The following is a 45,446-nucleotide window of genomic DNA, read 5'->3' as shown; positions in this document are numbered from 1 at the left end:
ATATTATATATTATTTTGTGGGCTGTAGCAAAAATAACATTAGGTCAATAAAAATGTAGAATTATATCTGTATCATGGCTGTAACAGGATATCTCTCCTAATAATGAAATAATCGGGTATGAATCTTACAATTATTTCTACTAAAATAGGCCACTTTTAGACCTACTCTAAGTGTTCACAGGGTTTGTGCCATGAGTTGGTATAGTTGCAAGATCTTACTATTTCATTTTTGTATATAATAATATCACCTTAATAAAGTTTTCTAAATATTAGTAAAGACAGTAAACTTTTTTAGTTCAAATCGAGAAATGAAAAACACCCATTTTCCTCCTTTTCAAGAAAATAGGTGTTTGGTTATTGTGTAATCTAATAATCTCACGATACGTCAGACTTCATAATTGTTTTTACCAAGTACTCATTGATTTCCTATATTCCAATTCCGAAATTCTTCTTGGAAAACTCATGATGACAAGTTCATGAGGTACATTCTGTTTTCGATACGCAGGATGTTTATGTTGGTAATGATTTTCCATAAAGCCAAGCCTCATATAAAAGCTCTTGCGTCTAATAGAAATAGACTCTACTGGTGGATCAATTTCTAAAATGACTAGATTGTGTAAATCACAAAACTTTTGTAAGCAGCGAGAACCTACATTATTTCCTCGCATATCAGGATCAATCGCAAAATGTTCAATATAAGTATATCCACTCGTTTGCCAATAAAAGATAATGCCAACAAATACATCTTTTTCCAAAATAATATCACAATGATATTCCGAATGATTCAAAGCTACTATTTGATCCTCAAATAATCTTTGTTCATGCTCGGGAAAACTAGCTTTATATAGATCAAAAGCTTTTATAAAACATCATTTGTGCTCGTTAAACGATAAAAATCCATAATTCAATACTCCTCTCTTTCTTGATGTTTACTTGCTCTTTATAGTTGTATGTATTTTAAATGAATATTACTAGATCTACAATGCCAAATAGCTATGAACTCAATAGGATATGGAGCTAAATGAATAATCAAGTTCCCGCCATGGCTAAGCGCAATAGATGTTATCCCAATAAATCCACTTTTTTCTGCGATTAACAACAATGCTGCTAATCGATTGTCTTTCTTCGACATGAATACAGTTCCTTAGCTAATGTCTGAATCTATCTCGGCATTCAAAGCTGTATTGCTAGCATGTATAAAACCTCAATAAACACATTGGAAATCTAAATTTTTACTTCATGTTGAGTTCTCTCTTTAGGTGTGCTGATATAATTAATCACTAAAATCATATTTATTATATACATATAAATCAGATCTACAACAATTTATTACTCTGAAATCAAACACTTCAACTCCAGGGTTTGGGGGTTTATCTTTAGGAGTAAGAATGTCTGCTCTCCAGAAACCAGATCACCAGCCTCAAAAGCTTACAACAAAAAAACGACTCCTTTCATCGAGAGCCGTCTTTTTGTTGTCTGCCTATGTCTACTCCTGCTGTTTCCCAGGCAATTAAATATTCGTGTTTTCTTTATCGTGTTGCTCTTGGAGCTTTTCCATCTTTGAACGAATAGCTTGGGCAAAGGACTCTGGTTCGTCTACTTTGAACATAATGCGTTTGAACTCCTTTTTCATCCCAAAGACACCATAATGAATCGTTGATTTTTTTACTTTGATCTCGAATGATGGAGAGTCCATCATCAGTGTCGTATTGATCACATCAGAATCTCCTTTCTCAAACGGATTGAGTGCAACATTGATCATGTTTGGAGATTGAATTGCTTCAATATTAGCAATGTCGATTACAGCAATACTCTGATAACCGGCGTAGAGTGTGACTTTATCCTCAGTAACGATGCAAGGCAGGTATTTAACAGAGTTGTAGAAGGCGACGATGTACAAAGCTGCATAGATACTGATCGCTGTTGCAATCCATGCAGCGATTATGCTCCACTTTGCGAGTAGCCAGTGAAGCAATACGGTCTCGGCTATGAGCAACAGACCGAAAACAATCATCATTGTTTTAATAATGGTTGTCTTATGGTAGCTATATGAGATATCTTTTCGAATTTCCGGTTTTTTGAACAGAACACCGAAAGAATAGTAGAAAAGCTTAATCTCAGAGAGGAAAACATTTTTGAGCGGCGTATCGCCGAACAGCTTGGTCAGTGCCACTTCCATCGCCTCATAGAAGCTTAATTCTCGATCCGCGTGTTTTTTGCTATCCCGGTATAGACGGATAATTTGAAAGAAGATAAAGCAAAGAAAAAAGATTTCAACCAGAGGTGCAACATAGAAAATCACGTAATCCAAGTAACGCTGATGGGAATCTGCTATCAGGTATTTCGAGACAAAAATCTCAATAAAAAAGGCAAAAAACAATGAAATTTTATTGCGAATAACCAGCAGATTGACTAGGAATGGTATCACAAACATCAGGGCCACTGTAACGAGTAAATCGACTATATCACTTTTGGCTGTATGCACGTGCATGTAATAATAGCTGCCCCCATAGATGATTCCCGCCAAAATCAGGAAGGCTATCAGTGCCACAGAGCGGTTCTTTTTTGTGGTTGTCATAAGAACACCTCATCGTAACTTTTACATAGGGGAACAAAAGGAAGAAAAGGGTGGTACCGCATAAACGATACCACTTTCCTCCCCTCCCCTGTTTAAACCGACATCAGCAATTTATTCACGGATAATCACTTGGTACTGAACATTTTCAGGCCCAAATACATCAATGATGCTTTGTTTGACTTGCTCTTCAGAAAAGTCTTTGCAAGAGAAAACATCTAGGTACCCCTCGCGATGTAGATCATTGGTGTGAAGAGTGATACTGCTGGTGTAGATCAATTGTACTGCCGAAAGACCGATTTCTTCACCGTCTCCAAAGCGATAGCAGTGGCACTCACCGAAGGCAACCATGTCAATGTCTTTAACGAGTTTCGTAATGAAATCCTTTACCACTTCAATGCTGAGAATATTTTCGTTGCATCTTTCCATGTGAACCAACACATGTTTTCCATAGCAAGCTTTGCCTTCGTGCATGATACGTTTATACATCCTGTAACATCTCCTTGTGTTTTCTATTTTCCGATAAAAGAACGAATAGTGACTATAATCAATTTTTCAAGTTTGAATTAGTTTCTGGCTCTCATTAATCGACCTGTGATGATCTTTCTGCATTTGCTTGCACCACATCCGCATTCGAATTGGCGGTACAGTTCGTCTTCAGTGGTCTCATAGTCCATGGTTATGTAGTCACCAGGCTTGATTTCTTTGACAGCAGTGAAAACCTGAGTGTCCATGTCAACCACTGTGTTAGGATCGCACGAGTGAAGTACTTTTCCCATGCAGTATGGGTCTTCCACAAAAAGTCCCGAATATTTTTGTAAGGTGTACAGAGTTTGATACGGAAGCTGCGAGCCATCAAAACGGAAGACTATTTCACCAGGTTGAATGGTTGTCTTAGAGATCACCCCGTCGCCAAATTCTGCTCTATTAATTACCTCTACTCTATCCTTCGTTGGTTCAAAGGGATGGTACGGCACTGTCTCAGGATAGATACGATTTGTGGATGGAGGTGAGAGTTCCGGTGCCATCGCTATTGCTACTTCGGAGGTTGCCAGCCTTACTTCATTTTTAACTGCCTGTTTTTCTTTAATGGTAATCCCCACCTCTGCAAGTTTTGCTTGTGCCTTGTTCAGGAGCTCATCAAGTAACGACAAGTAATCCTGAGCCATCTCTTCAATAGTCGACTGATTGAACAGCTCGACGCTGTAGCCGAGGGAGAAATGGATAAAATCGTGCTTTTCAATCGCTTCCAAATAGATGTCGTATTCACAAATTTTGAACTCAAATGGATGAGGAACGACGTGAAGACTGTCGAATTCGATGTCGTTCATCTCATAGTTGAGCATTGAGAATACTGCATCAAAGAGCGGTGTACGGTTTTCAACGGCAGGAATCGCTAGTTTTTCCGTTATCATTTCAAATGGATAGAGCTGGTTCTCATAGCATTGAACGATGTTCTCTTTGACATCGGTGAGGAATTCCTGGAAATTCAAATCTCCTCTTGGATTAGCCCGGAAAGCCACCGTATTGATGAATAAACCAATTACCCTGTTGAATTCTTCACGAGGTCGTCCTGCTTGCCAAGTCCCAACTATGATATCTTCTTGGTCAGTGTATTTCTGCAAAAGTACGTAGAAAGCGGACAAAAGGGTAATGTAAATTGTGACGCTATGTGCTTCAGAAAATTCATGAAGTAGCTTGGTACGTTTGGCATCGACTTGGAAGAAGATTTTTTCGCCATCGAATTTCTTTTGGTCAGGACGCGGGAAGTCCGTTGGGAGTTCCAGCTGTGGGATATCTCCATCAAAATACTTCAGCCAGAACTGCTCTTGTCTTTTCCCCTCTTCGCTAGTTAGCCATTGATCGAGCCAATAGGTATATTCCTTGTATTGCACGGTCAATTCGGGTAGCTCATGGTCAGCGTATAGCTGCATCAGTTCATCCATAAAAACGCTCAGCGAAGTTCCGTCGGAAATAATGTGGTTCATATCAACAAACAATGTGTGTTTTTCTTCTTCACTACGAATCAAAACGGCACGGAGCAGTGGGGCTTCATGGAAATCAAACGGCCGAACCTGAGCCTGTACCAATTCTGACACTTGCTCCTCCTTTGCTTCCATTACAGTAAGGTCAAAACAAAGCTCGTCATGAACTACGAGTACTACTTCATCATCGACTACATCAAAGGAGCTGCGCAGCGACTCATGACGGTTAATCATCGTCTGGAATGAATCGCGTAACCGCTCTACATTCAGCTTCCCTTCTAACGTTATCGCAAAAGGAATATTGTAGCTGATCTCCCCTGCGGCACGCTCGTAAGTGTAACGCTGATACGGAGAGGCTTTATAGTACGGACGTTTTTCAAGTAGCTCGAGCGCAGTGTAGGTTCCTGCCTCTTGTTTTTTGATGTACTCCGCTACTTCCCATAGGATTGGAGTCTGAAACAGAACCTTCAGCGGTACCTTCACACCCGTTTCTTTGTGCATCAGGGAGATTAGGGATGCCGCTTTGAGAGAATGTCCACCTAGCTCAAAGAAATTTCCTTCCCGTCCAACGCCGCTTCTGCCAAGCACTTCGCTCCAAATCATATCCAGCTTCTCTTCCAGTTCACCCTGCGGCTCCACATAACGGTTAATAGTGAGTGTGGAGGCATCCGGTTTCGGTAGGGCTTTGCGATCTACTTTGCCATTGACGGTCATCGGGAATGTATCGAGTCCAATAAAGTAGGCTGGGATCATGAAGCTGGGCAACGTTTCACCGATGTGTCTTCGCAATTCGCTGATACTAAGCTCGTGGGTTGCAATATAGTAGGCGCAAAGTGCAGTGCTGCCAGCATCGTCGATAGCTATCACAAGAGCTTCGTTGATGGCATCATGTTGCAGAAGGCAAGTCTCAATCTCCCCTAGCTCGATGCGGAAGCCTCGCACTTTTACCTGATGGTCGAGTCGACCCAAATACTCCAGTGTACCGTCATCTAGCCAACGTGCCAGATCACCTGCACGATACATTTTTTGATCAGGTATAAATGGATTCGGTACAAAACGCTCCGCAGTCAAATCAGGTTGATGAAGGTATCCGCGTGCCACACCCTCTCCACCGACGTATATCTCACCTTTTACCCCAATTGGGACAAGTTGCTGGAATTCATCCAAGATGTAAACAGTCAGCGTTGGAATCGGAGTACCGATGTTTGGCTGATTCTTGTTCATCTCGGTCTGAGTAATTTCTTTAAACGTTACATGTACAGTGGTCTCAGTAATGCCGTACATGTTAATGAGTTGGGTTGCCGGGTATCTTTCATGGAACTTGTGAAGCTGGATTGGTGCTAGGGCTTCACCGCCGAAAATCACGTAACGGACAGCCAATTCCTTCTCTTTTACTTTCGCCTCTTCCTGTAGTAGCGCGTAGAAGGCAGTAGGGGTCTGATTAAGCACAGTCACCCGCTCCTGCTTAAGAAGTTGGATGAAATCCTTCGGCACACGAGCAATCTCTTTTGGTACGATAACAACACGGCCACCGTAAAAAAGAGCGCCATACATCTCCCAAACAGAGAAGTCGAAGCAGTAGGAGTGGAACATTGTCCAGACATCGTTTTCGGTAAAATCAAACCTCATGCGATCATTCGTCATCAAGCGGATCACATTGCGGTGTTCGATCATAACACCTTTAGGCTTACCGGTAGAGCCAGAGGTGAAGATGATGTATGCAAGGTCATCTTTTGTTCCAATTGGCTTTGTTAGCAGTTCGGATGGCTGCTTTGCCCACTCATCTAGCTGATCGATATTAATCGGATGGATTTCGGCAAAAGCCTCATAGATTTCGGCATGATGTGACTCTGTGATGAGCATGTTCATGCCTGTGTCCTCAACAATTGCTGCTATACGCTCTACCGGGTATTCCGGATCAATTGGCACATAGGCTCCTCCAGCTTTCAAAATAGCCAGAATGGAAATAATCATGCGTTCGGATCGGTCCAAAAGCATTCCGATCAACGGATTACGCTGATGCTGACCCTGCTGTAACAGGCGATTAGCAAGACGATTAGCCTGCTCGTCCAATTCCCGGTAGGTAAGGTGTTTGTCGCCGTATGTGACAGCAACACGGTTTGGTGTTAAACTTACCTGCTTTTCAATCCATGCATGAATGGTAGTTTCACGCGGGTATTTCGCATCAGTTTGGTTGAAGTCATAAATCAACTGTTGCTTCTCTGCTTCGTTTACCATGATGAGTTGTCCCATCGAAAGATCAGGCTGTGTAATTGCACCCATCAGCAATGTGAGAAAATGCTTGGCCATACGTTCCATAGTGGTACGCTTGTATAGGCTGGCCCGGTATTCCCATTCAAAATAAAGCTTACCGTCTCGCTCCAGCACCGATAATGTCAGGTCGAACTTAGCTGCGTTGTGCGTATACTCGTACGGTGTCATCTTGAGGCCAGAAATCGTGCTATCAGCAAACTCTATATTCTGCACGGTCAGCATTGTATCAAAGAGCGGATTGCGACTACGGTCACGTTGGATGTCGAGTTTTTCGATCAGCTCTTCTAGTGGATACGTCTGGTATTCATAAGCTTGTAGCACATTCGCTTTCACTTCGCCTAGGAACTCACGGAACGATTTAGACATCACAGGGTAGTTTCGCATTGCAAGTGTGTTAACAAACATCCCGATCACATGCTCTACATCTGCTTTGAGGCGTCCTGCTGTCGGAGTTCCCACGATGATGTCGTCTTGGCCAGTATAGCGAGCAAGGAACAGATTATAGGCCGCCAGTAAGGTCATATAAAGAGTTGTATTAGTCTCATGGGCAAACGTGAGTAATTGGGCTGTTTGTTGCTTGTCCAGCTCAAAGCTAATCACGTCACCGGCATAATCAGTAATCGTCGGTCGGCTGTGATCGGTCGGCATTTCAAGAACAGGGAGCTCACCTGCAAAGGTATCAATCCAAAAACGTTCCTCCTCGCCGCTAACCTGACATTGCTCGCGTTGCCATACAGCATAATCCTTGTACTGGATCGTTAGCGATGACAGTTCGTTCCCCAGATATAATTGATTGAGCTCATGCAAAAACAAAGTAAGCGATGTCCCGTCAGAGATAATGTGATGCATATCAATCAGAAGCACGTGCTGCCTACTAGTCACGCGGAAAATAATAGCGCGGATGAGCGGTGCTTTGCTCAAATCGAAAGGTTGAATATAGTCAGATAACGTTCTGCGTAGTGTTTCTTCATCTATTTCGACCAACGTCAGCGGGAGGCTCACCTGATCGTGAATCAGTTGGATCACCTCTTCTCCTCTCATTTCAAAAGAGGTGCGGAATGCCTCATGTCGCTGTATGAGCATATCAAGTGCAGTTTGTAGCATTGATAGATCAAGCTCTCCATCTAATCGCACGATCAATGGCATATTATAGCTGATGCTTGCTCCCTCAAACTGATTGATGAAGTAAAGTCTTCGTTGCGATGGCGATGTCGGGTAATACGCCCGCTTCTCTACTGGTTGAATTGCGTGATACGCTTTCTGATTGGACCTGCTGATTGCGTTAGCCATCTCTTTGACTGTCTGATGAAGAAAAACCTGCTGAATACTAAACTCTACTTCCAATTGCTTTTCAATGCTTGCCGAAAGCATCGTGGCACGTAAGGAATGACCACCTCGTTCAAAGAAGTTATCATGGACACCGATTTTTTCTACTCCAAGAACCTCAGACCAAATCTGGCAAAGTCGTTCTTCGGTCGGGGTGGTAGGTGGTGCGTACTGGCTAGAATACAGCTCCAAGCTAGGTTCTGGTAGCGCACGGCGGTCTAGTTTACCGTTCGGAGTGAAAGGAATCATCTCAAGCTCCATAAAAACTGCTGGAATCATATACTCTGGCATGCGATCAGACAGGTGATCCCGCAGCTCAGCGATACCAATTTCAGAATGTGCAGAGAAATAGGCACACAAGTAGGCCTGATTGGTTTGATCGTGTTTAACAAGCACAACCGCTTCTTTGACCTGAGGATGCTCCTTCATCTGTACGGCGATCTCGTCTGGCTCAATGCGGAACCCACGGATTTTTACAAGGTTATCAGCACGGTCAAGGTACTCAATATTACCGTCAGTAAGCCATCTCACAAGGTCTCCTGTTTTGTACAAGCGTTCATCTGGGTTAAACGGACTTGGAATAAATTTCTCATCAGTCAGGTCTTGTCGGTTTAGATACCCTCGGATCAGTCCTTCTCCGCCGATGTATAGCTCGCCAGGTACACCGATTGGTACAAGATGGTGATGCTTGTTTAACACATATAGTTGGGTACGACTGAGTGGTTTCCCGATCGGTATTGAGCTCGTGTCCTCCTTGATTTCTGAGATGTGATAGTAGGTAGCAAATACAGTGCTTTCTGTCGGGCCATATATGTTGTAAAAACAGTCCGGACCAAGATAAGCCAGTGCTTTTCTCGCTTGTTTTGGCGACATCTTTTCACCGCCGACAAACAGCTTACGTACGTTACCTAAGCACTCCAGATTCACGTCTACTAAAGTATGGAACAGTGCTGTCGTCATAAATATCACACTAATTCGATGGGTCGAGATTAGATAGGAAAGGGCATGAACATCAAGCATTTCATGGCGATTCATCATGACCAGCTTCGCTCCGTTCAAAAGGGCACCATAGATATCGAAGGTAGAACCGTCAAATACATAGTTAGAAATTTGCAAAAGCGTATCTGTCCTATTCAAGTCGACATAGTTCGTATCCTTAACGACCCGGATAATGTTTGCGTGAGTAGTGAGCGTTCCCTTTGGTTGACCAGTAGTTCCCGAGGTAAACATCACGTAGGCGAGATGCTGTGAATTGAGGTCAACTGCTTTGGGATTGCTTATATCACCTTGGTGAAGCAATGTCGGATCATCAAGATTAATCAACTCTTGGTCTAGCGTGTAGTTTTTGATCAAATGGGACTGGGACAATACCAGCCGAGTCTTGGTGTCTGCAAGCATAAAACGAATGCGCTCGATTGGGTATTCTGGGTCAATTGGTACATAGGCCCCCCCAGCTTTTAGTACCGCTAGCATAGCAACGATCATCATCGGCGATCTGTCGATAATCAAACCAACTTTTTCTTCTATTCCTACTCCTCTTGCCTGAAGTGCATGCGCAAGGAGGTTTGCTTGTTCGTTAAGCTGTCGATAGCTCCACTCCTGTTTCTCAAATACCAGCGCAATCTCATCTGGATACAGCGAGGCCTGCTGTTCGAACAATTGCGGAATGGTAGCTGTAATCGGTGCTTGCCCTTGCTCTGAATTAAACTCTTTTAAAAGCTGATGCTCCTCCTCTGCCGTCATCATCTGGATGTCTGAGATTGGACTATTCGGATGTTTTAAGGCATGGATGATCAGTTGGTTAAGGTGGTTAGCCATTTGTTCAATTGTTTCGCGTTTAAATAAGTGACTGCTGTATTCCCAGTTGAAGTAAATCTTGCCGTCCGTTTCGATGGCGAGTAACGTCAGATCGAACTTGGCCTTCTTCATCTCATAAGGAAGGGCAGTAATAGCCACGTCCGTAAGCTGAACAGATGCTAGTTCGAGGTTTTGCAGGGTAAACATTGTATCAAATAGGGGATTACGGCTCGTGTCACGGGCAAGTCCAAGCTTTTCAATTAGTTCTTCGAGCGGATAATCCTGATTTTCATAGGCTAATAGGACGCTTTCTCTTACTTCGGCAATAAACTGGCGGAAGCTCTTCGCCGCTTCTGGCTGGTTACGCAATGCCAACGTGTTAACGAACATTCCCATCACCCGCTCTACGTCGGCAGTTGGACGTCCCGCAATCGGTGTTCCGACACAAATATCTTCTTGATCAGTATATTTAGCCAGCAACATTTGATATAGCGCAAGTAAGGTCATAAAAAGAGTGACCTGTTCGTTTTGATTGAACGAGTGTAGTTTGGCTGTCCACTCGGCAGGCAGCTCAGTCTGAAGTATCTCTCCAGCAAACTGTTTAACCACAGAACGTGGATAGTCGGTTTCAAGCTCCAACACCGGAATTTCATCAGCGAACTGATTTAGCCAGTAAGATTCCTTGGTAGCAAATGATTGTAACTGGTTACGTTGCTGCTGCCAGATGGCATAATCCTTGTACTGAATCTGAAGTTCTGGCAATGTTTCACCAGCATAAAGCTTGCTGAATTCGTCCATAAACAGGCTCATCGAGACACCGTCGGAAATGATATGGTGCATGTCAATCACAGCCACATAGGACTGTTCATCCAGTTGAATCAGACGAGAACGCATCAGAGGTGCCTGCCCTAGATCAAATGGCCCAATCGCCTGCTTAATCATCTCATCGCGTTTTTCCTTGCTGGCCTGAATAAGTTCAAAGGGTAGCTTTACTCTTGGATGAATTCGTTGCACCACTTCTCCATCCACGACAGCAAAAGAGGTGCGGAGCGCTTCGTGTCGTTCGATCAGTCTTTCAATCACACCTGTAAAGCGCGGGATGTTAAGCGGACCGTTAATTTCCAGCACAAGCGGCATGTTATAGGCAGTTTCTACACCAGCGAACTGGTTGACGACATACATACGTTTTTGTGCAGAAGAAGCAGGGTAATAATCGCTTGGCCCGACAGGTAGGATCGTTAACTCGTCTGAGCTGTTCTCTTCCTTCTGCTGTTGCAGGATTTGCTCTAGGCAGTCCGCCAGCTCTTGAAGCGTTGGTTTTTGAAAGAATGCGGAGAGCGGCACCTTCACCCCGAATTCCTTTTGAATGCGAGAGATTACTGTAGTCGCTCTAATCGAGTGTCCCCCACGCTCGAAGAAATGGTCGTTACGGCCGATACGCTCAACTTGTAAGACGCTACCCCAAATATCCGCCAGCCTCTGCTCCAATTCGCTAATCGGCGGTTCGAAAGGACGATCTGGTAAGTGTACACTGTCTGGTTCCGGTAAGGCACGGCGGTCTACTTTTCCATTTGCGGTAAGCGGCAGACTGTCGAGTTGGATGAAGAACGTTGGAACCATGAACGGTGGCAACTGGCTATTCAGGTATTGACGAAGACCTACATCACCCAGCTCCTCTGTAGCCACGTAATAGGCACAAAGATTGGCGTCAAAGGCCGTCACAACAGCTTCTTTCACCCCGGGATACTGGAGCATTCTGGTCTCAATTTCCCCAAGTTCGATGCGATAGCCTCGTATTTTTACCTGTTGATCAATCCGCCCAAGGTATTCAAGCTGTCCATCTTGGCTTATCCTTACAAAGTCTCCGGTACGATAAATGGTCTGCTCTGGGAGAAGCGGATGTGAGACGAATTTTTCCGCAGTAAGGTCCGGTCGATTGAGATAGCCACGCGCAAGTCCTGCTCCGCCAATGCAGAGTTCGCCTGGTACCCCGATTGGTTGTAGCTGTCCGTGTGAGCTGAGCACGAGCGCTTGTACATTCTGAATAGGACGTCCTATAGGCAGATTATTGGATGCCTGAGTCAGCAAAGTAGATGTAGCGACGACGGTGTTTTCAGTTGGCCCATAGTTGTTGATAAGCTGATATGACCTTGGAATAAAGGTCTTTAGCTTGTCGCCACCAGTCAACAGGACACGCAATGAGCGGTTATCCAGCTCTTGGAATAATTCACACATTTGAGTCGGTAAGAAGCTTACGGTAATTCCGTGTATTTCAAAATAGTGACTAAGCAACTCCACATCGAGACGGATGTCATCAGGAATGATGTGCAGAGTGGCACCTGTGATCAGTGTAGGGAAGATTTCCCAAACCGAAGCATCAAAGCCGAAACCTGCATATTTGGTTGTATGATCGGCTGCTGTGAGATCGAAGGCCGTTTGATGCCACAAGCAAAGATTGACAAGTGAATGGTGCTCGATCATCACCCCTTTTGGTTGTCCCGTAGAGCCTGATGTATAGATGACATAGGCAAGACTATCTGGCTGAACAATCGCTTCAAGCGGTTCGTCGGTCAGTGCTTGATACAGTCTGTCATCTGTAAGCAACAGAGTCTCGCAGATGTCAGTCCACTCCCCTGATGCTGCAGCTATGTCCCTATTACGGTGAACAAGCAAGATCTTGGCTTTACTATCGGATAGCATGTATTCGATACGTTCTGTTGGATACTCAGGGTCAATTGGCAAAAAGGCTGCTCCCGCCTTAACGATCGCAATCAATCCGATGATCATTTCCAAGGAACGGTCACTGAGAATGGCAACAATATCTTCCTGTCCCACTCCTTTTGTTCGCAAGGTCTGTGCTAAAAGGCTAGCTTTTTCATTTAATTCACGATAGGTCAGTTGTTGTGCACCAAATACCACGGCAATCTGCTCTGGCATCGCAGCCACTGCTTGTTCGAATAAGGTCAGTGCAGTAACGTCCTGCGGGATGATCTTGAATGAGTTGTTTATCTCTGTGAGCAAATGTTCTTTTTCAGCATCTGTCATCATGTCAATGTCTCTTAGTTTGATGTTTGGGTCAGCAATCACTTGATTGAGGATACTCAGATAATGCTGAATCATCCGCTCTATTGTTTCCTGACAAAACAGTTGGGTCCGATATTCCCAGTCAAACACAATTTTGCCTTCACGTTCCGCCGCTACCACTGTCATGTCGAATTTGGCTATTTCATGCGTGAATTCATAGGAACTCATTTCGAGATTAGCCATCGCAAACGCGGAAACCTCAATGTTCTGTAAGGAGAACATAACGTCAAATAATGGATTGCGGCTTATATCACGCTGTACATCCAGCTTTTCAATCAAAGTCTCAAGCGGGTAGTCCTGATTTTCAAACGCTTTGAGGCTATTAGCTCGGACTACACCTAGGAATTGGCTGAACGTCTCATCAGACTCAAGCTGGTTGCGCATTGCAAGCGTATTAACAAACATTCCCATCACATGTTCTAGTTCAGCTAGCTGACGTCCGGCAATCGGCGTTCCGATGACAATATCATGTTGACCAGTGTACTTGTGAAGCAGGACATTAAGTGCCGCTAGCAGGGTCATATACAAGGTACTGCCCTGTTCGTTGCAATAGGTCAGCAAACTCTCACTTTGACTTTCGGTTAGCTCGAACTGAATGCGCGAACCAGCGAATTCCGGTACAGTCGGACGCGGGAAGTCAGTCGCAAGCTCGAGGACAGGAATGTCACCGCTAAAGGTGTCGAGCCAATATTTCTCTTGTACGTTTGCCGCACCACTTTCCATGATTGCTTGCTGCCACACGGCATAGTCCTTATATTGAATCGAAAGAGGCGGCAATTCTTCACGGGCGTAGAGTTGCGTCAGCTCATGTAAGAAAATGTTCATGGAAACACCGTCAGAAATGATGTGATGCATATCGAGTACGAGCAAATGCTCTTGCTTGCCAATGCGGAAAAGTCCGACTCGTGCCAGTGGAGCCTGATTTAGGTCAAAAGGCTGAATAAATCCATGAACCTCTTCTTGCAATAAATCCTCGGAGGTTTCGATATAAGAAAACGGCAATTCTACATCTTTATGAATCTGTTGCATCAGCTTATCTTCCACGGTGACGAAAGAAGTACGAAGCGATTCATGACGCCGGGTCAATGCACGAACAGCTTCTTGTAGAGATTCGACGTCAAGCAATCCGTTAAGACGTACCATCAACGGCATATTATAAGTTAATTCGGCGCCATCGAATTGGATACTCACATACAGACGTTTCTGTGCAGAGGTCGCTGGATAAAAATCGCGGGCTTCTGCTGGAATAAGCGGCGGTAAGGTATCCTTATCGGCCTGTGTGATGTAAGCAGCCATCTTCTCGATGGTTGGACGGTTAAACACTTCTTGGAGCGGATACACGATACCGAATTGTTTATGGATTCTAGCAACCAGTAACGTTGCTTTGATTGAATGGCCACCCCGTTCGAAAAAGTTATCAGTAATCCCCACTTGTGTCAGTCCGAGCACATCGGCCCATATTTTTGCTAGTTGTTCCTGCGTTTGATTCTTCGGTGCAACATATTCACTTTCACTAAAAATGTTCTCCGGCATCGGGAGTGATTTATGATCAACTTTGCCGTTAACAGTAAGTGGCAGGGATTGGAGTTCTATAAAGTAGGCTGGCATCATGTAATCTGGCAGCTCTGTTGACATATAATCACGCAGTTCGTTGATACGTACTTCATCAGCCGGCACGTAGTACGCACAAAGAGCTGCATCGTCAGCAATCTCCTGTACAGTTATGACCGCTTCATTTATCGCAGGGTGCTTTTGTAGTAAGGTCTCGATTTCCCCAGTCTCGACGCGGTGACCGCGTATTTTGACCTGATTGTCGATGCGACCGTGAAAAAGTAATTTTCCATCTTCCGTCCAACTGACAATGTCTCCTGTACGATACATGCGCTCATCTGGCTCAAATGGACTTGCTACAAACTTTTCGGCTGTAAGTTCAGGAAGATTGTGGTAGCCACGAGCAAGACCTACACCACTAACACACAGTTCACCAGGTATTCCAATCGGCTGAAGCTGATCATGAGCAGTTAACACGTAAACGCGGGTATTCGAAATCGGACCGCCAATCGTAATGGGCTTATCTACTCGCATGTTGCGAGAAAAGGTAGAAACGATCGCGTTCTCTGTTGGACCGTATTCATTAATTAGCTCGATACGAGCGTTAAGGTTTTTACTCTGACGGATGACGTTCTCTGTCAGTTTGTCTGCCCCCAAGCAGATCAAGCGTAACGACTGAGTCTCTTCAGCGGTCATGGTATCGATGATTGCACTGTACATGACAGGTACGGTAATAAAGCTTGTTACGTTCCAGCGCAGGATATGACGTTTAATCGCCACTGGATCTTTAGCATCCTCAGTCGGTAGAATGACCGCTTTGGCACCGGCGATCAGTGGTGAGTACAAGCTAATGACGAAACCGTCAAAGGCGAAGGAAAAGAGCTGCAACACACTGTCTGTCTCACAAAATTGATACTCACGGCTACGCCAATAGATTGTATTAACCACATTTCGGTGTTCAATCATGACACCTTTTGGTCTACCGGTGGTGCCAGACGTGTAGATCATATAAGCCAGGTCAGAAGGTCTATTTACCGACTCAAGCGGGCTATTGTCAGTGTCGTTACCAGTAGTAATCGACATCATTTTATAGGATGAAACACTCTCTCCAAGAGTGGTAGTAATGGTTTCACGTAAATGCTCTTGGATCAAAACCAATTGAATCTGGCTATCAGTTAAGATGTACTCGATACGCTCTTTGGGATATTCCGGATCGATCGGTACATACGCGCCCCCTGCTTTGAGGATCGCAAAAAGTCCTACAACCATCTCAATAGAGCGTTCTGCTACAATACCGATTAATTGATTGGGTCCAACACCCTGTCTTCGCAATACACGAGCTAGCTGGTTGGCTTGCTCGTCTAGTTGCTGATAGGTCAGACTCTGGTCATTGTATGCGATCGCGATGGCATTCGGCGTTCGAGCAACCTGTTCCTCAAACAATTGATGCAAAGTTTTTTCGCTCGGAAAGTCTGCTGTTGTGCTGTTATATGTAGTAAGAAGCTGTTGTTTTTCCTCATCTGTGACTAAGCCATAGGTATGGACAGCTTGTTGAGGTGCTGCAATGACTTGCTTCATCAGTTTTGTTAGGTGTGCACCTATACGCTCGATAAACGCTTGGTCATACTTGTTTGCATTGTAGCTTAGGCGAATCGTGAATATTTCTCCAGGAATTACAACGAGATGAAAGTCATAGTTCGTCATCTCATGGGCATCCACGCTAACTACAGTAAAACCCAGTTCTTTGTCCCATTCAGTCTGATATAGTCCCTGATTATCTACATGATTTTGAAAGCCTATAATATGATTAAACAGATCGCTTCCAAGTCCAGACCGGGACTGAATATCGGCTAGCGAGACATATTCATAGGATTTAGCTTCCAAGGAGTTCTGCTTCACCGCATTAAGCAGTTGGCTAAATGTCTGCTCATTTACGCTTTTAATCCGTACAGGTACGGTATTGATAAATAGGCCGACAATTTGCTCCACACCCTCAATTTCTGAGGGTCGGCCTGAGACAACCGAACCAAATACGACATCTGAGGTGTTATTGTAACGCTGGAGCAAAAGACCCCAGATCGCTTGAAAAACATTGTTTGACGTGGTCTGATGCTCGCGGGCGATGCGGTGAATTCCCTCGCTTAGTTCTTTATCTACAGTAACGGTTACTTCCCCATAGGCAAAACCATGAGAATGTGCAAACTGATGTGGCATAACCGCAGGCTTTTCATAAGCAGAGAGGTAGTTTTCCCAGTAGGTAATGGCCTCAGTCTGATCTTGTTTTTGCAACCAATGAATATAGCTGCTATAGGGTGTCGTCTTTTCCTTGACTAGAGCCTGATTCATGACCAGCATTTTGTAGAAACGGAAAAAATCCTGCATGACAATGCCAAAGCACCAACCATCCATCAAGATATGATGATGACTCCAAACCAATTGATACTCCTTTTCTTTGGTCTGAATGATGCTTATACGCATCAGGATATCTTTGGAGAGATCAAATCCTCTTTCTCGATCAGCTTGGAGTAAAGCCTCGATATGTGCCGTTTGTTCGTCGCAAGAAAGGTTTACAATATTATGAAAGGCAACAGTGGTCTTGCGTTCTTTTAACACAACTTGGCGTGGTCGCTGTAGCTTTTCGTGAAGAAACAACGTACGAAAAATATCGTATTTGCTGATTAAATGGTTTAGGCTTTGTTCCACATAACTAACGTTGAGGTCACCTTGAATGATCAGCCTCATCTGTTCAAAGTAAGCATGCTGGGTGTCACCAAGTAAGGAGTGGAAAAGCATTCCCTCCTGCATTGGTGATAAAGGGTACACCTTTTCGATTTGATTATTTTTCATGTCCGTTACTCCCTATTTTTTTCTCCCTAGGTATGTATGAGTGAACGCAACAAGGAAGAGATATGTGAGCCGCAAGTCGTTTTTGAGCATAACAGCTCACATTCCCTTTTAAACCTTGTTAACAGGACGGCAGTGGACTAGAGATTATTGATAAAGTCAGCAATGTCGTCCAGTTCTTCGAAGGTCAGCTCCTCGTCACCTACGTCACTTGGGGTGATATCAGGGCCTTCTTTTTGCAAGCAGTGATTGATAATCAAGCGTAAATGGTGCATGTAACGATCTACTAGCTTGGCGATTGTGCTGTCTTGATAATGCTTTTGACTATACAGGATTTGAATGTGCAGCTGTTTCTCACTTACACTCCCGATAACATCCAACTGATAACTGCGATTGCTATTGGGGCAAAACAGCGGACCTTTAGGCATGTTAGAGGGTTGCAACAGTCCTTCTCCTTTCGCCTGCTCGAATTGCCCCAGATAATTGAAGCTAATTTGAGACTTTCTAGTGAGTTGGCAGTCTTCACGCTGGTCTGAACCGGCGAGATAGGTAAGGATTCCGTACCCAATCCCCTTTTGTGGGACTGATCGGAGAGATTCCTTAGTCGCCTTGATTTGATAAGAGAGATCATGTTCAGAGCTGACAGTCAGATTGACAGGATACAGGGAAGTAAACCAACCGATCGTTCGACTGATGTTGATTTCCTTGATGATATCTTCACGTCCGTGCCCTTCAAGATCGACTAGTATGTTGCTCTCTCCTGTCCACTCGTGAATCGTCCGGGCAAGCGCTGTGAGCAATAAGTCGTTAATCTCAGTATGATAGGCTTGAGGAGCATGCTTGAGAAGGTTATCTGTCTCTTCGCTTGTCAGATGAGCTACTTTACTTTGAAGACTCTGCCATGTATTCGTTCCATCCATATGATCTTGTGGCAACGGCTGTATCTGGATTGCTTCGAGCTTTTTCCAATAGTCCCATTCTTTAGCGATCGTTTTACTGTCAGCATACTCCTTCAGAGCCCGTGCCCAATCCTGATACGAATGCGTTTTGGCAGGTAGCTGAATCACTTCTCCTCGTTGTGCTTGCTCGTAGGCAGTCTGTAAATCTTCTAATAAGATTCGCCAGGATACACCGTCTACGACCAAATGGTGGATGGTAAGCAACAGATGATCGCCCCAAGCAGTTTGAAATAGGGTTGCTTTGAACAGCGGGCCCTGAGTCAAGTCGAGACTCGCTTGGATGCGAGTGGCTTCCGCCTCGATTCGTGAGGTCAAAACGGCTGAGTCGTACTCGTTGCGTAAGTCGATGATTGCAAGGCTGAATGCTTTCTCGCCTGCCTCTTTGACCCCTCGATTGATCTGTATGACACGACCGTCTGATTCCATGGAATAGATCATTCTCAATGCGTCATGATGACTGATTAATTCTGTCAGGACAGCCCGAAGAATCTCCACTTCTAAACCAGTTGGAGCATGCAACATCACCGATTGATTCCAGTGATGCTGGTCAGCCATTTGTTGAGCAAAAAACCAGTGTTGGATGGGTGTCAGCGGAACCTCTCCCACGATTTCCTCTTGAGTCGCTACACTTTTCATCTGTTTGACATAGAGACTGAGCTCTTCGATGGTCGGATACAGGAAAATCTGATTAATGTCTGCCCTCAATTGATAATTGCCCAAACGAGCCACGATCTGGATTGCGTTAATCGAATCACCGCCGAGTTCAAAGAAGTTATCCTGAATCCCAATACCATCAATCCCTAGTACGTCAGCAAATATCTTTACTAGCAGCTCTTGCGTTTCGTTGGTTGGGGCGACATATTGTTTCCCGTAGTGCTCATCGGTGCTGGGCAATGGTAAGGCTTTTCGGTCGACTTTACCATTAGTTGTCAACGGTAGCTTCGGCAAGGTCATGTAGAACGTCGGAATCATATAGTCCGGTAGGTGTACGGCAAGGTATTTGCGCAGTTCACCGTAATCAGGAGCTTCATCTGCGACGATATAAGCACATAGGACTTTTTTGGATTCTAATTCCTTAGGCTCCACCACTGCCATCTGAATTGTCTCGAAAGCATTCAAACGACTTTCTATCTCCCCAAGCTCGATGCGATAGCCGCGAATTTTGACTTGTTGATCTTTACGGCCGAGAAATTCAAGATTACCGTCTGGGAGCCAGCGGGCGATGTCTCCTGTACGGTACATCCTTTCTCCCTCAACAAACGGATTAGAGGTAAAAGCCGTATTAGTAAGATCGTCCCGATTGAGATAACCACGCGCCAAACCAGCCCCGGAAATGCATAGCTCACCTGGCACACCGATTGGTTGAAGCTGTCCATGACGGTTTATCACATGTATGCGTACATTATTAGCGGGTTTGCCAATCGGAATATTTGGCAGAGCCTTGGTCACTTCATAGGATGTCGCTAATATCGTATTTTCTGTCGGACCATAGTTGTTAATAAAACGGCATGGCTGTGGAATAAAGCGATTCAGCTTGTCACCGCCTGTGTTCAAGATGCGCAGGCTCTGTGTCGGCCATTCCATGAATAATTCAAACATTTGGGTCGGTAGATAACTCACCGTAATCTGATGTTGTTGATAGTAGCGGTGCAAACGCTCGATATCATAGCGCACCTCGTCACTCAGTAGATGAAGAGTGGCCCCTGAAGTCAGGCAAGGGAAAATCTCCCAAATGGTTGCATCGAAACTGAATCCAGCGTATTTGGTCATTCGATCTTGCGAGGTCAGCTCGTACTTCTCCTTAACTCCACAGCAGAGATTAATGAGTGAACGGTGTTCAATCATCACACCTTTTGGCTGCCCCGTAGAACCGGAAGTAAAGATGACATATGCCAAATTACTGGAGGTATTGACCGGCTCTACATTATCGGTCTCACCCTGATACAAGGAAGCATCGGAGAGAAGCAAAATTTCTCCGTCAAAAGCCAATGAGATTGGTAATTTGGTATGGATCAACAGCCACTTACTACCTGCCTCTTTAAGCATATAGTCCATCCGCTCAACAGGATAATCCGGAGCAATCGGCAGGAATGCACCACCGGCTTTGAGCACTGCTAGTACAGCAATCGCCATTTCCACCGAATGGTCTGCGATGATGGCTACGATGCTTTCCGAACCAACGCCTTTGGATCGCAGCTTGCGGGCTAATTGATTCGCTTTTTCGTTTAACTGCTGGTAGGTCAATTGTTGCCAATCATCTATGAGTGCAATGTGATTTGGGCGTTTTGCAGCATGGTGTTCGATCAGCTCATGCACTAGTTGATGAACAGGGTAATCCACTTGCGTATCGTTAAAAGTAGTGAGTAATTGTTTTTTCTCCTCTGTCGTTACCATGTCAATCTGAGCAAGCAATTGATCCGAGTCTAATACCACTGCGCTAATGATTTGAATCAAATGCCCCGCCATACGCTCGATGGTTTCTCGTTGATAAAGAGAGGTACTGTACTCCCAATCAAACATTAGTCTGCCATCCATTTCTGCGACCTGAACTGTCATATCAAACTTCGCTACCTTGTATGGATAGGCGTAGTTGTCGATTGTTAAAGCCGGCAGATTTTGATCGGTAAACGTTATATTTTGTACGGCAAATGTCATGTCAAACAATGGATTACGGCTAAGGTCCCGACGCAGGCTAAGCTTGTCTATCAGTTCCTCAAGTGGGTAATCCTGATGCTCATAGGCATTTAGCAGGTTCTCTTTTACTTCGGTCAGAAACTCCCGGAAGCTCTTGGTAGCAGTCGGTTTGTTACGCAGTGCCAAGGTGTTGACGAACATCCCAACCAACGGCTCCAGCTCAGCATGTTGACGCCCAGCGATAGGTGAGCCGACTATAATATCTTCCTGACCGGTATATTTAGAAAGCAACACATTATACGCCGCGATCAGAGTCATAAATAATGTCACCTGATTGCGCTCGCAGAAACGGTTAATCATCGCTGTCTGCTTCTCATCCAAGGTAAAGGTATATCGATCCCCCTTAAACTGTTGAACAGAACCACGCGCATAGTCTGTAGGCATATCAAGCACTGGTAACTCACCTGAAAAGGTATGTAGCCAAAACTCTTCCTGTCGCGCAGCCTCTCCGCCTTGCATCCGAGACTGCAGCCAGGAAGCATAATCCTTGTATTGAATACGCAGCTCTGGTAATTCTTCTCCACGGTAGAGCTGGTTAAACTCTTCAATCAAAAGCTTCATGGATACACCGTCAGAGATGATGTGATGCATATCCACAACTAGAACAAAGCGTGTGTCGCTAACACGGATGATTAGGCCGCGTACAAGTGGCTCTTGGCTCAAATCAAATGGTTGAATGAATTGTTCGATAATCTTATTCAATTCTGCTTCGCTCGCCTCTGGTTCTTCCCTCACCTCGAAGGGCACTTCCAAATTTTCATGTACCTGTTGCATTAGAACACCATCTACCAATGCAAAAGAGGTTCGTAGCGATTCATGACGATCCACCAAGCTTCTCCATACAGAGCATGTACGCTGTATATCGAGAGATCCCTGAATAGAGAGCATCAAAGGCATGTTGTAGCTGGTCCCCGCTCCTTCGAACTGTTGGATAACATAAAGGCGTTTTTGTGCAGAAGTAGTAACATAATATTTTTTATGGTCAACCTTTTCGATTGCTGTATATTCGCACGCTGTAGCATTGCGGATAAAATCAGCCATTCCGCGAATCGTCGGACATTGAAACACTGCCTTGAGCGGAAAATCAATTTCTAGCTGCATACCGATGCGTGATGCAAGCATGGTCGCTTTGATTGAATGACCGCCGATACTGAAAAAATTGTCCTTCACTCCAACCCTCGACTGCCCCAGCACTTCTTCCCAGATTTGGGCAAGGACAGTCTCCAGCTCGTCTGACGGTGCGATATATTCGGAGGCCTGTTGGAGTTGTTCACTAATCTCAGGAAGCTGGTTGCGATCAACCTTTCCGTTTGGTGTAAGTGGAAGTTTTTCCATTCCAACAAAGTAGCCTGGAATCATATAGTCTGGTAAGCTTTGGCCAAGTGCCTGTCGGAGTTCATCTGGGTCAACCCCGTTGCCTACGTAATATGCGACGAGGCAGACAAGTCCGCTAGAGTCTTTGCGATCAACCACAATAGCATCCTGCACCTTTGGATGTTGCAACAAAACATGAGTAACCTCGCCGGGCTCAATACGATAACCGCGGATTTTCACTAAATGATCGAGACGAGAGACGTATTCTAGGTTTCCATCCGAAAGCCACTTAACTACGTCACCAGTACGGTAGATACGCTCACCAGGTAGGAAGGGATGTGGAATGAATTTTTCTTCGGTCAGCTCATCGCGATCTAAATAACCTCGTACTAAGCCTCCCCCTCCGATGCACAGCTCTCCTGGAACACCGATTGGCTGGAGATTTTGCTTTTGATCAAGGACAAAAAGTTGAGTTTGGTTGACTGGTTTGCCGATAGGAATTGTGTATGCATCTGCTGAAACCTGTTCAACCGAATAATATGTCGAATAGACGGTATTTTCCGACGGACCGTATAGATGAATAAGTCGGTTCGGACCAAGATAACGCATCGCTTTACGGACGTGGTGAACCGAGACCTTCTCCCCACCAAATAAAATCTTGTGCAACGGAGCTAAACAGCGTAAGTCTGCGTCAACCACCGCATTGAATAAAGCCGTTGTCATCAGTGTCATGGTGACGCCATTCTTAGTGATTACCCGGGCCAGTTGAGTAATGTCGAGCATCTCTTCACGTTTAATCAGCACCAATCTAGCGCCATTGAGCAATGCTCCATAAATATCAAAGATAGAGCCGTCAAAAATATAGTTCGACAACTGCAAAATCCGGTCTTGTTCACGGATATTGACATAATTAGGCTTAACCACAGTCCTTAACACGTTGGCATGAGTAGTCAGATTCCCTTTTGGATTGCCTGTTGAGCCGGAAGTATATTGAATGAACGCAAGAGTTTGTCCGTCGCTCTGAGGCGGCAGGTTGCTCGCATCACCCTGGTAGAGGGAGCTGTCATCAACAGGAATGGCTTCGACCCGCCATGGATACAAATTCATTAACTGTGCTTGGGTCAATACAAGTTGAACATCAGCATCCTTTAGCAGGAATCCGATGCGCTCAGCCGGAAACTGAGGGTCAATGGGTAGATAGGCTCCTCCTGCCTTGAGTATGGCCAGCATGGCCACAATCATCTCAATGGAGCGGTCTAATACCAAAGCAACCGTACGCTCTTCCCGAATTCCCTTCGCTTGCAGATGGCGGGCCAACTGATTGGCTTTCTCATTTAATTGCTTATAAGTTAATTGATCGTCTCCGAACACGATGGCGATGCTATCTTTTTGACATTCTGCCCAGGATTCGAATACCTCGGCAATGCTTTGAGTGTATGGTTTATGGCATTGTTCTTGGTTAAATTGGTTGAGTAGCCGCTGTTTTTCCTCATCGGTGACGATTTCGAGCTGATTGACTACAATTCCAGCATCATCTGATATCTGCTCGATCACCTTAATCAGATGTCCGCTTATACCTTGAATAAAATCTGACGTAAATCTTTGCCCGTTATAAATAAACTTAATTAGCATTTGGTCGTCGGATTGGGCGGCTAGGATATTAAAATCGTAGTTGGTTTGCTCAAATACCTCGATATTCGATATGTGAAGACCAATTTGCTGCTCCAATTCGTCCGTACTGATTCGTGATGGATAGTTTTGGTACGCCAGCAGATGGTCAAACAGATTCTGCTGAAGACTAGACTGCTGTTGGATATCGGCAAGCGACACATAGTCATATGCTTCACTATGAAGTGCCCCACTTTTTACCTGTTGAAGCAGGCCCTCAAAGGTCAATCCGTCTTGTATCTTAACGCGAACTGGGATCGAGTTGATAAACAGCCCTACAATTCTCTCCACATCCGGGATATCAGATGGACGGCCGGAAACAACTGCGCCGAACACAACATCATCAGTGTTGTTATAGCGTTGAAGCAGGATGCTCCACACTGCCTGAAATACATGGTTCATCGTAACCTGATAATGGCGTGCAAGTCTGGTCAGCTTAGCAGTGAGCTCTGTCGATAAGGTCACGAGATATTCCTGCGGTTGATAGCCATTCTCTGATGGAGATGCTGATAGCTGAGCCGGTACGCTTACCCGTTCCTCGTAGCCTAAGAGATAATGTTTCCAGTAGGCCAATGCCTCTTCTCGATCCTGTTTTTCCAGCCATTGAATATAGTGACTGTACGGCACCACAGCATCTAATTTAAGAGGAAGGTTGTTACTCACCTGCTTATAGAACTCGAAAAAATCTCCAAGAATGATTCCAAAGCACCAGCCATCCATTAAGATATGATGATAGCTCCAGATGACTTGATAGGTAGCCTCCCCTGTCTTGAGTACAGCCATACGAGTGAGCAAGTCACTGGTCAAATCGAATCCTTTTGCTTTGTCCTGCTGGCAGAAAGCTTCCACTTGGTTACTTTTTTCTGCATCGGGAAGAGACGAGATGTCCTTATAATGTATGGTCGTACTACGCTGCTTCAAAACAATCTGGATCGGTTCCTCCAAATCCTCGTACATGAAAACCGTACGCAGAATATCGTAACGATCAATAAGCAGGTTGAGACTTTTTTGGAGGGCCTCAAGATTCAGCGGCCCTTCCAGCTTGAAACGCATCTGCTCAAAGTAAGCGCTGTGCTTACGATCCAGTATGTGATGAAATAGCATCCCTTCCTGGAGAGGGGACAGCCGTTGGATTAGCTTAATCTCTGCATGTTCTCCCATTTGGTTTACTACCTCTCCTTAGATTTTGATAGATTTGAGTTTCCCTGAGATTTTATTAAGCTTGTCGATAGAAAGCTTGTTGTAGCCTACATCACTTGGGGTCAGATCGGTACCTTCTTTAGTAAGACAGTGGTCGATGCAGCGAATCAATTGGGAACGGTACACCTCAGCAAGGCGTTCAACCGTGGCTGAATTGTATTGCTGGGAGCTATACATCCAGTGCAGGGTTAATTGGTCGTCTGCAACACTGCCCGTAATGTCGATCAAATTGCTACGGTTACTTGACGGGCTAAACAAGGAACCCGTCGGCATCTCAGCTCGTTGGAAACCTGTTGAGGATTTTCCATGGCCGAATTGTCCCAGATAGTTGAAGCTGATTTCAGGCTTGATCATGGTTAGAGCCTCTTTTTCCAGCGAATTGTTCATGTACCGTAAAATTCCGTAGCCGATCCCCTTATTCGGAATTTGACGAATGGATTCTTTGATCATCTTAATTTGATAGGATAGATCTGAAATAGAGGACATATCTAGCACAAACGGATACATACTGGTAAACCATCCGACGGTACGGCTAATGTCGACAGTATGGATGATATCCTCGCGACCGTGACCTTCTAGCTCGACGGCAAAACATTTCTCACCAGTCCACTCATGCAAGGCCAATCCCAATGCGGTCAAGAGCAGATCATTTATTTCGGTCTGATATGCATGATGAACGCTCGTGAGCAGGTTCTTTGTCGCATCTTTGGATAGTGTGGATGTGATCACCTGCATGTCGCCCCAAGTATTCCCACCAGCTATGTCATCTGCCGGAATACTTGCCACCTTGCTCTTTTCTAGCTGAACCCAATAATCTAGTTCCTTATGCACTGTTTTTCCTGAAGCATAATCCGCCAACTCGTGTGCCCAATGTTGATAGGAATGCGTCTTCTGCGGTAGGATGATTGGTTGCTTGGAAAGGGCTTGTTGATAGGCATTTTCCAAATCCTCGAGGATAATGCGCCAGGATACACCATCAACCACAAGGTGATGAATCGCGATCATCAAATAGTCAGCTTGTTTCGTAAGGAAAAGACCTGCTTGGACGAGCTGCCCCTCCTGCAAATTAATGCCAGATTGAATACGCGTTCCCTCTCGCTCGAGGCGTTCCCTCACGTCCGATTCATCAAACAAATCAAGTACTTCTAGAGTAAACAGCTCTCCTGTGTTGCTTCGATTTATCTGACAAACCTCAGCGGCAGCATCTTCCTTGGTTATATACACCATCCGCAATGCATCATGATGTTCCACCAGTTTTTGCAGGGCTTGGCGCAGAGCTGCTTCGTCTATGCCCGCTGGATGAGTTAACATCATCGCCTGATTCCAATGATGTGCATCAGTGAAATCTTGAGTAAAGAACCACCTTTGAATTGGCGTCAATCTGACTTCACCCTCAACTGCTCCTTGCTCAATTACGATGCTGGTAGCACTGATATAGGGTGTCACCTGCTGAATTGTCGGATTTTGGAACAAATCTCGGATTGTCAGTTTAAGGTTTTGACTGTTCAGACGAGCCACAATCTGAATTGCCTTGATCGAGTCACCACCAAGGTCAAAGAAGTTATCCTTCACCCCGACACGCTCAACGCTTAGTACATCGGCCCAGATGTTTGCCAGTGTTTCTTCGATGCTGGTGGTAGCCGCAATATATTCGGTTTGAGCAAGCATTGTAGCATCCGGCTTCGGTAAAGCCTTGTAATCAACCTTGCCATTTGCAGTTAATGCAAATTTTTCCATGACGGCAAAGTGGCTGGGAATCATATAATCCGGCAAAATGCGAGCCAGATGTTGGCGCAGTTCATCCGTGCCAATCGACTTAGATGCGATATAGTAAGCACAAATCATGTCGTTGTGTATAGTAACCGCTGAGGCAGTAATTTCTGGATAGGTTAAGAGTTGGGCTTCAATCTCACCCAATTCCACGCGATAACCTCTTACTTTTACCTGTTGATCTATGCGGCCCAGATAGATCAGATTACCGTCTTCGCTCCATGAGACCAAATCCCCGGTGCGATACATACGTCCGCCAGGCTCAAACGGATCAGCAACGAATTTTTCAGCAGTCAGGTCAGGACGGTTCAAGTAGCCACGCGCCAAGCTGTCCCCTGCCACACATAACTCTCCTGGCACACCTATTGGCTGAAGCTGCGATGCTTGGTTTAGTACATAGACTCGGACATTGTGAATCGGCTGACCGATTGGTATGTGTGGCATCTCTGACTCGATACGATATCGAGTTGTAACAACTGTATTTTCTGTCGGGCCATAATTGTTGACCAACTGGTAACGCTGAGGGGTATACGATTTGAGCTTGTCACCACCAGTCAGCAACAAACGAAGTGATTGGTTTGATTCAGGCAAATTCATGAACGCTTCGCATATCTGTGTTGGCAAAAAGCTTACTGTTATGCGATTTTTTTCGAAATATTCGTTCATCTGATCAATACTGAGACGGATATCAGGACTTAGTACGTGCAACGATGCTCCCGCAACTAATGTGGGGAAAATTTCCCATACGGATGCATCAAAGCCAAAGCCTGCATATTTAGTAGTGATATCGTTCGCTGAAAGCTGATATTCACATTGGTGCCATAAAGTCAGATTAACGAGAGAACGATGCTCCACCATAACCCCTTTTGGTTGTCCCGTAGAACCAGACGTATAGATGACATAGGCAAGATGATTTTCGTTGGTTTCTGTAGGCTGCAATGCTTGCCCTTCTGGATATAGCTCTGCATTAGTCAGGTCAAGTATATCTCCAGCAAAGTCAAGGGCCTCCAGATTCGTACCACAGTTGGTCAGCATCCATTTCGTGCTGCTGTCAGATAACATGTACTGCACACGATCGCTCGGATACGTAGGGTCAATAGGCAAGAAGGCTCCTCCCGCTTTAAGGATAGCGAGGACACCAACGATCATTTCCAAAGACGGATCAGCCATAATTGCTACGATGCTTTCAGCCCCCACTCCTTTTTTCTGAAGAAAAGCGGCTAGATTGTTAGCTCGATGATTCAATTCACCGTAGCTTAGGCGTTGTTCCTGATATACCACCGCAGTCTGTTCTGGGTGTTTTTGCATTTGCGCTTCAATTAATGCATGGATAGTTTGGTTCAGCTCATGATCACGACTTGTCCGATTAAATCCATCGAGCAGTTGCTCTTTTTCCGCATCTGTCACTAACTCAATCTGTTCGATTGATAGATCAACCTTTTCTGCCACTTGGGCGAGGATATGGACATAATGCTTCGCCATCCTCTGAAGAGTCTCACGCTTAAAAAGCTTAGTGGCATATTCCCAATCAAATACCAGCTTATCGTTCATCTCTCGCCCTTGCAGAGTAAGGTCGAACTTGGCAACTTGATAGTTATATGTATACGGTTTGGTTTTTAATCCCGTGAACCCATCGAATCCCAGCTCGATATTTTGCAAGGTAAACATGGTGTCAAACAACGGATTGCGACTTAGGTCACGGCGTAATCCAAGTTGTTCTAGCAATAATTCGAGCGGATAATCCTGATGCTCGTAGGCTTTAAGCAGATTCTCCTTGACCTCATGTAGGAACATCCGAAACGTTTTATCTGCGTTTGGCTTATTCCGAAGTGGGATCGTATTGACAAACATCCCGATAATCGACTCCAGATCGGCATGTTGTCGACCGGCGATAGCTGAACCGACGATCATATCATGCTGACCCGTATATTTGGCAAGTAATACATTGTAGGCAGCCAAAAGGGTCATGAACAGCGTAGAACCATTTTGTGCTGATAACTCTTTAAGTTTGTTTGTCAAATCGGTATCTATTTCAAAACCAATACGGTCACCTTCAAAGCTTTGCATAGCCGGTCGCGGGTAGTCAGTCGGGATTTGGAGCACTGGTAACTCACCTTTAAATTGTTCTTGCCAGAAAGATGCCTGCTTACGGGCTTCACGATCGCTCAGCCGTTCTTGTTGCCAAACAGCGTAATCCTTATACTGAAGGTGGGGCATTGGCAGGTCTTGACCGCTATACAGCTTCCCTAATTCTTGGAAAAACAAATGAATAGAAACACCATCTGCAATTATGTGATGCAGGTCGATTAGGAGAACAGAGCGTCTCGCATTTAATCGTACTAGTGCAGCCCGTGCCAGTGGTGCAAGTCCTAGATCAAACGGCCGGATCAACGATGTGATCACATCAGCCACATTTTCTTCCATCGCTTCCTTCACTATCAGCGGAATTTCTGCGTTTAGCTGGATGCGTTGTACCAGATGATCCTTTTTCATAGCAAAAGAGGTGCGCAATGCTTCATGTCGGCGAGTCATCTCATCTAATGCATCACGCAGACGGGTAAGGTCTATCTCTCCCTCGATATCAATCATCATCGGCATGTTATAGCTGGTCTCCACACCTTCGAACTGACTGATGACAAATATCCGTTTTTGTGCAGGTGTGGCTGTATACTCATTATCCTCAGTCGGCGCTGCTTGCTGAATCGATAGGTAATTCCCCACCTCCTTTTGAGTAACATAAGCAGCCAGTTCACGTACGGTAGGACGCTGGAAAATTACCTTGAGCGGCACATCGACATTGAACTGCTTATACATACGCGATACCAGCATGGTTGCCTTAAGCGAATGACCGCCCAAGTCAAAGAAATGATCGGTCACCCCTAGCCGTGGTACCCCCAGAATTTCCGACCAAATCACTGTCAAAGCCTCTTCTGTAGGATTAGAAGGAGCTACATAGATACGCCCTGATTGCATGTCTGGCTTAGGCAAAGCACGACGATCAATCTTATTGTTTGGTGTGAGCGGCATATCTTCTAGTTCAATCAACGCCGAAGGAATCATATAATCAGGAAGGATTTGTCCCAAATCACTGCGAAGCTCCTCCTGCGTAATTGGCTCGGCTGGAACATAGTATGCGCACAAACCTGGGGTACCCCCCTGTTCATAAACAGTGACGAATCCTTTTTGTACCGCACGATGGTTAAGTAATTGCGCCTCAATCTCACCTAGTTCGATTCGGTAGCCACGTATTTTTACCTGATGGTCAATCCGTCCCTGAAACTCAATCATGCCATCTGCTAGATATCTCCCCACGTCACCAGTGCGATACATCTTATAACCTGGACGGAATGGGTCATCGACGAACCTCTCTGACGTTAGCTCTGGCTGGTTTAGATATCCTGCTCCCACATTCTCGCCAGCGATATAGATTTCTCCACGAATCCCCACTGGTTGCAATTGATTGAAGCGATTCAAGATGTAGATTTGGGTATTTGCGATCGGACGACCAATTGGTACAAGCTCTAAAAGACTGTCCCCTGCTTTCATGGTCAGTGTGGTGACGACATGCGTTTCAGACGGACCGTAGTGATTGTGCAGTTGAAGCTCATGCTTTTGAAGATAATCTATGAACGAAGCTGGAATCACCAATTGCTCGCCTGCTGTGACGATATGCTTGAGACTCACAGGCATTTTTTCCACATAAAGCGGCTCTGCGATGATGAATTTAACTAGTGCCGTCGGTAAAAAAGCCGTTTCAATCTGATGTTTCTCCACAAACTGAAGCAGACGAAGCACATCTCGTTTTTCATCACTAGCGATAATGTGCAGCTCTCCACCTCTGAGCAAAGTTGAAAAAATCTCCTGCGCACAAACATCGAAACTAATCGTTGTAAATTGCATCACTCGATCGAATGTAAGTGAGGTGCTCGCGTATTCAAAGCTGATCAGGTTCACAAGATTGCGATGCTTGACCAGAGTACATTTTGGCTTTCCCGTTGTCCCTGAAGTATAAATGGCATACAAAATATCCTGTGAGGTATTTATGCGCTCTGGATTTTGGTTACTATGATTGTCTGATTCCGGTATTTCGGAAAGCTGTAGCACCTCACCGCTACATATCTGCTCAACCTCTGACTTTTTGTCAGTTAACAGTAGGCGCGCTCCACTGTCCTTCAACATATAGGTAATCCGTTCCGATGGATATTCAGGGTCGATTGGTAGATAGGCTCCTCCTGCTTTTAAAATAGCAAGCAAACCAATCACCATTGGAATCGAACGTTCCGCCATAATGCCAATGATCTCGGATGGTTGTATCCCGCGATCACGCAAGCAATGAGCCAGTTGATTCGCTCTACGGTTCAGCTCCGCATAGGTGATCGACTCCCCGTCATGAACCACAGCCACCTGATCAGTTGTCCGAGCCGCCTGTTCCTCGAACAATTGATGAATCGTTTTGTTTAGTGGATAATCGGCTGTAGTTTCGTTACATCTTGCCAGCGTGTTTACATCGTCTTCCGTAACGATATTGATCTTTTGAGCAGAAATCTCTGGGTTGTGTGTGATCTGTTGAATAATCACTTGAAGATGCCGTCCGATCCGGTGGATAAACTCGTTCGTATATTTATTGGCGTTGTAATTGAATGTAAGTGTCAATTGTTTACCAGGTACGACAATCACGTTGATCCCGTAGTTGGTTTGTTCAAACGCCTCTAGCTTCCCAAGTGTAAAGCCTAAGTCGCGACCACTGCCGTAGTGTCCTAATTCTGATTTAAGCGGGTAATTCTGAAAAACAATGATATTGTCAAACATTTCTTGCTGCCCACCGTCAGAGACCGCTTGGATATCAGCGAGAGACACATAGGCGTATTTCTCTGAGGAGAGAGCTTGGTTTTTAATCTCCTGCACGAGCTGTTCAAATGTAATCCCACTCCCACCCTTAACACGGACTGGAATCGTATTGATGCAGACTCCTACAATTTTATCAATGCCCTCGATCTCAGAAGGACGACCGTTTACTACCGCACCGAATACTACGTCGTCATTGTTATTGTAGCGTTGCAACAAAATGCCCCAGACTGCTTGAAACAGATGGTTGATTGTCACCTGATATTTCTTCGCTAGCTTGGAAAGCTCTGTAGTAGTTGCCTCATCAAACTTGAAGAAAAGTTCCTCTTGGCGGTAACCCGATTCGATTTTGACACCATTCGGATAAGGTGATGGTAAAGTGGTCTGCTGGTCGTAGTTTTGCAAGCAGACTTTCCAATAATCAAGCGCCTCTTCTTGATCCTGTTGCTCCAACCATTTGATGTAGCGACTGTAGGGTACGACTCTATCCATTGGAAGCTGCTTATTCGTGCGAGCCTGTTCATACAGTCTGAAAAAATCATCCAGCACAATGCCGAAACACCAACCATCCATTAAAATATGATGGTAGCTCCAGATCAGATTCCAGCTTTCGTCCCCCCTCTGTACGACGGTATATCGAATCAGTGGATCGCCTGACAGGGAAAAACCCTTCGCTTTATCCGCATTTTTCAGATCAGTCAGGTAGGCATGCTGCTGCTTTTCATTCAGATGGCGTATATCGCGATACTCCACCTTGATCGGACGTTGTTTGAGTACCACTTGTAATGGCTTGCTTACATTTTTATAAAGTAAAGCAGTGCGCAGAATGCTGTAACGACTAATCAATTGATTGGCTGCCTGTTCCACAAGCTCGACACTTAATTCGCCTTGTATGGGAAAATCGAGCTGTTCAAAGTATGTATGTTGCTCTGCGTCTTTTAAGGAATGAAACAGCATCCCTGCTTGCATGGGAGATAAAAAGTAAATATCTTCTACATTTTGCTTGTCAAACATGCTTATACATACACCCCTCATTCCAATAATTGGTAGGTTTTCCATTGGTAGAAAAAGTGTCTCCAGCGCACACAGCAACAAGACCGTATCTGTGTGCGCCAGAGTAATTTTGCTGGTTTTCGGGGATGATCGAATTACTTCATCTGTTAAAAAGATCCAGCGCTGCTTCTAGGTCATCAAAGCTCAAACCGCTTGAGGTAAAGTCGCTTGGGGTTAACTCAATGGTTTGCTTACTTACACAGTGCAAAATACAACGCAGCAAGTTCTCCTTGAAACGCGCCAACAGGCTTGCAATGGTTTCTGTTTGATGGATCTGGGTGTTATACAGGACAGAAAGCTTTAATCTACCGTCTGTTACCATGCCAAGGAAATCAAGCAAATAGGTTCGTTCGGTTCTTGGACTGAACATTTCACCGACAGACTTGTCAGATGCTTGGAATATTCCCACCTGTTGACTGTTGTCAAATTGACCAAGGTAGTTAAAGCTAACTTCCGCCTGCTTGCCAGTAAGCGGTGTTTCGCCGAGGTAATTCAGGATGCCATAGCCAACGCCTTTGTTGGGAATTTGGCGAAGAGATTCTTTCATCTGTTTGATTTGCTCACCTAGGTCTTGCGGTGAATTCATCTTCAGCACCACAGGATAGATGGAAGTGAACCAGCCAACTGTTCGTGCGACGCTGATGTCCGCTATAATCTCTTCACGGCCATGCCCTTCTAAATCAACGCGAATCTGTGTCTGTCCGCTCCATTCGCTTAGTGTTAATCCTAGTGCAGTCAGCAGGATATCGTTAATCTCGGTGTTATAAGTGTGATGAGCGTGTTTTAACAAATCTTCCGTTTCTTTTGCACTCAGCCAGATCGTTTCTTCCGTTGTTTCAGCCCAACTGTTGCATAACGATGTTGCATCCTTTGGTATTGGTTCGGTTGCAGTCTGCAGCACAGCTTGCCAGTAGCTCCTTTCTCTTTGTCCCATACGGGTGCTGGCGTATCTGGTAAGCGCCTCGGCCCAGTCTTGGTAGGAGTGTGTTTTTTCAGCAAAGTGGATCAACTGATCACCTAGAGCCTGTTCGTAGCCACGCGCCAAATCTTCAAGCAGGATGCGCCACGAGACACCATCTACTACTAGGTGATGGATCGCCAGCAATAGATGGTCACCTTCCGCCGTATGGAATAAGCCAGCATGGATAAGCGGCCCACAAGTCAGATCGAGACTTTGTTGAATGCGGGAAGCCTCGGTATGGATGGCTGAATCAAGCTCCTTCCCAGCACTCAGATGACATAGGTCAATCACCTCAAAGCCATACAGACGCTCTTCTTCCCCACGGTTAACTTGCTTGATGTGAAGCTCGGATATTTCATAGGACATACGCAGAGCATCATGGTGTAACACCAGTTCGTGCAAGACACGACAAAGAGCTTGTTCGTCAAAACCTTCACGACGATAGACCATCATTGCTTGGTTCCAATGTTGAAAATCAATAAAATTCTGGGCGAAGAACCATCGTTGAATTGGTGTTAATTCCACCGCCCCGGTAATCATGCCCTGATCAGCCTTGGCCTCTAGCGGTTTGACATACATGCTGAGTTCCTCAATGGTTGGGTTCATGAAGATGTCTTTAATCTCCACTTTCAATTGATGCTTGTTCAGCAAGGCAATCACTTGGATAGCCTTGATCGAGTCGCCTCCCAGATCATAGAAGTTGCTTTGGATACCGATTCGTTCTTCTCCTAATACTTCTTGCCAGATCGTAGCGAGTATAGCATCTGTCTCGTTTTGCGGTGCTTTATAGGAGATAGCGACCTCAGCGGATTTCTCAACAGGAGGCAATGCCTTTCGATCTACCTTGCCGTTAGCGGTCAGCGGTAGTCGCTCTACCTCAATAAAATAGGCTGGCACCATGTAATCCGGGAGTGATTGAGCAAGCCATTTGCGCAATTCATTCGTAGTTACCACCGAATCAACCGTAAAGTATGCCGCTAACATGCTACTGTTACTATCTTGCCAAGCGACGACAGCAACCTCCTTGACAGATGGATGCTGCATGAGTGTTGTTTCAATTTCGCCCAGTTCAATTCGGTGTCCACGGATTTTTACTTGGGCATCCATTCGGCCTACATATTCGAGATTACCGTTTGGAAGCCAACGCACTAGATCGCCTGTGCGATACATACGCTCGGCCGTAGCAAACGGATTGTCAACAAACTTTTCATCGGTCATCTCCTGCTTATTCCAGTAGCCGCGTGCTAAATTAGTCCCTGATACACATAACTCGCCTGGCACACCGATTGGCTGAAGCTGATTGTAAGAATTAAGCACATATGCCTTGACGTTGTGGATCGGCTTACCAATTGGAATGCTACTGCCTACCTCTGTGATGAAGCAATTGGTGGCAACGACCGTATTTTCAGTTGGCCCATAGTTGTTTACAAGCTGATAGCTTTGCGGTTCATAGGTTCTAAGCTTATCGCCACCCGTTAGTAGATAACGAAGCGATCGGTTACAAAGACTCATGAAGGTCTCACATAGTTGGGTTGGCAAAAAGCTGATCGTAATACGATTTTGTTCATAGTACTCATTAAGTTTGTGAATATCGTACCGAAGTTCGTCTCCGATTACATGGATAGTCGCTCCACTAATCAGGTACGGGAATATCTCCCAAACCGAGGCATCGAAGCCGAATCCGGCGTATTTAGTCGTAGCATCATCGGCAGTGATGCCATACTCACTCCGATGCCAGAAGCAGAGATTAACAAGTGAACGATGCTCGATCATAACACCCTTTGGCTTCCCTGTTGAACCCGATGTGTAGATGATATATGCCAAATTAGATGGCTGCGTCATCTCTGGAAGGTTGGCTACGTCTCTCTGATAGGAAGCCTGATCAGAGATTCGAATGACCTCCCTTTCGTAAGCACCGAGTTTTGCGTCTTGATTAGTGTGATGGAGTAAAAGCTTCGCCTGGCTATCGTCAAGCATATATTGGATGCGTTCAGCAGGGTATTCCGGATCAATTGGCATGAATGCAGCTCCTGCCTTTAGTATGGCAAGTAAACCGATGAACATCTCTAAGGAACGATCCGCCATGATGGCGATGATCTGCTCAGGACCTGCTCCCTTTTCACGCAGGGTATGTGCAAGTTGATTCGCTTTCTCATTGAGCTGCTGATAGGTCAATGCCTCTGAGCGAAATACAACTGCGGTCTGATCAGGTGTTAGGAACGCTTGCCTTTCGATCAAAGCATGAATCGTCTGTTCAATCGGATGCTCACATTCCGTACGGTTAAAATCATTCAATAGTTGTGTTTTTTCTGCATCTGTTATTAGCTCGATGTCGACGATAGAGAGCTGTGGCTGTTCCATGATTTGCTCCAACAGATGGATCAAATGTTTAGACATCCGCACAATCGTCTCGCGAGCAAACAGCTTTGTGCTGTATTCCCACTCAAAACGGAGTCGACCGTCTTTCTCCACGCACAATAAGGTCAAATCAAACTTGGAAATCGGGTATTGGTAATCATACGCGCTGACTTGGACATCTTGCATCACGTTGTAATCAATATCCACGTTTTGCAAGGTAAACATCGTGTCAAATAACGGGTTGCGGCTTAAGTCGCGGCGTAGGCCCAGCTTTTCGATCAACTCTTCTAGTGGATAATCTTGATATTCGTGGGCTTGAAGCACGTGTTCCTTTACTTCTGCAACGAACTGACTGAATGACTTATTGGCTTTGGGATAATTACGCAGTGCGAGCGTGTTGACAAACATACCCATTATCTGCTCTAAATCGGCATGTGGGCGACCAGCAATCGGTGATCCTACGGTAATATCTTCCTGATTCGTCCATTTAGCCAAAAAAACATTGTATGCAGCAAGCAATAGCATATAAAGCGTAGTATCAAGACTTGTAGCCAAAGCTTTAAGTTTTGCGGTCCAGTCTTCGTCCTGATCGATCCAAATACGATCTCCCTCGAAACTTTGGACAGATGGTCGCTGGAAATCAGTCGGCAGCTCTAGCACTGATGGCTCGTTCGTAAATATGTCGAGCCAATATGCCTCATGCTGTTGATTCTCTTCACTGCCAAGGTAAGATTGCTTCCAAACAGCATAATCCTTGTATTGTATGTGAAGCGGCGGCAGTGACTCACCTTGGTAGTACGCCCCAAGATCGTTCATAAAAATATTCAACGACACCCCGTCTGCGGAGATGTGGTGCATATCTACCACGAGGATAGCATGCTCTGGAGCTAGTTCAATCAGGGCGGCTCGCAGTTGTGGAGCTACACGCAAGTGAAACGGTCGTATCGCATTGCTAATCAAGTCGTGTATCTGTCTATCAGCAGAAGACGCGGCTTCAGTGGTCTGAAGCTGTACAATCTCCAAAGATACATCAGCACTCTCATGAATCCGTTGTACGAGTACGCCATCCATCATTTCATAGCTGGTACGGAGCGTGTCATGGCGAAGAACAACAGCTTCAAGAGCTTGTCGCAGGCGTTCTTTATCCAAGTTGCCGCGTAATTCTGCGATGACTGGCATGTTATACCCTGTCTTAACACCATCAAACTGACTAATGACATAGAGACGTTTTTGTGCGGATGTAACAGGATAGTGAGTCATTGCTGGCGCAGACTCTATCGTAGTAAAGGATCGAACAACAGCTTGTTCGATATAGCCTGCCATCTGTTGAATCGTCGGTTTGTGAAAAACTTCTTTGAGCGGGAATTCGATGCCAAAATGCTTATGAATCCGTGCTACCAGCATTGTTGCTTTGAGAGAATGACCTCCTATTTTGAAGAAATTGCTGGTCACACTCACATTCTCGACTCCTAAAACCTCCGACCAAATCTCGGCCAATGTTTCCTCTGTCCCATTACTCGGATCTACATACTCTTCCATTGTCATAGACGAGTCGGGAATCGGCAGAGCGCGACGGTCAATTTTGCCATTGTGATTGAGTGGCAAGTCATTCAGTGGGATCAGGTAAGCTGGCACCATATAGTCAGGTAATGATTCAGCTAAATAGCTATGGACAGCCTCTGGTGACAAGGCTTCCTCCGCCACATAGTACCCACACAGACTGACATTTGGCCCATTTTGATACACCATGACAAATGCTTTGCTAATCATCAGATGGTTCAACAATTGAATTTCGATCTCTCCCGGCTCAATTCGATAGCCCCGGATTTTTACTTGATGGTCAATACGCCCTAAGTATTCGATCGTGCCGTCTGGTAACCATCGGGCTATGTCACCTGTGCGATACATAATCTCATCTGGCGCAAACGGATTTATCACAAATTTTTCGGCAGTTACTTCTTTACGGTTGAGATATCCTAGTCCAACAGTGTCACCTGAGACACAAAGTTCCCCCGGTACACCAACAGGTTGCAGCTGCATTTCTTCACTAACGATGAAAATTCGTGTATTGGCTAGTGGGCGTCCAATCGGTGGAATCCCCATGATTGACTCTTGTGCCTTCATCGTTAGGCTGGTAATGACGTGCGTTTCTGACGGTCCATAATGATTGTGCAACTGGATATCATGCTGATGAAGATAGGTGATGAACGATTCTGGCAGGACTAGCTGCTCGCCTGCAACGACCAAATGTTTCAGCGTTTTCGGTAATTTTTCCACATAATACGATTCATTGATAATGAATTTTAACAATGAGGTCGGCAGAAATGCTGTCTCCAACCTGTATTCTTCAATAAATGCTAATAGCTTAAGGATATCGCGCTTGTCATCATTTCCGATGATATGAAGCTCCCCACCCGCCAACAGCGTTGAGAAAATTTCCTGATAGCACACGTCAAAGCTCATAGTGGTAAACTGCAAAACTCGTCTAAAATCAAGCGTGGTTCGGTTATATTCAAAATGAACAATATTGGATAAATTGCGATGTGTAAGCATAATTCCTTTTGGATGACCCGTTGTACCAGACGTGTATATGGCATACAACAAATCGGACGAAGTGTTGATACAAGCTAGATTATCTGTAGTGTTATGCTGGTATGTGGTGTCATCTAGCTTGATCACGTCGCCATTGAAGGGCAGATCTGCCCTATCACGATCTGTTAGTAACAGGGTACTTCCACTGTTTTCTAGCATGTAGCTGATTCGCTCTTTCGGTAGCGCCGGATCAATTGGCAGGAAGGCTCCTCCCGCCTTGAGAATAGCTAGTAAACCGGTTAACATCTTAATGGAACGATCTGCCATAAGCCCTATAACCTGATTTGCTTTGACCCCGCTTGTTCTTAAGTGAACGGCCAGTTGGTTTGCACGTCTGTTCAGTTCCTTATAGGTGATCGTCTGAAGTCCGTTCCCTTCGACAGCCGCCACAGCATCTGGGCTGCGATCTACCTGCTGTTCAAATTGTTGTTGCAACGTCAGGTCTCGTGGATAATCCATCTCTGTTTGATTAAATGCCGAGAGCAGATGGATGTCTGCGTCAGAGAGGAACGTTACTTGAGAAAGAGGCTGAGCTACATCTTCACTTATTGCTGCAAGAAGCCGTTCAAAGTGTGACAGCATTCGTTCAATCGTATCATCGCGGTACAGCTCCGTATCATATTCAAGCATAACCTGTAAGTCTTCTCCCGCTTCAAAGACCTGAACGGTAATATCAAACTTAGACGTTTCGCTGTTCTCGATATGCATCGTCATCGTAGCATCTGCCAGGTCAATCGCACGCATTTTGGCATTTTGAACAATAAACAACACTTGAGAAAGAGGATGAAGATGTGGCCTACGTTCAAGAGAAAGCTCGTCTACTACCATCTCAAACGGAACGTCCTGATTATCGAACGCTTCCAGTGTAGCTGCTTTTACTTTTTGCAAAAGATCAGCAAAGCTTTCTGTCATATCGATATCTGCACGAATAGCCAAAGTATTCACGAAAAATCCTATCAAACGCTCGATCTCCACTTGATTCCGGTTAGCAGTAACGGATGAGACAATAACATCGCGCTGACCAGAATAACGGGACAGCAGGGTTAAAAAGGAGGATAACAGGGTCATGTACAGTGTTGCGCCCTCTTGTTGACTCAACTTCTCCAGTTTTTTTCGTAGATGTGAACTGAAATTACGTTCAATCGTTTTACCCACACGTTTTGGATGAACGGGACGCGGATAATCAGTCGGCAGTTGTAATTCAGTTGCATCCTCAAGCTTATTTTTCCAATAGTTTAATTGATGGACGATCCGTTCATCTGAGAGCAGGTTTTGCTGCCATAGTGTATAATCTGCATATTGAATCGGCAATTCTGGCAATTCTACGCGTTTTCCAGCTCTCATCTGGTCATAGGCATTAGCTAATTCCTCAATGAATACTCCTACAGACCAACCATCAGAGACAATATGATGAATCGAGACCACCATGACATGATCATCGTCTCCGGCCCGAATCAACGCAGCACGAATAAGTTGATCCTTTTCTAAGTGAAACGGTGTAGTCGCTTCTTGACGGATGTGTGCTTGTACTGCATGCCCGCGTTCACTGGGGGGCAGATGAGTCAAATCCACCAACGGCACTTCCATTACCTGTTTTGGATCAATAATTTGTACCGCCTCGTCCTCCTGTAAAGCAAATCGGGTTCGCAGTATTTCATGTCGATCCACAATTAGTTGCACCGCCTGTGAAAGCAGATGAACTTGAAGCTGCTCTCCTTTCAGATGAAGGCTGACAGTGTTGTTGTAGTATGGGCTTTCTGGGTTTAATTGGTATAGGTACCATTGACGCTTTTGTGCGTTAGACATTGGGAGAGTGTTTCCGTACACAGCTTTTGTGATCTTATGCTGCTCTTCTGTGTTACATGGACTCGCCCCCATTTTATGCTCAAGCTCTTTGGCAAGCTCCTCAATCGTCGGATTAGCAAACAATGCTCGTAATGGAAGGTCTACCTGACACATTTCTCGAACCTGTGTTAGCAGTTGTGTCGCCTTAATTGATTGCCCACCTAGAGCAAAAAAGTTATCATGGACTCCAAAATCATCTGTTCCAAGTAAGCTTGACCAAATGCCAAACAGCGTATTTTCTAAGGGAGACCTAGGTTTGATACGTTCGATGTCTCCTGCATTTTTGGCTAATGCCATCAGCATTGCTTCACTATCGGGTTCCCCTGTCTCGGTGTACAACCATTCATCTGTTTCATGCAACGCCACTAGGATTGGCTCACCAGAGTTTTTGGTCAGAAGAATTTGCTCTGTCTTTTCTCTCAATGTTTGATACGTCAGATCCATTGTTTGATCCAATTGGAAAAAGAGATGAAGGATTTTTTGTCTCTTAGGCTCGACAGCCAGAAGCTTGGACATGCCCGGTTTGGATTCATCAATCCCTACATATAGGAATGCATCATTCGCCATCAAGCCTATCAGCCAGGAATAAAGACCTTTAACAGAGCGGATCGCTTGATGACCCCGACTTTGCAGGATCTTTTTCATCACCAGCAGGTCACGTCCCATCCCGATGTCATCCCATAAGCTCCAGGCAAAGCAATATGTTTTCACATCACCACTCGCCTGCATATGCTGGCTGAAGCTTTCCACGAACTGATTTGCCGCCGCATAGGCACCCGCCATATAGCCAGAAGACAATGTAGTCGTTGAGGATGACGTGATATAAATGCTGTTAGGCCGATTTTTCAAAAGCTGATAAAGCGCAAACGTACCATACACCTTTGCCTCGAACATTTCATTTAACGTAGACATGGTTTCATCCTTGAGCAATGTCTCTCTGTAGACACCCGCCAGATGAATCACTCCATTCAGAGCCTGACCAAAACGTTCCTCCCACTCAGCGACGATAGCTTCGAGTTGCACGGGATCAGCGATATTACTTGCAACATAGTGAACTTCCCCACCATTTTGTGCCGAGCTTTTAAGCTCCTTGAGACATTTCATTTTTTCCTTTGTACTAGTTGATCCGTCAGAATAGCCTTCCTCTACATTGTCTGGAAGCGTTGTTCGACCAACAAGAAGCACTTTTGCCTGGCAGTGACGCAATAGATGCTCGGTAAAAAGCTTCGCTACTCCACCAAGACCACCAGTGATTAAATAAAAACCGTTTTGTGTCAGCGGGCTATCTGAAAGCGCTGTATTTTCCAATTCCACACGGGTTATTCTTGGGCTATAGCGCTTATTTCCACGATAAGCAACGATAGCTGTTTTGGAATAATCCGTTTCACCCTTTTCCTCAGCTAATTTGGCGAGGGCTAGAAGATTATTTAGCTCTTTTTTTATGTATAGACTGTAGTTCTGATGTACGTCATCAGAAAAATCGATATGAAGAAATGTTGTCTCTGGGAATTCATGCGGTAATGTTTTGAAAAAACCAATCAACGGAGAAAACGCATAGGGAATCATTTCCATTTTGTTCGTCTGGTAGAGATTATGTGTCACTAAGCTAAACGTTGATGGTTGTAAATTGCGATCAGCCATGACATTTGCTAGGTGGACGATCGCATAGTTGTGTTCTTGTATGGCTTTCAGCTCGTCTATCGTCTGTGGCTGACTCCCCGCGACACTATTACTCATCCCATGCAAATAGAATACATGTGAAACGTCAAGCTGCTCTTCTTTCAGCGCGCCGAATAATTGATCGAGGTCATGTGGATTATTGAAGTTGGCGACATAATGAAGTCGTTTTATTTTGGAGAATTCTTTTCCGTTTGTAACACTGATACTTCCTCCTTCATCCATTTCCCCTAAAATATACTTGCTCGCCAGATCCATCGAATCCATCATGAGTAGACAATGGCCAGCAAGTTGCATATCCTCGATATTCGTCACATTTTCACAAGAAGCCTCTTCCGCTGGAGATTCCACCCACACCGGTTTGTAGAACCAGCCCGGAAGCGTGTTGTCATTTTCCAGCTTTAGATCAATTTGCTTGAGAATCTCGTCGAACTCTCCATTCGCCAAACGTTTGGAAAGCTCGGGACGCTGGATTTTTCCAGAGTTCGTTTTCGGGAACTCCTCCTGTGTAATTGGAACGATTAGCACTGGATTCAGCCCCATCTTGACATTAAGATGACGGCGAATTTCTTTGATTACACCTAAGCAGGATTCCAGATCAGGTTCTTCAGGAACAAAGAAAATTGCCAGTTCATCGCTTCCACTAGACACCTTGGGAATGGAGACAGCCGCGGAGAACGTGACCTTTACGCCTTTTACCTCTTCCACGAACGATTCTATTTCATAATTATGAATATTATTTCCGTTGATGATAATTACGTCTTTTTCACGACCGGTGATTGTTAGCCTGCCTTGATGCAGGAAGCCAAGGTCGCCTGTGATGAACCAACCATCCTCGACGAATACTTCTGCATTCGCTTCCGGGTTTTGGTAATAGCCCACCATGATGTTGTTACCTTTAACCTGCAAGCGTCCAATTTGGTTTTCTCGAATTACGTTGTTGTTGGAATCGACGATACGAATGGATACACCTGGGATCGGCCCGCCTACCTCGGTAAACATTACATGGTTCGGATGATCTACAGGAACACTACGAACCGTTCCCCCAAGCGATGCCTTATCCAAAATCTGATACCCACTGGTCGGAGATAGTCGATTGAGAAGCTTATTAAAAACAATTCCTGAAGAAGTCTCAGACATTCCAAAGGAAGGAGCCATCGTATCATCAGGCAGTCCGTGAGGTTGAAGCAGGCTGAGGAATTGCTGTACAACCTTAGAGACGACCGGCTCTCCCCCATTCAGAATATGCCGCATGCAGGAGAGATCCCAGTTGTTTTGCTTGATTTTTTCGGCTTGATCGTTCACCAGCGCAAATGCGAAATTCGGTGCCCAGGTCATTGTTGCGCGATAGTGGTTAATCCAGTTGAACCAATTTAGTGGATTTGCAATAAAGCTGTCAATTTTGGGCAAAATCTGTTCACTTGCCAAATAGACACCAAGCACATGAAACATCACGATCCCACCCACGTGATCCAAAGGCATCCAATTCAGAATGATTTCATCCGATGTAAAGTTATGGCATGCAACGGTGCCGCGTGCGCGAGCGAGAATACTTTCGTTGCAATGCTGCACACATTTCGGAATTCCAGTGCTGCCTGATGTCAAAAGATGAAGTACAAGTGAATCCGGTGAAGCCTCGTAATACTGCTGATCTGGCTCGTTTTGTAATAAAGGCTCCAATGCTACATAGCGTAGCTCGTCCGTCTCCCAAAGGTTTTTTAGTTGATCAATCGATTCAATCAATGCCTCGTCTGCTAGCACCAGTGGCTTTTGTAATAGCTTCCAAGCGTTATATATACGGCTGATTCCAGAATTCCAGTCTGTATAAGTCGGTGCAATGGCGATCGGTGTCGGCAAAAAACCACCGAGTACACATGCCCAAAACGCAGTGACAAAATTTTTATTATGATCGAGCTGGAAGATCACTGGATCACCTGGTTGAAGCCCTTGTTGCCGCAAACCTCGCAGGATCGACTCCGCCTCTTGCAATAATTGGGCATACGTCATTGTGACTTCGCTTTTGTCTAGTTGAACAAAAATCAGCTTTTTGTCGTGGGCGATACGAGCCGCCCGCAAGAGAACCTCGACTAGCGTACCTGGCTCATCCACCGCCAGTTGTAGCTCTCCCCCAAAGCTGTAAGCAAGAGGCAAGGTTTCATCCCTCTCGTCGTGGTGCGATGTAGATGCAGAAGTTTGGCTCCCGGTCAATAATTGTTCTGATTTCCAGTCTGAGAAAAAGTGACTCAGATGAACGGCAGGCACTGTAACAGAGTCCTCTTTCGCCAACACAGCTATTTGTCCAATCCCTTTCAGTGTCTTCAGCTCATTTTCCAAGTCGATTGGAATCGTCCGAGAATCAACAGATTGCGACATATTCTGAAACTCCCTTCGTTACGATGGATAGTAAAAGACTGGGTAATCTTGTCTAAAACAAATTGTTCTAAATTTTTGGAAAGCAAAAATTTTAGTCTGACTAAAAATATGTATGCAAAAAATATTAATCCAAAACATAAATAAATGCAATTTTTATTATGTAAAAAAATATAAGCTAATCTTAAAACAAGAATAAATAGCATTTATTTACATAAAAGATGACATGTGAACTAGTAAAAAGCGCAGCTTATCCTCCTTCTAGTTAAAGGCATTCCGTCCTTGACATACCAGGCTTTATCTATTGGACCTTAGTAACCACTGTTTTATCGCTTATGCCCAAATTGTAAATACTTTGGTAACAAAAGCTTATCTTAGTTCATCTAATAGGTTCAGTCTGTTCTAATTATTTCTACGCTAGGAAAGAATGAATGTAAAAAAGTCATTTTAGTGAAATGTAATATAGGTGCGTCAAATGCTTTACCAGATAGGACTAACGAGGTACTTTACTTACTATTTTCGTGGAGCGGTCAATCGAAATTTACTTGCATAAAAAATCTATCAAAAATCTAGAATCGCCTTCTCAGTTCAAATCGCGGACAAACAAAATCAATGAACTCTGCTAATAAAAACGCACATTACGAATTAGTATTGTAAGTATTAGGAAGTGTTTACAAATCATATTATAAATAATTTTTACAAAA

Annotated in this window: 7 protein-coding genes; all 7 read right to left on the bottom strand. The window is 44.9% G+C overall.

Annotated features, from left to right (window positions below; all coding sequences use genetic code 11):
• Window positions 1–404: 404 nt before the first annotated feature.
• The 7 genes from AYJ08_RS24530 to AYJ08_RS15005 all read right to left on the bottom strand — a co-directional run bounded on the left by AYJ08_RS24530 (window position 405) and on the right by AYJ08_RS15005 (window position 44,745).
• On the bottom strand, window positions 405–797 hold the full coding sequence (locus AYJ08_RS24530; RefSeq protein ID WP_231929119.1) for a GNAT family N-acetyltransferase: 393 nt from the start codon (window positions 795–797) through the stop codon (window positions 405–407).
• Between the two features lie 713 nt (window positions 798–1,510).
• Window positions 1,511–2,578, bottom strand: coding sequence for a hypothetical protein (locus AYJ08_RS15030; RefSeq protein WP_064018413.1), 1,068 nt, complete (start codon window positions 2,576–2,578; stop codon window positions 1,511–1,513).
• Between the two features lie 111 nt (window positions 2,579–2,689).
• Window positions 2,690–3,064, bottom strand: coding sequence for an S-adenosylmethionine decarboxylase (speD, locus tag AYJ08_RS15025; RefSeq protein ID WP_022585162.1), 375 nt, complete (start codon window positions 3,062–3,064; stop codon window positions 2,690–2,692).
• A 77-nt stretch (window positions 3,065–3,141) separates the two neighbouring features.
• Window positions 3,142–17,439 carry a non-ribosomal peptide synthetase gene (locus AYJ08_RS15020; protein ID WP_064018412.1) on the bottom strand — a complete coding sequence of 4,766 codons (14,298 nt, stop codon included), beginning with the start codon at window positions 17,437–17,439 and terminating at the stop codon, window positions 3,142–3,144.
• A 137-nt stretch (window positions 17,440–17,576) separates the two neighbouring features.
• Window positions 17,577–25,232, bottom strand: a complete 7,656-nt coding sequence (locus AYJ08_RS15015) for a non-ribosomal peptide synthetase (protein WP_064018411.1) — start codon at window positions 25,230–25,232, stop codon at window positions 17,577–17,579.
• Window positions 25,233–25,250: 18 nt separating this feature from the next.
• Window positions 25,251–32,900, bottom strand: a complete 7,650-nt coding sequence (locus tag AYJ08_RS15010; protein WP_064018410.1) for a non-ribosomal peptide synthetase — start codon at window positions 32,898–32,900, stop codon at window positions 25,251–25,253.
• Window positions 32,901–33,039: 139 nt separating this feature from the next.
• The gene (locus tag AYJ08_RS15005; protein ID WP_064018409.1) at window positions 33,040–44,745 is read right to left on the bottom strand and encodes a non-ribosomal peptide synthetase; all 11,706 of its coding nucleotides are present in this window, start codon (window positions 44,743–44,745) and stop codon (window positions 33,040–33,042) included.
• Window positions 44,746–45,446: the final 701 nt, after the last annotated feature.

The sequence above is a fragment of the Brevibacillus sp. SKDU10 genome (genome assembly GCF_001645205.1).
Lineage (GTDB): Bacteria > Bacillota > Bacilli > Brevibacillales > Brevibacillaceae > Brevibacillus_B > Brevibacillus_B halotolerans.
The sequence above is the reverse complement of the archived record's forward strand: the minus strand, read 5'-3'. Positions and strand labels throughout refer to the sequence as shown.

Bases quoted from the DNA above. Each gene is read 5' to 3' on its own strand.
- AYJ08_RS15030 (WP_064018413.1), bottom strand. From the start codon at position 2,578: ATGACAACCACAAAAAAGAACCGCTCTGTGGCACTGATAGCCTTCCTG.
- speD (WP_022585162.1), bottom strand. From the start codon at position 3,064: ATGTATAAACGTATCATGCACGAAGGCAAAGCTTGCTATGGAAAACAT.
- AYJ08_RS15020 (WP_064018412.1), bottom strand. From the start codon at position 17,439: ATGAAAAATAATCAAATCGAAAAGGTGTACCCTTTATCACCAATGCAG.
- AYJ08_RS15015 (WP_064018411.1), bottom strand. From the start codon at position 25,232: ATGGGAGAACATGCAGAGATTAAGCTAATCCAACGGCTGTCCCCTCTC.
- AYJ08_RS15010 (WP_064018410.1), bottom strand. From the start codon at position 32,900: ATGTTTGACAAGCAAAATGTAGAAGATATTTACTTTTTATCTCCCATG.
- AYJ08_RS15005 (WP_064018409.1), bottom strand. From the start codon at position 44,745: ATGTCGCAATCTGTTGATTCTCGGACGATTCCAATCGACTTGGAAAAT.